Genomic DNA, 57671 nt, shown 5'->3' with positions numbered 1-57671 from the left:
GTCAAAAATACCGTTTCTGGTTTAGCGAAAAATGCGGAAAGTTTAGGTACAGAATTAGCTACTATTTTACGCAGCCAAGGTGCTACAGAAATATTAGAAACAATATTTACTGAGATTCAACGCGGATCATAAAATCATAGTTGACATTTAACAGGTAAAATAACATACTTTACCAATCATCAATTACCAATTACCAATTACCATGCGAATATTATTTGTAGCAGCTGAAGCCGCCCCTATTGCTAAAGTAGGTGGTATGGGCGATGTTGTGGGTGCATTACCTAAATTCCTCCGCCAAATGGGGCATGATGTGAGAATTTTTCTGCCCTACTATGGTTTTCTCCCTGATAAAATGTCAATCCCTAGTGAACCTATTTGGAAGGGATACGCCATGTTTCAGGACTTTTCTGTGTATGAGTCCGTGCTTCCTGGTACTGATGTTCCTTTGTATTTATTTGGACATTCTGCTTTTACACCTCGACGAATTTACTCAGGAGAAGATGAAGATTGGCGCTTTACCTTATTTGCCAATGGGGCGGCGGAATTTGCGTGGAATTACTGGAAACCAGAGATTATACATTGTCATGATTGGCACACAGGTATGATTCCAGTGTGGATGCACCAAGATCCTGATATTACTACTGTATTTACCATCCATAACCTAGCCTATCAAGGTCCTTGGAAGTGGTATTTAGAGAAAATTACCTGGTGTCCCTGGTATATGCAAGGACATAATACTATGGCGGCGGCAGTACAGTATGCAGATCGAGTGAATACCGTTTCTCCAACCTACGCGGAACAAATAAAAACCCCTGCCTATGGTGAACAAATAGAAGGTTTACTATCTTTTATTAGTGGTAAACTATCAGGGATTATTAATGGCATAGATACGGAAGTCTATGATCCAGAAAATGATAAATATATCACTCAAACCTTTACACCAGAAACCTTAGACCTGCGTAAAGCTAATAAGATATCTTTGCAAGAAGAGGTGGGTTTAGAAGTAAATTCTCAAGCCTTTTTAATGGGAATGGTAACGAGATTGGTAGAACAAAAAGGGCTAGATTTAATTATCCAAATTCTAGACCGTTTTATGGCGTATACTGATGCCCAATTTGTGTTATTGGGAACAGGCGATCGCTATTATGAAACACAAATGTGGCAATTAGCCTCCCGTTATCCTGGACGTATGGCCACCTATTTGTTATATAACGATCCCCTTTCCCGTCGTATTTACGCTGGTACAGATGCCTTTTTAATGCCTAGTCGTTTTGAACCTTGCGGTATTAGTCAAATGATGGCTTTACGCTATGGTTCAGTTCCTATAGTGCGTCGTACAGGTGGATTAGTGGATACAGTAAGTCATCACGATCCAATTAATAACGCAGGTACAGGTTATTGTTTTGATCGTTATGAACCTTTAGATTTATTTACCTGTATGATTCGCGCTTGGGAAGGTTTCCGCTACAAACCGCAGTGGCAAGAACTCCAACAACGAGGTATGAACGAAAACTTCAGTTGGTATGAATCAGCAAAACAATATGTAAAACTTTACCGTTCTATATACAGTTTACCAGCAGAAGAACCAACACAAGAAAGCGAAGCAGTAGTTAGTCAATCTTAATTAAGACTAACTTTGAATAACAAGATCCCCACTTCCCAAAGAAGTCGGGGATCTGAAATTTGAGAGTCAATTACTAATTAAGCTGAAATCCAGATACCATGAAACCCATAAGGTACACGCTGAGGAATAATTACCCGCGCTACTGGTTCACTGGTGATATCTTGGGCATTGATCACAACTAGTTCTGATGTTTGTACATTTTCATCATGAACAAATGTTATCAACCATCCCGCATCTTCCCCAATACCATGAATAGCAGGTGCAAATACGGTTTCTCCACCATAGCGGTTTTTCCCAAAGTAATGAACTTCCGACGTACCATGATCCAAATCGTATTTAATAACACCCTCAAATAACGGAATTTCACTATTTGCCATTTTTCCTACATAACCATAGCGGTTTTTTCGTCCTACCAGGTTTTCATTAATACGGGGAAAATCTCCTGGTGTGTCATCGAGTCTTTCCTCAATAACTGTACCTGTGCTGAGATTAAAACGCCAACGATGTAACCTAGCAGTATCTTCTTGGAGATCACGGTATGTATCATCAGTCACTAAAACATTAGTAGATTTCATGCGACAAGCAATAAGTACCACTTCATCCCCAACTTCGTAAGCATTGAGAGTATGGAAGACGTAACAAGGAGGACATTCAAACCAGCGAATCTGACTATTATCACCATGACGTGGTAAAATACCAAAGCGACTGGGGCGATCGCTTTCAAACATCATTAAAGGTTCTCCTCTCTGCATCCTTTCAAAACTAAATGTCAGAGGTAAATCCATAAAAATAGTATAATTTTCCGTAACGGCGAAATCGTGCATCATTACCGCCATTGGTATTTCTATGGGTACAGTTGACAATAACTCACCCTGGGCCGAAACTACAGAATATTTGACGAATGGGGGTTCAATACCATAACCGAAAAACATCATCTCTCCAGTGACAGGATCTACCTTGGGATGGGCGGTAAAAGCGGATACTAGCTGATTATTAAAGGTATATTCGCCAATAGTGCTTAAATCAGGAATACTAATGTGATGAGGCGCACCTCCTTCCCATGATGCTAAAAGTTGTCCATTATGCCATACTAGTGCTGTATTAGCAGTATTTTTACTGATACCATAGGGATTATCAACTTGGGGAGGTTCTAAAAGTCCAGTCCAGATAGCTTTTCCCGCTTGATGTTCTAATTCCCATCCTTGAGTTCTGACGTAGCGATTACGATAAGTAGCTTTACTGTTATGAATTTCCACACCATGTAACATTCCATCACCATCAAACCAGTGATATTGACCAATAGGAGTCATTTGCGGGTTGGGACCATTGCGGACAAACATCCCTGATAGTTCTGGTGGTAATTCTCCTATGACTTTTAGGGTATCACTAGTGATTTCTGTGTCAATAGGGGCAAAATTGCCTTGTAAATAGGGATTTATGGCTGTTGATGCTATTGTCATAATTGGACAGATGTTGTAATATTTCTTTACTTAACATTACTTAATATACACTAGAAAAGATCCCGGACTTCTTTAAGAAGTCCGGGATCTGAGTCTCATATACTTGATTAAGATTGATTTTTTTGTTATGAAATACGATATTAATAGTCAATTAAACCTTAATTTAGGTAATGCAGAAATTAGTCCTAATTTACAACTGAAAACAATTACTATACCTGATGGAGAATTGATATTTTCCCCTAATTATTTCACACAGGAAGAAAGCAATATTTTCTATGAAAATTTGTTAACAGAAGTGAATTGGCGACAGGATAAAATTAAATTATATGGCAAAGAAATGGATATTCCTAGATTAACGGCATGGTATGGAGATGATGGTAAATGTTATACTTATTCTCGCATTACCATGAGTCCAAATCCCTGGATACCTGGGTTAATTTCTATTAAGAATAAAGTGGAGAAAGTTGTAGATGTGTGCTTTAATAGTGTGTTGATAAATTTGTATCGTCATGGTCAAGATAGCATGGCTTGGCATTCGGATGATGAACCAGAATTAGGGAGAAATCCGGTTATTGCTTCAGTTACTTTTGGTGGTGCAAGAAAGTTTAAATTAAGACATAAGTTTAATAAAGGTTTGGATAAGGTGGAGTTAGTTTTAAATCATGGTAGTTTGTTGATTATGCAGGGTACAACTCAGGAATATTGGCAACATCAAATCCCTAAGACTGCTAAGGTTATTAGTCCTAGAATTAATTTAACTTTTAGAGTTATTCAATGAGTTTAGGAGGAGAATCAAATATTGAATAATTATTCAATTTTAATAAGTAACTGTTACTAAACAATCTTTGATAAAATCAATATCAAACAAATAATACGCCATTTTTAACTTAGAACAAGCAGGAATGGCTACCTCTGTTCCTAACCTAGCTAAAAACACCGCTTGATTATTATCAATAATTCAAGATTTATGTTATAGTGTACTCAAATGTACACAATTTATAAATTCACTATTATGGAAATCCAATCTGTAGGAATCAAAGAATTTCGCGCCAATTTACACAAATACACACAACAGACCTCTGAACCAATCGCAATTACTTCTCATGGAGTCCCAATAGGTTACTATATACCAACACAACCTACTCCTCAAAAACAAGATTTAATGGCTTTACAACAAGCAGTACAAAAAATCAAACAATTGCTCGAAACAAGAGGTATGAGTGAAGATGAATTATTTGCCGATTTTCAGAATGCTAGAGAAAGTACAATATAACGATGAGAAAGTTAATTGTTTTAGATACCAATATTCTGATTCGGGCGGTATTAGCAGAACGTGTTCCCAACTTATTAGACAAATACAATTATAACTGTAGTTTTGTTACTCCTGCTTCTTGCTATGATGAGTTAAATGAGCATTTACCCAAAATTTTACAAAAACGCGATCTTCCTTTAGATCCTTTCTTAAGTGCTATGGAAAAACTAACAAAGGTGGTTATACCAATAGCTGAAGAAATTTATAGTGAATATGAGTATGATGCTAAACGACGAATACAAAAAAGAGATATAAAAGACTGGACAACAGTAGCTCTTGCACTATCTTTAAGTTGTCCAATATGGACGGAAGATCAAGATTTTTTTGGAATTGGAATTGCTACATGGAATACTCAAAATGTAGAGATTTATTTAGGTAGTAATTAATCTCGTAGTTGAACGAATAACAATATAATTTTATTCCATTAAACCACAAAATCAAACAAACAATGTGCCATTTCCAATTTAGAACAAGCCGGAATTTCTATCTTTCTCCCCTGTTTATCTAAAAACACCGCTTCATTATTATCACTCCCAAAACCACGATCAATTTTATCAATAGGATTAGCAACGATCGCATCTAATTTTTTTCTCTGTAATTTTTCCAGTGCTGGAGTAATAATATCTCCCGTTTGTGCTGCAAAACCAATTAATATTTGCTGGGGTTGTTTATGATTACTCAATTGGGCAATTATATCCGGTACTTGCACCAAAGGCAGATTTTCTGGAAGCGATCGCTTGGGCAATTTTTGACTACTATAATCTCTTGGTTTCACATCTGCAACCGCCGCAGACATAATAATCATATCTGCATCCTGCATATTTTCTAACATTACTCGCTGCATTTCTTCGGCACTCATTACAGCTATTCCTTTCACTCCCAAAGGTACTGGCCAATTCGCTGCACCATGAACTAATGTCACCTTTGCTCCTCTATGTAATGCTGCTTGTGCCAATGCTAACCCCATTTTACCCGTTGATGGATTACCAATAAACCGTACAGGATCTAAATATTCCCGTGTCCCTCCCGCACTAATTAATATTTGTTTACCTATTAGGTCTTTTTTACCTTGGGTATGTAACAATGATTGAATATAAGTTAGTATTTCTGCGGGTTCTGCCATTCTTCCCGCACCAATGCGATCGCACGCTAATAAACCAGAACCAGTTTCAATACCATAAAAACGACTATTTGTCAATAGCTCCTGCCAATTTTTTTGGACTGTGGACTGTTCCCACATATCAGTATTCATTGCAGGTGCTAACAATACAGGACAAGTAGAAGCTAATACTGTATTAGTTAATAAATTATCTGCCATACCATAGTTTAATTTAGCCAAAGTATTAGCAGTTAAAGGGGCAATCACAATTAAATCAGCCCATTCTCCTAACTCGATGTGTAATGGACGTGAATATATTGGTTGCCAAAAATCCGCATCTGTATAGGACTGATGACGAGATAAAGTAGCTAATGTTAAGGGAGTGATGAATTTTTGGGCGGAATTACTCAGGACAACTCGCACTTCTACGTCAGACTGAAATAATTTAGAGACTAATTCACAGACTTTGTAAGCAGCAATACCACCGCCTACAGCGATGACGACTTTTTTTGATTGGGGATTTATATATGATTGCATTATGTCTTTATGTTATTGAATATTTTATTTAATACTTCTTTGGGGACTTGATCTTCAGGAATGGGAAATCCATGATAGGTTGGATAACCTTGTTCATCAAAGGTATTATCTGAATGAAACACATAAAATTGATCTGTTTCCTTATGGAAACCATAGCATTTTTGACTATTTTCGTTACTACTATGTACAGAAAGATTTAAGACTTTTTGAGCTTCTTCATCTGTTAAATTCATAGGAGTACCTTTTTCCCAATGACCTAAAAGATCATGTTTATTAGAAGAAATCTTATAACGAGGGCATATTTTTCTAGCCTGTTTAATTTCAGTTAAATTATTGATTATTCGAGCCTCTTTGGAATTTGTACCATCTTGAAATTCAACTTCAATGTTTTCCTGAATAAAATCAGGGTGATTTTGTAAACTAATTAATATTCCTTCCAGTTTAGTAGCACCAGCTAATGAACTTGATGAAACATCTTGTCTTTGATAATGACATTGACAATTATTGATTAAACCCTGTACATCTATAAAAGGTCCTTTTCTTAAAAGTCTCAGTAAAATCATAGCGATTTTTTGCTGATCAGATTTTTTCGATTTAATAGTATTTAAAATCCATTGATTAACTGTTAAATCATGAGAGAGTTTTTGACAGGAAAAAGTACTATGGGTTTGAATAGGATCACCATTTTGAATAACACTGATTTCTTGAATAATGTCTAAAATATTTTTCATTAATTCATCAGCTTTATAATCATTTGCAGCTTGTCCAATAAAAGAAAGTTCATTAATTAAAAAGTGCATTTATAGTAACTCCATTAAATCTTTTTCAGCTTGATCAAAAAAACCATCAGGCCATTTATCAATCCCTCCATCTGGATAAATTTGAGGAGTAGTAATTTTTGTGGTTGGTTGTCCTTTTTTTAAATATCTTTCAAAGTAGTTAATTTGTACTTTATCAGCCTCAAGTTTTTTATATCTTACTGCTTTCCGAATACCATTGAGAACATGATCACTATGAGTTTCTAATATTATTTGAATACCACAACTTGCTGCTAATGCAATTAATTCTCCCATCTTAGATTGTCCTCTAGGATGAAGATGTGCTTCTGGGTTTTCTAGCAAAATCAATGTATCTGAACTAGCTGATAATATAGCAACAATAATCGGTAAAGTATAAGTAATCCCAAATCCTACATTAGTTGAACGATAGGAATTATTATCTTCGTAAGAATATTGTAAACTTGCTATATCCATCCCTGGATGTAGTTCTATATCAACTCTTGTTCCAGGAATAATTTCTCCTAACCAGGCTTCAACTTGAATTTTTAAAATATCAGATTTTGCTGATGGATGTGATAGGCGATTATGGGGAATTTTTTTATATTCATTTATGGATAGAAAATGGGGAGTAAATTCACCTTGACTGCCAATTTGTTGATGTTGTCTAACTTTAAAATCGGACATTTGGAAATAATTTCTAGGTGCTATTCTTTCAGCTTTTAAGTAATGAAAATTATCGTTAAAAAGTCCTGATTTATAAATTTCTACATCAATCGCTAAATCATTCATTATGGGAGATAGTCGCATTATATCTGATTGACGATCACAATCAAAAATCCAAGTACCTTTAATATTATTATCATTATTCATGACAATTTCTAAAGTTATCAAATCCTCTTTAGCTCTCTTGAAAAGTGCATCTTGTCCAGTACCTATAGATACTAAATCACCGTTTAATGCTAAACCTACTCTATCTAATAACTCATCCTGTAAACAAGATTGACGTAATAGTAGTAGAGATTGCAATACAGACGATTTACCAGTGCTATTTAAGCCAGCCAGTAAAGTTAATGGCTTTAAAGAAAAAGACTGATTTTCAAATGGCTTAAAATTTTTTAAAGTTAAAGAACTTAACATGATAAAACCTCTTGTACTATTTGATTAACTTGTTCAAACCTATATTGAACTTTACTAGATGCTTGAGAGACAGATTTAAGGAAATTAGGATCATCTTTCATCTTTTGTCTAAATTTTTCTTTTAATATTTCTTTATTCTGGATTAATGTTTCAATTTGTTGTGGATTTAATTGACTGAAAGTAACTGACCAAGATTCAAAAAGAGATTTATTTACAGGAGAGCTTAAAGATTTGCGAAAAGCAGTATTTTCAAAAATATTATAAGCTGCTTTCATTGCTATAGTAAATTGGTTTTCTATTGTTTGTATCCAATTAGAGTCTAGTTTATTTAATTTTTTCATAGCTTCATGTAAAAAATAGTTACGACCTTTATTTAATGGATAATCGTTATAATGGGTTAGAGTGAAAGCAATAAAACCCAATACAAATTCATGATCATCCATACGTTGTTTTTTCTTTTTACTTAGATTTACTACTCTTGTAAATTCTGGTAATTCAGCAAATCTTTTGAGAATTTGTATGGGTTTACCTGGATTCATTGCTTGGCGGAGTTCTTGATTATTCAGAGGTAGTCCTCCTGTGTTAATTCGTTGAAAAATATTATATTTAACTTCATCAGGAGTTCCAGGTTCAATTAAATAAACTGTTAATTCTGTTTCATCTATTCGTCTTTGATAATGACGTGGTAAATCATCATATTTCTTATTTTCTAAATCTTTTAGAAATTGTAAACCAGTTAACTTAAGAGCTTTATTTTTCGTATTTTTACCTTCTTCCTTATTCAGAAGAAACTCTTTAAAGGTACTAATTCTTTGTAAACCATCTATAACTATCCATTTATCATCATTAGTTGCGTCTATATAAAATGCTGGAAGCGGAATCCGAATCAAAAGAGACTCAATTAAACGACTTTTTGCTATATTTGTCCAAATGTCTGCTTGACGTTGAAAATCAGGAGCTAGATCAATTTCATCATGCTTAATTCTTTTAAGAAGCAGATCCATTGTCATAGGTTTAGTTTTAACCCTAATTTTTGTAGGGTCAAATGGTTCTAAATTTTCATCATCATCATCTTCAAATTTAAACTCATTTTCTAAATCATCTTCTTGATCTAGTAATTCTATCTGTTGACTATGATTATTAAATATATTTGTTTCCATCAGTGCAACCTTAAATCTCAAATATACATACAAAAAATAATTGTAAGGTGTATTAGAGCCTAAGCCAGCAATTAAGAGATTTTTGGCATCTGACACACCTTACTATATTCTATGGTGTTGTATAGCAGAAATAACTATCCACATTAAAAATGTTAAAAGAATGATAAAATAGGATTTTATCCTTCATCGTATGGTTCCAAATCGAGGAGATGAATATAAGGTTCAACTAATTCTGGACGCTGAAAAGCAATGGCCCGCAGTAGATGCCAATCATCCAAACCCTCAAAAGCATTACTGTAGTTATCTAATTCCAGACGTGCAGCTAATTCTGTGACATCTTTTGTTGTCATAGTAGCAATGTCTTTTTTGGAAATGCTTAGAGTTGTCATAATGTCTGCCCCTCCCTTTTGCAGCTTGATGCCGTCAGCCTAGAATGGAGTTGTGTAAAATTCCATCTGAATCCATCTTACTCATAAATGAGCATCAGATTTGTAAAAATATTTCTTAATTTTACGGAAATTTGCAAAAGTTTCATATCTTTAGGAGTTAGAAGTTTAAGGAGTTAGAATAAAGAATTTCCTCCTTACTCCCTACTTCCTGCTCCCCAGCTTAATGGTTTATTTAGTTTCTGTAGCTTGAAACGGACTATGATGATTAACAGCTTGCGGTCCTAAGAAAGCTTCTTTACCAGTAATCAATCGAGAGCGACGATTACGAGTAATATAATTCCAGGCCCACTGAATTACTACTACTATTTTAGTGTCAAACTCGATTAAGAAGTAAATATGAATGATTAACCAAAATACCCAAGCCAAGAAACCTGTAAGTTTAAGAAAACCTAAATCTACCACAGCTAAATTTTGCCCAATCATGGCCAAACTACCCACATCATTATAACTAAATTCTGGCAAAGTATGGTTTTTTAGCCGTAGTTGAATCAGTTTACCTACATATTCTCCCTGCTGTTTAGCTACTGGTGCAACACCAGGTAAGGGTTTACCAGTTTGATGGGAAAAATTCGCTAAGTCTCCAATGACAAAAATATTTGGATAACCCTTGACAGTCAAATCTGGTTCTACCATCACACGCCCAGATTTATCACATTCTACACCTGTACGTTCTGCTAAAATTCTTCCCATGGAAGAACCTTCCACTCCAGCAGCCCACAAAATAGTTTTTGAGGTGATTTCTGTTAATTCGTTGTCACGTTTGAATGTCACACTGTCATTCTCAACATTTGTTACTCTTGTCTTTGTATGAACAATTACACCTAGTTTCTTTAATGATTCTGTTGCGGCTTTTGATAATTCTGGAGCAATATGTGGGAGTATACGATCGCCCCCTTGTAATAAGACAATTTTCGCTTCCTGAGTATCAATATTTCTAAAATCTTCTTTGAGGGTTTGATATGCCAGTTCAGCGATCGCTCCCGCTAATTCTACACCTGTTGGACCCCCTCCTACAATTACAAAAGTCATAAAAGCGCGGCGTTTCTCTGGATCACTTTCTTTCTCTGCCGCTTCAAATGCCATAAATATCCGACGACGCATTTCTATAGCATCTTCCACAGTTTTCAACCCAGGAGCGAGTTCTTTCCAGCTATCCTTACCAAAATAGGAATGATTAGCACCTGTAGCCACAATTAATGTATCATAAGGTACTATTTCATCCCCCAGCATTACTTTCCGTGCTTTAGGATCAATATTACCCACCTCTCCCAACAACACCTTTGTATTCTTGCTTTTGCTAAACACAGAACGCAAAGGTGCAGAAATATCCGCCGGTGATAAAGTACCTGTAGCAACTTGATATAAAAGCGGCTGAAATAAATGAAAGTTACGTTTATCAATAAGAGTAACATTTACATTAGTATTAGCCAGTGCTTTTGCTGCATACAGTCCACCAAACCCACCACCAATAATCACAACCTCATGTGACGGCTTTTTCTCAAGGGAAGTTACCATAATAAATATTTCCTTTTGTTAAGAGTCGTGTAACCTTTCTTAACAAAGATGTAACAAAATCATAGCCGATTTTGCCGTCTGTCCAGAACACTTCAAAAAATTATAAAAGTAGTCAAAGATATTTTAAACGATTTAACAAACATAAGTTTCCGTTAACTAACCTTAACTTAACTGCTATAATTAGATACTACCATAGATAGTTTTTTATAGTTTTTGTCCTGTATAAATTGAACGTAATTCTCCATTACGATAAACTACAGCCTTGCCATTACTAACTTCCACTAAGGTCCAACCTGTAGCACCAATACTTTCACCAATGCTAATACGACGACTAATACCATCTATTTTAAACAAAGCGACAGATTTATTACTCAATTCTAATAATCCATCTAATTGTGCCGTGTAGGTAGATAAATAAACTTTTTCGTTAACTTTAGCTGGTTCTTCAGCGGGAATATTTGTGGGTAATAGAGGAACAGTATTTGATAAATTGGGAGTTAGTAATTTTGGTGGTGCTATTGTTACAGGTTGAGAGTTCACTGGTAATGGTTGACTTTTCAATGCGGGAATTTTCGCGGTAGTTCCTATTGTTGTTATTTCCGTAGGTTTAGTGTAAACTTTAGTATTATTTTTGAAGTTTTTAATTGGTTCTTTCCATACTTCCACTGGAGTTGTTTGGGATATTTTGGTTGTTGGTGCTACAGTAGTAGGTACTGAAGAAACAGGAGGTAATGGTGTTAGGGTAGGTAGTGATGTCACATTAGGTACTACTGATGTTTGATAATTTGGTGATGGTTGCGACATGGGAATATAAATACGCTCAATCACGTTCTGGGTTGTATTACGATTAGAAGGTGTAGTTTGAGTATTCGCTGTAACGGATATTGGTAAAGTATTACTAGGAAGCCTATTTGGTAAACCTAAAGTTGTAGGTTGATTAATACTAGTTGAGTAAAGTTCTGACTTAACCCCTATTGAACCGTTAATTTCCTCTTTTCGCTCTATAACTGTTAATGCTTCCTGCATATAAATTACTAGATTTAACAGAGGATCCTCTAGTGTTTCGATGGTAGCAGTTTTTGCGTATTCACTATTTATTAAACTGTTAAGAAAACCATTCTCTTTTAAGAATATAAAACCAAAGAATGTAATAGTTAAACTTGCTGAGACAAATATTAATTGATTTACTTTGGCTAAATGATTACTGTGTTGTTTATTAGTCATCACAGTAATAGGACGAGAAGTTACCACTAAGGTGCTACTCTGTTTGTTACTGATGGGTGTAACAGATTCCTGTGGTAATTTCACTGTGGATGGTAAAATATCTGACATTTTTAATCTGACTGTTGGTCTAGATACATATTCACTGGGTTGGCTGCCCGAATATCTGCTTTTGTTATAATGACGTTTATTTCTTCCGTCAAGAATGGCATCAATATCCATGAATAGTTCATCCATTAGCCCTTCTGCATAGTTTTCTATTGACCAAGGTGCGTTGGTGATCGTATCATCAGATGCTTCGTAAATAAAAGAATTTGTGCTGGTAGTTGGTAACATAGGCTTTAACCAATAGCTATGATCATCGGTATTTTAGCCGATAGTGCTAAAGAATAATCTAAACTTATTTTTCTGCTATATAAAACCTAGACAAAACTAGACTTTACTTTCTACTTCAATGGGGCGCATGGGAGCAGCTATCCCTCTGTAGACATAAAAAGGGAAGGGAGAACAGACAAAAAAATTGTGCTATATAGAATTATTCCAGGGAATTGCAAAATATTGCACAGAATTGCAGGCAAGATGCCTGCACTGCTATTATGATGTTACCGCGGCTGTATGTTTGGATATTTCCAAGTAGATTAATAAAGCGTTGATATCTGCTGGATTTACTCCTCCTATTCTAGCGGCTTGGCCAATGGTTAGGGGTTTAACTTTGTTTAATTTTTCCCTGGCTTCTTTGGATAGGGTGTCAATGCTGTGATAATCTAGGTCGCTAGGTAGTTGACGATTGGTATGACGAGCTATTTGTTCTATTTGTTGTTGCTGTCTAGCTAAATAACCTGCATATTTGATGTCTATTTCTGCACCTTCTTTTTCCGCTTGGTTGAGTTCTTTATTACCGAGTCCATAGCGTTCTAAATCACTGTAATGAATGCTGGAACGTCTTAACCAGTCTGCTAGAGTTATTGATCCTTTAATAGCTTGTTGTGTTTCTTGAGCGATCGCTTTACCAATTTCATCATGTTCTTTAATTCTAGTAGAATGTAACCTTTCTTTTTCAGCAATAATTTGCTCTTGTTTACGAGTAAATAATTCCCAGCGTCTATCATCTATTAAACCAATTTCCCGACCTAATGGTGTCATCCTTTGATCAGCATTATCCGAACGTAATAATAAGCGATATTCAGAACGACTCGTTAACATCCGATAAGGTTCACGTAAGTCTTTTGTACATAAATCATCTATCAAAGTTCCTAAATAACTTTGTTCACGGGGGAAAATAATCATCTCCTGCTTTTTGACAAATCGTGCTGCGTTAATTCCTGCCACTATACCTTGAGCAGCAGCCTCTTCATATCCTGTTGTACCGTTAATTTGTCCCGCACAAAACAATCCTGCTACTTTTTTAGTCATTAATGTGGGATAACACTGAGTGGCTGGTAAATAATCATACTCTACGGCATAAGCAGGACGGAGCATGGTACAATTTTCCAACCCTGTTAAACTGCGTAACATGAGGATTTGCAGAGTTTCAGGTAAGCCAGTGGAAAATCCTTGAATGTATAATTCAGGAATATCTCGGCCTTCTGGTTCAATAAAGATTTGATGACTTTCCTTATCAGCAAAGCGGACTATTTTATCTTCTATGCTGGGACAATAACGCGGACCTTTTGCATCTACCCAACCACCATATACAGGGGATAAATGTAAATTCTCTTGAATTAAGCGATGGGTTTCTTTAGTGGTGCGAGTCATGTAACAAGGAATCTGTTCCCGTTCTACCCAAACATCCGGATCAAAACTGAACCAACGAACTTCCGTATCTCCTGGTTGCAGTTCCATTTTACTATAATCTACGGATCTTTTATCTACCCTAGCAGGTGTGCCAGTTTTCAGTCTATCAGTTTCAAAACCAAGTCTGTGAAGGGTTTGAGTTAAACCTTCCGCCGCAAATTCTCCCGCACGGCCAGCAGCCATAGATTTGTTACCTACCCAAATTTTACCACCGAGAAATGTACCAGTGGTGAGAATAACTGCTTGACATTGAAAAGCAAAACCAAAGTAGGTCTCTATACCAATAATCTCGTCATTTTTACTTAAAATTAAATCCGTGGCCATCCCTTCTCGAATGGTCAAGTTTTCTTGGTTTTCCACAATTCCCTTCATGATGGCTGCATATTCGCGTTTATCAGTTTGCGCTCTTAATGCCCATACCGCAGGACCTCGTGAAGAGTTAAGAATACGTTTTTGTAGGTAAGTGCGATCAGCTATTTTACCAATTTCTCCACCTAAAGCGTCTACTTCGTGGGTTAACTGCGACTTTGCAGGTCCGCCTACGGCGGGATTACAAGGTTGCCAAGCGATTTTATCTAGGTTTAGGGTTAGTAGTAATGTTTTACATCCGAGTCTGGCGGTGGACAAGGCCGCTTCACAGCCTGAGTGGCCTGCACCAACGACAATAATATCATAAGCGTCTTGAAATTGAGGAGAATTGGTCATGGTAGGAGTTAAAAATTAATAATTTATAAAGTCATATAGGGGTATTATAGCGTATCTTGAGAGGATGTTTGTAAAGTCTAAATTAATACTAAAATCGGCGATTAGAAATCGCGGCTAGACAGACAAAACCTTACGCCTTGTTATATATTTGCTATTGTTGTTAATGAAAAATTGTTATTTGAGAATAAAGAAGAAATGCTAGATGATATTATACTTTACTGTTTTCCTTTCGATCGCCTATGAGAACAATTAGATAGTTTTCTAAAATCTTTAGGACTTACGCAAGTGTCAGACTAAAACATCTGTTGTAGGGTCATGAAACTGGAATTTTGTTTTTGAACTCACGTTCAACTCTCAGTACAACTAAACAGGATAATCGTTTAGTCAAGTCTTATAAATACCAGATGTGTTTTATTTTATCCCCAGTCCTTCAAGCATTAGAGTAAGAAAACAAAGATTAACTTTGGTAGTAACCCAAGTTGCTAGTTATCAAAAAACGTCTATTTTTAAGTACAATAAAATACTATATTGGTATTGATAAGTACCATAAAGGATGTAAAAACTACACTTATGAATTTCCTAACTCCTATTATTATGCCTTTAAACACGATTAATGATATTTTACTGAAATTACAAAATTCACCACAATGGCGAGATAAACTATTCCCCCGCTTGTTAAAGTCCTGGTCTGATATTGTTGGTATTCATGTCGCTTCCCATACTCGGCCTTTATTTATTCAACATGATGTCTTATGGGTAGCTACTTCTAGCGCCGCTTGGGCGCAAAATTTGACGTTCTCTCGTAAACATATTGTTATCCAATTAAATCAAAAACTATCTGTTTCTTTAAATGATATTCGCTTTTCTACAGCCTCATGGCAATATTCACCAGTTACAGAAACTAATACTCCTCCTTCTGCTTCTTTACATCCTAGTTATTTATTAGAAAATGAAACTTTGAATAATCAGCAAACAACTAAATATCATACTGCTCAAGATGCTTTTGCAAATTGGGCAAAAATTAACCGTGAGCGATCGCATCATCTCCCTTTATGTCCTCAATGTCAATGTCCTACCCCCCCAGGAGAGTTACAACGCTGGAATGTTTGTTCTTTATGTGTTACTAAATACTTTAAATAATTACGACTTACGCAAGTGTCAGACTAAAAAATCTATTGAGTGGGTGCGTCAGATATGAACAATTTGGTTATTTACATGATTTATATTGTCTGACATGGTTGGTGAGCTTGTCGAACCACACCCTACCAATGTGCCAGTTGCGTAAGTCCTGATAATTACAGAGTGGATAGTTCAAGGTTTAAGTTCTTTATCCCTAGCTCCTAGTCCATACCATTTTTTTGATAGAATGTTAAGGTAAAATCTATACTATTACTTACCTTAATAGGATGAAATCTATAGGTTAGCAAAGATTGAGTAAATATAAATGATTATCAAAAATAGTTCTGTTAACCTTGATCCCTAGAGAGTTTACAGCCAAAATAGTAATGCAAACACTCTCATGATTATTGATAAATATAACAGAAATATAAAAACATCATAAACTTTTTTTTGATAAAAAATCGCTAGAAGCTATATCAAATCTAATGTTCTTACCCTTGATCCCCATTTACCATAGTAGCAAAATAGATGAATAACATCGAATAACATCACTAGTCCTAAATATCAATAAACATTAAGCTATATGAACCCTATTACACCTTTGACATCCACCTGTCGTTATTGTCGTCATTATCAACCAGAAGGCCGTCGAGGCGGTAATTGTCATAAATTAAATGCACCCGTAGAAGCTATATGGAAGGCTTGTCCTTTAGCTTTACCCGCTTTTTCAACTTATTGGGAAACTTTAGAAGATGCTTGGAGTTTACCAGTCGCCACTCCTGTAGTTTTAGAAAATGTTACTCCTGCTAAAATTGAGGAAGTATCTGTTATAGTAGGTGATTGGTAATTGCTAATTGCGGTTTTTGTAAGCTGTTGTGCTTTTAATTTTGATAATAGATGCAAGCAAGATGCTTGCACTACAGTAATTTTAGGTTTTTTAGTTATACAATTTAGCTACACATCAGCTTATTTTATTTTCAGAAAAAATTTCGCATTTTATCAGATTAACCTGTTGACTGGCATCCAGAAATATGATACAAGGGTATACGATGAGGAAGAACTATCATTCAACTCAAAAAAATTAAGGAAATATCAAAATCAGGAAACCGCAGTTTAAGCGGTTTTTTAATTTTTAATTCTAATTACTGAAAGCTGAAAGATGAAATCTAACTACTGATAGCTATATACAAGAATCTTGAGGCGCAATCATATCTTTAACCATAATTGCTGTTGCTGGTGCGAGTAAAACACCATTACGATAGTGTCCAGTAGCTAAAATGACATTATTAAACCCAGGTAGTTTAGTAATAACGGGTGCTGGACGGCCTTCTGGGCGTGGACGTAAACCGGACCAAGTGCGGACTACTTGCGCTGTACTTAATTCGGGACAAAAAGCGATCGCTTGTTGTCTAACAGCGTTTAATAATTGTTGGTTAGGTGGTATTTCATCATATTCATTAGGAAATTCTACCGTCGCACCTACCCAATAGTCACCATTACCCATTGGTACAACATGAACATCATTTCCCGTAATAACTGGTTGAAAATCTTTATTACCTAATATTTTACCAGCACTCAAATACAAAGCCTGTCCCAATACTGGACGAATATTAATCATTTGATGCAGTTTTTGAGTTAATAACTTTGTACCTAAACCAGAAGATAAGATAAACCAGTCTGCTTTTACCTTACCTTGAGTAGTTTCTATAAAACTACATTTGTGTTCCTGTTCCCAACCCTGTTTAATATGTAAAGGAGTTTCTGGACGAAGTGGAGGTGTTTCTGTATTGATTACACTGACACCAAAGTTAAATTTTACACCATTGCGTTGAGCGGCATCTACCAAAGCTAAAGTTAAAGCAGTGGGGTTAAGTTGTAAGTCTTGGGGAGAATAAACAGCACCAATAATTTTGGGATCATTTACCTGGGGACAATATTTTTTCAAATCTTCCTGTTCCCAAACTTGCAATTTCCAACCTTGGCTTTTTCGCACCTCCTGTAATTCTTCCCATTCTGATAAAACTTCTACTCCACTTTCTAAGGGTCGTTCGGGATTTTCTGATAATAACAATACTATACCTTGACGATTACAAGGGATTTTTCTCCCAGTAATACCTTCTAATTCAGGAATTAATGATATATAACGTTTAATACTTGTTTCTCGAATACGCCAAGCAATACCTTTTCTTTTCGTGCTAATTATGCCCATTAACACGCCAAGAGCCGCACTAGTAGAACCTTGAGCGGGTTGTTTTTGTTCAAACACTGTAATATTTAAACCTTTCACTTGACTGAGTTGATAAGCGATCGCAGCACCAACTACACCACAACCGATAATTACTATATCCATAACTTTTATCAGTACACTATCAGCAAATAATCTTTTTATTCACCTTACCATTTAATCATCTTTTGCTTTTGTCATGAATGAGCTTATAGTAGAGGAGATCGAGCAGTAAGTAAGGGTTTAGCAGTGCTAAACCCTTACTGGAAGTCACCAGCCAGAATATCAACTTTTGACTTTGGGAAGTGCGCTCTTCCATCCTTGTCAATTTACCTACAGATATGCTTTGATATTATAAAAGTTTATTCATATATCAAAAATGCTGGCAAGAGTCTGGAGTGCATCTATTGTCGGAATTGACGCAGTAAAAGTAGGTGTAGAAGTTGATGTTTCTGGCGGTTTACCAGGTATTGTTATTTTAGGCTTACCAGATTCCGCTATTCAAGAGTCTAAAGAACGAGTTAAAGCCACATTGAAAAATGCTGGTTTTGCTTTCCCTATCCGGAAAATTGTCATCAACTTAACTCCTGCTGACTTACGCAAAGAAGGACCAGCCTTTGATTTACCTATTAGTATAGGAATATTAGCGGCTTCTGAACAGGTTAAACCAGATTTATTAGGTGACTTTCTATTTTTAGGCGAAGTTTCTCTTGATGGTAGTTTAAGACCTGTTGCAGGTGTACTTCCTATCGCTGCTACTGCTAGAAAAATGGGTATTACTGGTTTAGTTGTACCCTGCGATAATGCTCAAGAAGCAGCAGTAGTAGAAGGTTTAAACGTTTATAGCTGTCAAAATTTAACAGATGTAGTAGACTTATTAAATTATCCTGGCAAATATCAACCTGTACAGCTAGAAGATCGGGTAGAATTAAACCAAGAATTAACCCATCCTATGGCAGATTTACAAGATGTGAAAGGACAAGCTCATGCGCGTCGAGCATTGGAAATAGCGGCCGCAGGTGGCCATAATTTGATTTTTGTCGGACCTCCTGGAAGCGGAAAAACCATGTTAGCTAGACGTTTACCAGGAATTTTACCACCTTTGAGTTTTAGTGAATCTTTAGAAGTGACACGCATTCATTCTGTCGCTGGGTTGTTAAAAAACCGAGGTTCTTTAGTACGTCATCGTCCCTTTAGAAGTCCCCATCATTCCGCATCTGGACCATCTTTAGTGGGAGGAGGTAGTTTTCCTCGGCCTGGTGAAATTTCTTTATCTCATCGCGGTATATTGTTTTTGGATGAACTTACAGAATTTAAACGCGATGTTTTAGAGTTTCTGCGTCAACCTTTAGAAGATGGTTATGTGACTATTTCTCGCACTCGACAATCTGTGGTTTTTCCGGCACAATTTACTTTAGTGGCCAGCACAAATCCCTGCCCCTGTGGTTATTATGGTGATACAATTCAAGGGTGTACCTGTTCACCTCGACAAAGAGAACAATATTGGGCTAAGTTATCAGGACCTTTAATGGATAGAATAGATTTACAAGTGGCAGTTAATAGGTTAAAACCAGAGGAAATTACGCAAACATCTTCCACTGGAGAACCCTCTCGGTTTGTCAGAGAAAGAGTCCAAAAAGCACGAGATATTGCAACAAACAGGTTTGCATCAGAAAATAATGTTAAATGTAATGCTCAAATGCAAAGTCGTCATTTACAACAATGGTGTAAATTAGATGATGCTAGTCGCAATTTATTGGAAACCGCTATCAGAAAATTAGGATTATCTGCTAGAGCAAGCGATCGCATTCTTAAGGTAGCACGAACTATTGCTGATTTAGCTCATGATCAAAATTTAAAACCTCATTATGTTGCTGAAGCTATTCAATATCGCACCATTGATAGAATGCAATGATAATTGATAATTGACAATGAGTAAAGATTCTTACATCCTATTCCCTAGTAATTATGACACATTCTCAAGATATAGATACTATTAATTCTGACGCAAAACCAATTATTGATCACTTGGATGAATTACCAGGTGAAGTAGAAATGTCTATTTTTGACCATTTGGAAGAATTACGTCAAAGAATTTTTACTGCTTTAATTGCTGTAGTGGTTGCAATTATCGGATGTTTTATTTGGGTAAAACCTCTAGTACAATTATTGCAAATTCCCGCTCATGGAGCAAAATTTTTTCAGTTAGCACCAGGAGAATTTTTCTTTGTATCTTTCAAGGTGGCAGGTTATAGTGGTTTAATTCTCGCTAGTCCTTTTATTCTCTACCAAATTATTCAGTTTGTATTACCAGGTTTAACCCGTCGTGAACGACAATTAATTATTCCTGTTGTTCTAGGTTCTAGTATATTATTTATTTTTGGTTTGATATTTGCTTATATTGCTATAATTCCAGCTACTTTGCGATTTTTCACATCCTATGGTGCAGATGTTGTAGAACAATTTTGGTCTTTAGATAAGTATTTTGAATTAGTATTAATATCTTTATTTGGAACTGGTATCGCTTTTCAAGTACCTGTGATTCAATTATTATTAGCTCTTTTGGGTATTGTTTCTTCAGAAAAAATGTTGACTGGTTGGCGATATGTCATGTTAATATCAGTAATTGTAGGTGCTATTATTACACCTTCTACAGACCCAGTTACTCAAAGTCTTTTAGCAGGTGCGGTTTTTGGTTTATATTTTGGTGGTGTAGGAGTGGTAAAGTTAATTGGTAAGTAAGCTATCAGCTTAATTATTCTGATCACATTCAACACTCAATACTCTATTTTAGATGATCCATTCGGAAGCGCGATCGCCTAAATTTGCTAAGTTTAGTGGAATGCTCACCGCTTTACCAATTCTAGGACGTTCTTTGGTTTCTATAATAAAATTCTCGACTTGTTCTATTGCTCCTAAAGCGTGCAAATAACTGGTAATATCATCTAGGTGAGTTTGATATTCTGCCTCTGTAAGCGGAAATGAGGCTTGTCCACAATATTTCCACAATATTTGTAAAAATATTTTACCTTGGGTGCGCCGTAATTGCACATCATAGGACTGTCCCCATTTATCAATTAAAAGTTGTCTAAATTCTTGTCCTGTCATCATCACTATATTGATTTTTCATCTATTGTCATTGATTATTATGTTATCCTATCTGTTTCTATCTCAATTATCACATTTAGCAAAAAAAGCCTGCAAAAAAACTTTTTCTCCCTTGACACTATTAAAAAAACCTACTATCATATAGTTGATGAGGAAGAACCATCTATATCGCATAAGCGGGATAAAATAAAATTAGTGGTATATATACAAGACATACTTCAATGTTATTGATTGTATATTTTTAACATTAAGATATAAACCATTAATAAATATGTAAAAAATACAGTATATGTATAAGATTGCATAAATAGTTATCTAAATCAGAAACATTTAGATCCTCGAATTTTTCAAGAAGTTGAGGATATTTGCTGAATGCTTAATGAATTTTAACATAAATTCTCATCAAATCGTTCTAATGTAACAATTTAAGGGTCTTTTTTATTGATTCATAAAAAACTCTAGTAATTGACTTTTTAAGGTAGAGAAATTTAACATGAGCAGCAACTTAGCAACCAAATTACGGGTAGGTACAAAAAAAGCTCACACAATGGCAGAAAATGTGGGTTTTGTCAAGTGTTTTTTAAAGGGAGTTGTGGAAAAAAACTCTTACCAAAAACTAGTTGCTAATTTTTACTTTATCTATTCCGCTATGGAAGAAGAAATGGAAAAACACAAGGAACATCCAGTAGTGGGTAAGATTTACTTTCCTGAGTTAAATCGCAAACACACTTTAGAGCAAGATTTAACCTACTATTATGGTTATAATTGGCGTGATCAGGTTAAATTGTCTCCCGCAGGTGAGGCTTATGTCAATCGTATTAGGGAAATTTCCGCTACAGCACCGGAGTTATTAGTTGCTCATTCCTATACTCGGTATTTAGGGGATCTCTCTGGTGGACAAATTCTCAAAGGGATAGCCCAAACAGCAATGAATTTGAATGATGGAGAAGGTACTGCTTTCTATGAATTTGCAAATATTGCTGATGAAAAGGCGTTTAAGGCGCAATATCGGCAAAATTTAGATGCTATGCCTATTGATGATGCCACAGGCGATCGCATTGTACAAGAAGCTAATGATGCTTTCGGTATCAATATGAAAATGTTCCAAGAATTGGAAGGTAATTTGATTAAAGCAATTGGTATTATGGTATTCAATGCTTTAATCAGAAAACGCAGCAAAGGTAGTACAGAATTGGTTACTGCGGAATAAATTGATAATTGACAATTGACAATTGATAACTATCAATTATCAATTGTCAATTACCTCATCTCTTCCTGATTTAATGCTACCCTTAAAATTGATAAACCTAATATTATTAAAAATAAAACTAGTCCAATAGTACAAGCATAACTAATTTCTAAATTACTAAATGCCTGTTCATACAAATAATAAACTATAGTTTTAGAACTATTTAATGGTCCTCCTTGAGTCATAATATAAACTTCTTCAAATACCTTCGTAGCAGAAATTGCCGAAATTACCGCCACTAAAGCTAAATAAGGGCGCATTAAAGGTATGGTAATATCCCAATGTTTTCTCATACCATCAGAACCATCAATAGCTGCTGCCTCATAAATATCTGTGGGAATAGATTGTAAACCTGCTAAATAAATTACCATATAATATCCTAAACCTTTCCAAATAGTTACAGCCATCACACTAGCTAAAGAAATGGGTACTATTCCTAATATTTTTTCTGGACTTGTTAACCAAGGAATACCCTCAGCAAAAACACCAATATTTTTTAATATTTGATTAAGTAAACCATTTTCCGCATATAACCATTTCCAGGCTATTCCTGCTACTACCATAGAAATCACCACTGGTGTATAATATGCTGTTCTAAACCAAGTCATTCCCCTTAATTTTTGATTAACTAATATTGCTAAAATGAGAGGAAACGTGACTAGAATAGGTACTACACCTAGTAAATACAATATAGTATTTTCTAAGGTTTTCCAAAAAACAGCATCTTTCCATAACCGCAGGAAGTTTTTACTACCTATCCATTGAGGAGCCTCTCCTAAATTCTCGTAGGTGGTAAAACTAAGGTAGAATGCTTGTAAAGCCGGCCAAAATACCGTTAAACTTAATATAACTACTGCGGGAAGTAAGAAAATATAGGGAGTTAGTTTTTGTTTAACTACAATCCACTGATAAGGTGTTATTTTTTGCATATACTTCTCTGATACAAGGGAGAAAATTATGATATTTATTATTCATTAACTAAAAAATCAGGATCAAAAATTTGATTAATATAGGACTTACTTAACTTCAACATTGGTAGGGTATGGTTCGACAAGCTCACCAACCACTTCAACAGTATAAATCATGTAAATAACCAAATTGTTGATATCTGATGCACCCACTCAACAGATTTTTTAGTGTGACACTTGCGTAAGTCCAATAGTATAGGGATTTTCCGCACAGTTGTAATTGTAAAATTATTTCATCCTGATTCAAAAATTCAAAAATTTTGACACCATAGAATCAGGATTTTTTGAACTTTACTACACTACTTGCCAAATACTGTAGTTAAAGAACGAGCAATATTTTTCGGTTGCATTGCATCCATAGCTGCTGTTGGTTCATAACCACAATGCACCATGCAATCAGCACATTTAGGATTACCACTACCGCGGCCATATTTACTCCAGTCAGTGTCATCTAACAATTCTTGGAATGTTTGATAATAACCTTCATTCAACAGATAACAAGGTTTTTGCCAACCTAAAACGCTGTAACTGGGACTTCCCCAAGGTGTACATTCATAATCTTGTTTACCAATGAGAAAATCCAAAAATAGGGGATTATGATTAAAGTTCCAGTTCTTTTTACCTGTGGTATAAGGTGCAAGAAGTTGTCTAAATAATGCGCGAGTTTGTTCTCTTTTGAGAAAATGCTCTTGATCTGGTGCCCATTCATAACTATAACCAGGAGAAATCATCATCCCATCAGTACCAAGACTTTCTACAAAGTCAAAAAATTCTTGCATTTCTTCAATATTACAACCTTCAAAGATTGTGGTGTTTGTAGCCACTCGAAAACCTTTTGATTTGGCAGCGCGAATAGCTTGCACAGCAATATCAAATACTCCTTTTCTATCTACACATTGATCATGCCATTCGCGCATTCCATCTAAATGAACGCTAAAAGTTAGATAGGGAGAAGGTGTAAATTTGCCTAGACTTTTTTCTAGTAATAAACCATTTGTACACAAGTAAATATATTTCTTGCGTTCAATTAAACCTTGAACTATTTCGCCTATTTGCGGATGTAATAAAGGTTCTCCTCCAGGTATGGAAACTACTGGTGCGCCACATTCTTCTACTGCGGCAAAACACTGTTCTGGTGTGAGATTTTGTTTGAGTATCTCTACTGGATGTTGAATTTTCCCGCAACCTGTACAAGCTAAGTTACAGCGAAATAGCGGTTCTAACATTAATACTAATGGAAAGCGTTTTTTTCCTAATAAACGTTGAGTAACTAAATATTTGCCGATGTCTATTGCTTGTTGTAAGTTAATTGCCATGAAATTGATGCTCCTCGATAAATTACACCACTGTCCGCAAAGCGGAAGTCAACAGTCAAAAGTAGCTGGTAAAGTCAATAAATAACATCTGTTATCTATTTACATAACCATTGGCTATAAACCAATTTACCGCATTTTTTAGGGCTATGTCTAGGGAAGATTGAGGTATTCCTAATTCGCGGATGGCTTTAGATGAATCATAATACATTTTTTGCTGTGCCATGCGAACTCCATCTAGGGGAACTGTGGGAATTTTTCCCAAGGGTGCGAGAATGGTTTCGTCTATCCACGCTACTGTTAGGGGTATCCAAGGTGGGATGACTGTTTTTGGTGCGGGAATGTTGGTAATTTCTGATAGTTTTTCTAGGAGTTGTTTTAAGGTAAGATTTTGATTACCTAGTATATAGCGATCGCCTACTTTTCCTTTCTCTAATGCTAATAAATGTCCCCAAGCTACATCTTCTACATCTATAAAGTTTAATCCTGTATCTACATAACCTGGCATTTGTCGCCTTAAAAATCTTAAAATTATATCTCCAGTTGGTGTGGGTTTGATATCTAATGCGCCGATGGGACTAGTAGGATTTACTATAACTATATTTTGACCTTGTTGCGCTTTTTCTAGGGCTATTTTTTCGGCTAAGAATTTAGATTTTTTGTAATCTCCTATTAATTTCTCTACTGGACTTTGATGGGTTTCATCTACTATTTCTCCTGGTTTTCCTACTCCAATAGCTGCTACGGAACTTGTATAAATTGTCTTTTCTATTCCCGCTTGTTGGGCTGCTGTTAAAATGTTTCTTGTTCCTTCTACGTTATAACTATATAACAAATCTCTATCTTTTTGCCAGAGTGAATAATGGGCAGCTACATGAAATAAATATTGACAACCTTGCATTTTTTCGGCAATCTTTGGATCGTTTAGATCACTTTTTACAATATCAATTTTTAATCCTTGTAGGTTATTTAAGTTACTTTGATCACGAACTAATGCTGTTATTTTATATCCTTGTTTTAATAGTAATCTGACAATGTGAGAACCGATAAAACCTGTAGCACCTGTGATAAATACTCGCATAATTTTTTCTAATTCTAATTTTTTTGGCAGTTTTTTGGTGAGCGATCGCTGATTTTTCTAAGAAAAAGTAAAATATTATAGTCTTTTCCAGTTTAGTATATATCTGGTGGTAATTCAATGTCCGTGATTTGAAACCCCTTCTAGGGACAATTCATGAATTGTTCCTACTTTAATTATCGGACAGGTCTAATGAAATATAGCCTCTATCATTACTGCTTGTACTTTACTTGAATGGAAATGACTATACGTAAATTAGATAACCGTGCTAAAGCATAACTAGGAGTTATATCCCGGACTGCTTAAAGAAGTCCGGGATCTGTGTTTACCTGCTGAATTTTTTCTTGGGAAACCAATCATCTAAAATAGCGTAAAGTACAGGGACAATAATTAAGCTGAGAATACTAGAACTAATTAAACCCCCTGTAATAGATACTGCCATAGGCGATCGCAATTCTGAACCTGCACCTAAACCCAAAGCAATTGGTAACATCCCCAAAATAGTAGAAGCGGTAGTCATCATAATGGGACGAAAACGTAACGGACCTGCTTTAAGAATTGCTTCAACTTTTTCTAAACCTTCATCTCTTAATTGATTAATACAATCTACAATTAAGATGGCATTTTTATTAGCAATACCCAATAAAAACACGCAACCAATTAAAGAGATCATCCCAAAATCACTTTTGGTAACAAACAGAGAAAATAAAGCCCCCACTAAAGCTAAAGGTAAAGAAATACCAATCACAATGGGATCTACCCAACCCTTAAACAGTAACACTAACACAGCGATAATACATAAAGCTGATAATAATAAAGTGCTACCAAAACTACCAAAAACTTCATTTTGATTGGCAGAATCTCCACCTAAATTCAATTTTACATCATTAGGTATAATTGCCTTAGCTTCAGCAATAACTCTATCTGTAGCATCACCTAAAGTTAAATTTCGCGCTAAATTAGCACTAACATAAACTACTCTTTGATTATTTAACCGATCAATTTGCCAAATAGTTTTTTCTTCACCATTAGTACCAGTAATTGTCACATCTACAAAACCAGATATTTTTTCTACCTTTTGCTTAATTGCCTTTGCTGCTTTAGTTAAACTAGCAATATTATCACTTTCTAAAGCAATTTGTAGAGGTTTTTGTCCACCAGTATCTACAAATTGTATATCTTCCACACTAGTAGTAACACCAGATAATTTCGGTATATCATTACGTAATGTATCTTGTATATCTGCGGTTTTCACTGTTCTTTCTGGTTTCAATTTAATGTACAAAGTACCTTTATTTGGTTCACCTTCGCGAGAACCTACCGTGATAAATACATTTGCCACATCGGCTGATTTTCTAACAACTTCTTCCAGTTTTTTAGCTACTTCCAAAGAATCATTTAAAGAATTACGAATGGGAAGAGAAGATGATAAAGCAGCTAGGGAAGAATTTCCTCCGTTTACTTTTTGTACCGTTGCTATTTCTTGTGCTGGTGGTGATTTTAATTGTGCTTGCGCCGCTTGTGCAATATCAGGAGGAATAGCAGGGGCTGAATACACTATATTAAACTCTCCTCGATCAAGTTTAGGAATAAATCCTTTAGGAATTAGGGGGATCAGAGCTATACCAGCAACCAGACTAAGTACAGCTAATAGCATCACCAGAGAACGGTGTTTTAATGACCAAGCTAACAAGTCACGATATGCTTGGTCACACACTATACCTATTTTGTTTGTATATTTATTAGTTTGAAATTCACCAGGCTTTAACCAATAAATACATAATACAGGAGAAAGGGTACGCGCTACCAGTAAAGATGTTAACATTGCGGCGGAAACCGTAATACCAAAGGGTTTAAAAAATTGGCCGATGACTCCGCCCATGAAACCTATGGGTAAAAAGACTGCGACTGCTGTAAATGTGGCTGCTGATACGGTTAATCCGATTTCACGGGTGGCGGTAAAAGCTGCTTGGCGAGGAGTTTCACCATTGGCGATGTGCCGCATGATGTTTTCTACATCTACTATGGCATCATCTACGATTGAACCAATTACTAAGGCGAGGGCTAGAAGTGTGATGGTTTCTAGGTTAAATCCGTAAATTGCCATGACGATAAATGTCCCTAATAGGGATATGGGAATGGCTAGGGCAGAAATAATCGTTGCTTGCCAGTTCCATAAAAAGGGGAAAATGACTACTACAGCTAAAATAATCGCTTCTATGAGTGCGTCAATGGTAGAATGGGTGGCTTTACGGATATACTCGGCTTGGGTAGATGCTAGGGTAAAGGTGATGTTTTTTAACTTGCTTTGTAGTTTTTTGACTTCTGTTTCTACGCGACTAACTACTTCTAAAGTGTTAGCGTTACCTTTTTTGATGACTTGAAAAGCGAGGGCATTTTTACCGTTGAATCGGATTAATGTACCTGCGGCGGGTAAACTATTAGGACTAGTAGATGGTGGAAGAGAATTACCATCACCAAGTAAGGAGACCTTGAGAACTCCAGGAAGTTGAGCGATCGCTGGTATAATATCCTTTTTAGCAATTTCCTGTAACTCTGTTAAATTTCCACCCTTAATTTCTAGGGCATAACTCACGGCTGCTGATTCGTTCAAGTTTAAAGGTATAATTTTATAAGTTGTACCTTGGGGTAATTTTAACTGTTTGACTAGTGTAGAGGTTTTATTTTTTACCTCTTCTAAATTTGTCCCCACGAAAAAAGATAAACTAACTGCACTTTGGCCTGGATAACTAGAAGAACGAATATCTTCCAAACCTGGTAAAGATTTTAAAGTCTGTTCTAATGGTTTAGTTAGTTTACTCTCTGTGTCCAAAGCCGAAGCGAGAGGTGCTTGGGCGTTAACTACTACCACAGGGAAAGTTATATCTGGAAATAAAGCATATTTAAGAGAACTAAAAGCCAAAATACCTGCAATGGTTATTGCTAACCAAAAACAGATGGTGATCCAGGAAAATTTAATGGCCAATTTAGAAATATTAAAGCGATCGCGCAAGGATGTAGAATTAGTCATTGGTCAGTGATCTGATCTGGCGTTGCACAATGATCTTACAGTAGAAACTGACAATTGGTGATTGATAATCAGTAATTGTTAATTAATTAACCTTAATCTTTCCTCATTCCTATTATGACCACTACAATTCTAGTTCCCCAGGGTGCAGAATATCAAGCTATTAGTGCGAGTTTAAAGCGTGCTCAAAAATCTCATGATCCCATAGATCATCAAATATTACCCATACCGATGGGAATGGAATCCTTAGATGAATATTTACAGCAAGAATACTTGCAATACTTAGAACAATCAATCCATCATCCAGAAAATCGAGTTTTAATCATGGGACTATGTGGCAGTTTAAACCCAAAATATCAAATTGGGGATGTAGTTTTATATGAAAGTTGTTTATATCAGGGAAAAATAGCACAATGTGATCAAAAATTGACTGCAAATATATATCATTGTTTGGGAGAACAAGTATCTTTAGTCAAAGGAATAACAAGCGATCGCATTATTTGCACCAAACAAGAAAAAGAGGAATTATATCAAAAATATCAAACAGATGTAGTAGACATGGAAGGATTTACAGCCTTAGAATTTTTCCAAAAAATAGGAATACCTATGACTATATTAAGAGTCATTAGTGATGATGCACAACATGATATACCCAATTTAACATCTGTAATTAGTGGAGATGGTTCATTACAAATTCTACCCTTAATGTGGCAATTTTGCCAGCAACCCATAGCAGCAACCCAGTTAATTAAAGGTTCATTAATAGGGCTAAAAAAACTTACAAAAATAGCAACAAAACTATTTAAATATCCCCAACTTCTGAAAGAGGTTGGGGATCTAAACTTCTAAACTACAGTGGTAAAATTCACCTTAACAATTACATCATTAAAGTCTTTATCACCACCACCTGGTAAGTCTTCAAAACCAAAGGTATTATCACCTAAGACTCTGACATGATCCGCACCATCAGAATTAGCACCTAAGTAACTGAAATAAATTTGAGGATCATTAGAAGAATTACCATCAAGAAAAGCATCAACAGTGGAATTAATAATCAAGAAGGGCGCAAAGATATAACCACCTTGTAAACCACCAGAACCAGTTGCAGTTGTGCCATTGGGTGCGTTTAAATTAAGTCCATCCACGCGACTATTAATAGCGGCTTGAATATAGCCATCTTGTCCAGGATTAATATCAGCAGTACCATTACCATCAATATCAATTCCACCTTGTTCATTAACAACTCGATAAAACCCAACGGTATTGTTAAAACTTGCCTCTCCATTGATAGTAAAATCAGCATTCACAGTCTGATCCTTACTAAGACTACGTAAATCTAAAGATTCACCTTGGGATTTGTTTTGGAGATTAGTACCTAAAGGTAAACTTTGATTCGTCGCAGAAATATTAACTGTTAAATCTGCAAAATCATTACTACCAGTACCATCTTCCCAATTGAGAGAGTAATTACCAGATCCTAAATCTGTAATTCTTAAACTATTAGCACTGGGGAAAAGAACATTTGTTTGAGGCGTACTACCACTAATTACAGAGTCAGTAGAAGCACCTTTGACTAAATAGAACCGCAGATTATCATTAGAATTAAATCCTAAAAGACGACTTAGTTGAGTAGTATTAAAACCAGCTGGAGGATTAGCTATAGTTGAGAAAATTACCCGACTTCTCTCAAGTGCTGCTTGTGTATATCCTGCTTCCCCTGGGGCAATTCCATTAATTTTACCACTAGCATCATCTACGGTAAACACTCCCAATTCATTCACACTTGTAGCACTATGTCCTGTAAGTTTTACTTCTAGTGTAGCTTTACCGTTATTCCCTTGAATATTAAAGACATCATCACTAATTTTGTTGAGTGACAATCCAGTGATATTGACAGGATTTTCATCAATATCATTAATGTTAATAGTCAAATCTTTTTCATAACTTAGTCCACCTTGATCTGTGGTTTTCACTCTCACAGTGTAATTTTGTTTAGTTTCAAAATCAGGACTAAAGTTAACTTTTAATTTTCCATTGTCAATTTGGAAAAGGTTATTATCAGCAATACCAGCAGGTAATTCATAAATAAAAATGTTATCTTCAGGATCTGGATCTGTGGTGCTTAAATCACCAACCACCGTACCCGCATCCACATTTTCATTAACGGTATTATTGTTTAATGCTAAACCTGTGGGCGCTTGGTTAGCTGGAGTACCAAATATTACATAAGCTGATCCCATACCATTATTAGCAAAAGGCGCACTAACAATCAAATCAGGAGTACCATCTTTATTAATATCAGAGCCTGTAACTGAGTGACCTAAATTATCACCTGCAACTAGACCATTAATAATAAAACCATTAGTACCATTCAAGTCCTGGAGATTGAGTGTTGCACCTAAGTTATTAGAACCATAAACTACATAGGCTTGTCCAGCACTGTTCTTATTATCAGGATCAGCGTTAGGTGATCCAATGATAATATCATCTTTACCGTCACCATTAAAATCGCCTAAAGAACCAACAGACCAGCCAGCATTATCCTCACTATTAATACCATTGATTACTAAACCAGTGGACGCATCAAGACTTGCTAAATCAATATTAGAATCAAAACCGCCTTTTTTGCCATAAACTATATAAACGCGTCCTGCAAATTCTGTGTTATTAGGATTTCCATCCCTTGCTCCAATAATTACATCTGCGATACCATCGCCATTAAAATCTCCAGCTGCGCTGACAAAGAAACCAGATTGATCACTATTTTGTCCATTAATTGTCAGTCCTTGATCCAAACTAAGTTCAAAAACATTGATGGTGTTGCTAGTAAATTCAGTCTGACCATAAATTATGAAACTTTGACCTGCATTATTATTATTATTAGGGTCAGCGTAGGGGGCACCAATAATTAAATCATCTTTACCATCCTTATTAAAATCTCCGGCATAGCTTACAGAATAACCCAGGTTATTATCTTTGTTACTGATGATTTTTAAACCTTTATTTTGCCCAACAATATCAGCTATGTTGACAGTGGAACCAAAGTCATCTTGACCAAAAACTACATAACTTTCGCCTTTAATACCTGCTCCATTGCCACCAGTATCAGTTGCACCTATTAATAAATCTGCTTTACCATCACCATTAATATCACCAGCATTACTAACAGCCCAACCTCCATTATCTCCAGCACTAAAACCTGTGATAGTAAAACCTTTTTGACCGAGACTAGAGAGTTCAATAGGTGTGGTAAAATAGTCAGGATTCTTATTTCCATAAACTACATAAACAGCCCCAGATTGTTCACCATTAATACCAGAAAAAGGTGCGCCAATGGCTAAATCATCAATCCCATCACCGTTGATATCGCCAATTTTACTAACAGAACGACCTGATTCGTCTCCAATATTAGCACCGTTAATTATAAAACCATTAGTACCGTCAATTTCTGAAGTCTTAATAACTGAGGTAAAACCATTTTCTCTACCAAAAACTACGTAAGTTTTTCCTGAATTATCTTGATTATTAGTATTAGCTAAAGGTGCGCTAATTACTATATCTTGGATACCATCGCCATTAATATCTCCGGCATTTTTAACTGAGTATCCTAAGTTGCCTCCTTCTTCTGCTTTGATAGTAAAGCCGTTGTTACCGTCAACTGTAGAGAGATCAAAAGTTTTTTCTGACATAATATTGTTTCTTTGATAGTTGATTTATATTCTATGGTGCAATTTGCTGTACTATTGTACCTTTTAAAAGTTTTGTGCGATTAATATTCCCTTGCGATCATGGATGTTTGCATAGTAAATTTACTCTTTGGTTAAGAGTTAATAATTTAGATGAATTAATGCAAAAATATACCTCATTTTTGTCAAGACAAAAACCAAAATATTGGACATATAATGAAGTATAAATACATCAAAAATCAATTGTTTCCTGAATGTTAATCCTTATTGTTGATTTAATGGCTTCTTCTCTAAACTAATTAGTTAGTTACATTAGTAAAGAAGTGTTATATAAGGATAAATTCTGCTATCTAAATTACTCTTCCGGGACATCTGATAAAATTGTTCGGGTTGTAATTTTATTCATTACCAATTTACCTCTGATGATCAAATTCACGCTAAGAAATAATTGGGTTTTTATTCATCTTACCCACAATTAGAGATGCTGTATTTTTATGCCTGATTTGATTTAAGGACTCAACTTTTTTAGTAATTAACAGGTTTACTATTGTTGCCCAGAAACAATATAGCTGATGAATGGTGATTTTGATTATAAAGTTTTTGCAAAGTTTTAGTTAAAATTATTTAAATCTCTATTTTGGACTTTTATTATCAGGGTTTTAGTGAGTAATGATTTCTAGTCACATCTAGTCTAAAAGTGTGTTTTAAAATTATTAGTCGAATATCATCATGCTTAATCTCGCTTCAGTATAATTAATATACAACCTAAAATTGCTTATGCTAAATAATAAAAAAACAAATTTTTTTTAATAAGTATATGCAAATTTCACCTGTGTAGACGCGATTTCTAATCGCCGATTTTCTTATTAATTTAGACTTTACAAACATCCTCTAAGAAATACAGAGATTTTTGTTGGTTCCAAAAATGTTAAATTAATTTCGATCAGTCCTTTACAAAAACATCAAGGACAATTATTTTCTCTTTGTATTCTGAGAGAAGGTACAGAGTTTATTATTAAAATGCCCGTTGTTTTTGATCAATATTAGAGTGATAACTCGGAATTCTCTAAGAAGTGCGAGATATTGTTGTTCATTATCAAAAATTATCAAAAACTATTAAAAAACTGTTTACAAACAGGACTTACGCAACTGGCACATTGGTAAGCTGTTGTGCCTTTAACTTGAATAATTAATACAAGCAAGATGCTTGTGCTACTGTAACTTCAGGTTTTTTAATTATACAGTGAGTGCTGCACATTAGCTTAGGGTGTGGTTCGACAAGCTCACCAACCACGTCAGACAGTATAAATCATGTAAATAACCAAATTGTTGATATCTGACGCACCTACTCAACAGATTTTTTAGTGTGACACTTGCGTAAGTCCTAACAAACTTGAAATTACTCTACAAATAAGAGATAATAGTGTTTAATAAAGCGGGAAATGATTAGCTAGAAAATTAGCAGTCAAGCCTTATAAGTGCTAATTAATAGACTAATTAATCAACTCTGAATAATTAGCAGTCAAGCCTTATAAGTGCTAATTAATAGACTAATTAATCAACTCTGAATAATTAGCAGTCAAGCCTTATAAGTGCTAATCAATGGACTAATTCAGGATTTACCCAAAACATCACGAAAGTAGGGGTAATTCATAAATTAAACCCTAAAAAAGAATCAGCTTTTTGATTACTTCGTGTGTAAGTCAGTCATATCATTAATCAACTCTTCTTAAACTTATCAGGAGGACTAGAATGAAATACAGTTTTGATCTAGTAGGAGTATCTCCAGTTTGGCAATTTTTTAATCATGAACAACAGGATGGTGTAGAATATTTAGGAACACAGATTTGTACTTTAGATGCTTTTTTGGAATCTATTGAACCTGTACCAGTAAAATGGGGTTGGAATTTAGATCAAGTAGTTAATACAGTGGTTAATTTTTGGATGAATAATGCGGATAGTATTTACTATTGGAAGTCTCGTTTAGAAGATTCTGGTAACGAGAGTTTACTAGTCGCTAGGTTAGCAGAAATACAATCTTTACAAGCGGAGTTGGAATATTTGTTACGGAAAAGATGGTAATAATTAGTAATTGGTAATTGACAGTTGATATAGGAATAATATTTGATTTATGATGCATATACCTAGGGTGTGTCAGACTCCATAAAGTTTGTATCAATAAACAGATTTATAATATCTGAGGTACCCTACAATACCTAATTTTTTTCAAAATTCAAATATCAGTCCTATAATCACTGATTGCTAACTCCTTGATCTCCGGGATCCTGACTACTCATTTTCCAAAATCTTGAGAATTTTGAGATACAAATTCTCAACTTTTTTTGCTGCTATTTCTCCACTAGCAGCATAATGAGATAAACTAGGAGAACCATTTACTTCCAATAATGTATAATTACCCAAGGGTTGAGTAATATCATCGGTTAAGATATCTACACCTGCTAATCTCAATCCCATATCTTGGGTAATTTTAACTGCTAAGTTTTGAAAGTCAGGATGAATACTTTCAGAAAAATCTATAGCTTCTCCTCCACTGGATAAATTAGCATTATCTAATAAATAAACTCTATGATGTTCAGGAATGATACTTTTAAAATCTAGGTTTTGTTGTTGTAATTTTTGCAAAATACGAAAATCATCAAATTTAATAATTTTTTTTCTACCTATTTCGATGAATTTTTCTTGTTTTTGCTGCAAAATTTGCAAAATAGTAGATTGGCCATCACCAATTACAAATAAAGGTATTCTTTGATAAGTTACGAATACTTCTTGGTCTAAAACTACAATACGATAATCATTACCTGGATAAAATTTTTCTACTATTAAACCTGTATTAATTTGGAATATTTTTTCTGCAACAGTATAATATTCTTCGAGAGAATACACTTTAGTTACTAATGTTCCTTGACTTAAATTTAAAGGTTTAACAATCACTGGAAAACCTAGGGATTGTGTATAATTACCACCATCATGAATATTTCTCAGGTTAGGAAATTTACTACATAGTTTTTCACTAAAAAATGTTTTTCCTTCGGTAACTCGATAGCCAAATTTTTGTAGAAAATAGTTAGCATAGGCTTTATCTTTAACTAATTCTGCCGAACCAAAACCATTAATATTAAACTTAGTTTGACTAAAGGCCGATTTTTTACCATTTTTAAAAGTAATATGTCCTACTAGCTGGTATTCTGGTTCAATTGTGACTACTGCATCTAATTGTAATGCAAGTTTTTCAATCATTGATGTAATAAATGACATTTGTATAACTCAGTGGTGAAAGAATTATCTAAAATTATCAGGATGGAAGATAGAAGAGGCAGAATATATAATATAGCAATCTTGAATCATTCACGGAAAGCAATTTTCCTGATTTTTTGTAAATCTAGGGAAATTAATTCTATAGCGTGGTAATAAGCTATATTTTTCAATGATTGTTAGCAGTTAGCTTTCAGCTTTCAGGTTTTGTAGTGGGTATTTTATGTATAATTTATTGGTATGAATTATAAGTTATATGCTAATTTACCTTGACTACATGATTTTTTCAGTAAATTTTTCATACCTTGTTTGTATATTGGATAACTGTCTTCTCTTAACGTACTGACAGCTGATAGCTGCTGTAGATATTGTTGCATAAGGTGTTGACAATCCATCAAATATCAAATAACAAGATGACATCATCAATAGACATCTCCAATAATGACAATTTTATTGCTGTAGATTAGGCTTCTAGCTTGATTTCTGGAGATATCTAATAAAAACGCTAGTAGATCTTCAGATAGATAAACTAACGTTGTGTATTTAGTGTACTTAATTTATATGGATAAGATAATCATGGCACAAAATACTGATAGTAACAATACCCGTGTAGAAAATCAAGCTAACAGTTACAAAAAAAGATTGAATAGTTGGGTTATTGCCCGTAAAGTTTCGGAACAAGAACGGCAGATAGTAGCACGTTTCCGTAGTCGTTCTGATGCAGAAGGTTATATACAGCACATCAGACAACTGATTCCTGATGGTGCTTTTGAATTGTTATTTGACTGTCAAAAGCAAGAGGTGGTAGCGTAGGAGTCACCGAGTCACTGAATGCGGGAAGAAATTTCTTGATTCTGACTCGTTGTAGGAGTATACCAGCTACCATTGGTGTCAATTTCACGTAAAAATCATAGCCTGACGGAGAATATTCTGTGTTTCTATATTAAACACGGTTAGGAGATGGACTTTTACGAAATTACGAAAAACCTGGATTTGTAGCGGTAAAACACATTGCTCATTGGTACTTAACGTAAAACCCATAGCCCGACTGGGAATGGTAGCGTAGCGTATGCCATAGTATCTGTACTTAAATTGACACTTATGAGCTCATGCTTTACCCCTACACAGATGGGTTTTTCGTGATTTTGGAAAAGCCCAAACCCAAGTGGTGTTTAGTATAACTAGTCAGTTTGTGGTTTATTTCCACTCCGTACTAGGCACTTCGCAGTTTTTTATTTGCTCAAAAGACCATTATGTTTTAATAAAGCTTTGGTGCTAGGTTCTCTACCTCGGAAGGTTTTAAATACTTCCATAGGATGCTGACTACCTCCTAAAGCTAATATGGTATCTCGATAGCGTCTACCAATTTCTTCTATAGCTGCTTCATTATCTAAACCTGCTTCTTCAAATGCGGCAAAGGCATCAGCACTCAGAACTTCAGCCCATTTATAACTATAATATCCAGCCGCATAACCACCTTCAAAAATATGACCGAAGGCACATAAAAAAGCATCCTCTGGTAAAGGGGGTAGTACGGTAGTAGTTTTAGCTATGCGATCGCGCACATCAGCCGCAGTTTCTTTACCACCAGGCTGATAACGATAATGTAACTCCATATCTACGCTACTAAAATGAATTTGGCGTAACATAGCCGAACCACTCATATAATTACGCGCAGCTAATAACTTTTGATAATAATGTTCTGGTAGAGACTCCCCAGTTTGATAATGTTTAGCCATACCAAACAAAGTAGGACGGTCATAACACCAGTTTTCCATAAATTGACTTGGTAATTCCACTGCATCCCATTCCACATTATTAGTGCCAGCAGCGCCCATATAATCAACCTTAGTCATCATGTGATGTAAACCATGGCCAAACTCATGAAACAGGGTTTCCACTTCATCAAAAGTCATTAAACTAGGATTACCATCCACTGGAGGAGTTTGATTACAAATTAAATAGGCTACAGGTAAGCGGATAGTGGTAACACCATTTTCCGTGGATTTGCGACGATTAATACATACATCCATCCAAGCACCACCACGTTTTTCTGCTGGACGACTATAAGCATCCAAATAGAAGTAAGCTATGGGTGCACCATGTTTATCAGCTATTTGGAAATAACGCACGTCCTCATGCCATACTGGGGCTTGACCATCTGCTGGTGTCACTGTCACCCCAAACAACCTTTTTACTAGCCCAAATAAGCCATCTAGGACTTGGGGGAGGGGAAAATAAGGACGTAACTCTTCCGCAGTAAAAGCAAACTTTGCTTCCCGTTGACGTTCAGCCCAAAAACTCACATCCCAATGTTGTAAATTTTCCGCTTCTATTGCTCCTTGAGATTTAGCAAAATCAGTTAATTTGTTTAAATCCTTAAATGCAGCATCATAACTGGCTAAACGCAATTCTTCTAATAGCTTTTCCACTGCACCCACACTTTCTGCCATTTTACTGGCTAAACTGAGTTCAGCAAAATTAGCGAAACCCAGTAAATGAGCTAATTCCTGGCGTAATGCTAATATTCGTTCAATTAAAGGATTATTATCTAATTCTCCCGAAGAAGCACGAGTTATATACGCCTTATATAGCTTTTCTCTTAAATCTCTGCGAGTGCTATGCTGCATAAATGGAAAATAGCTGGGAAAATCCAAGGTAATATGCCAAGGTCCATTTTCTGGTGTGGCCTGTTCCTCTCCAGATGCTCGTGCTATTTGGGCTGCAAGGCTCAATAAGCTACTAGGAAGACCATCAACCTCTGATTTCGTCTTTAGCACCAAAGTAAAGGCTTTAGTGGCATCCAGGAGATGATTAGCGTATTTAGTAGCAAGTTCGGCTAATTCCATCTGAATCATATTAAAGCGTTCTCTGGCTTCCCCATCTAAACCGACACCAGATAATTCAGCATCACGAATAGCAGCATCAATAATACGCTTTTGGGCTAATTCTAAATTTTTCCAATCATCACTTTTGCGAATACTTTTAAAAGCATTATAAATTGGTTTACTTTGCCCCAGGTTGTTCATAAACTGAACTACGGACGGTTGTACTTTTTCATAGGCGTTACGTAATTCAGGGCTATTTTTTACACCCATTAAATGATTCAATATTCCCCAACTCCAGTTGAGTTTTTCGGTTAATTTTTCTAGTGGTTCTACTAAACCGCTCCAAGTAGGCTCTATATTATTTTCCAGCCCAGCCAACTGCTTTTCAAGTTCTGTTAACAAAAGGCTAAAGGCTGATTCAACTTGCTCTGGTTTAATATCCATAAAAGGGGGTAAACCATAGCCTTGGAGTAGGGGATGTTCAGAAATAATGGCAGTTGCACGCATGGTAGTCTTTTAGTAGCCAAATAATTAATTATACAGGGACGGAGATTTTTGATTTTGAGCTATGAGCATTCAGCATTTAGCGTTTAGCTATCAGCTATCAGCCTTGAGCATTTACTTATGAGCTTGTTGTAGCTCTCACTGATACTGAAACTTATACTTAAGAGTATAGTGGTTTTAGGTGTATGCTGGAAACAGTTGACTGCTAACTACTAGGTATTAACTGAATGCTTACTTTTGATCTTTTTATATAACTAATAATGTAACTTTGCTAAACAATTTGGAAGTCTAAAAATCATATTTTCCGAAAATTCAGTAATTTCACTGAGGTATTTATCCAGAAAATTTGCCACTGAGTGATCTTATGTTCACAAAAAGTAGGATAATCTACTATGGTGATGCGTTAATGTTACAAAACTTATAGCAATTGTCAGGTAAATGAACCACATTTTGATTCTGGTTTCCCACAAAGATCCAAAGGAGTAAAGGCGCAAAGAAAGACTAAAATTAATTTAGAGTGTGGTCTAAATACATGAAAACTGCTATAAATTTATTTTGCTGAGGTATTTAAGCTGTTGTTCCTTTAACTTGAATAATTAATACAAGCAAGATGCTTGTGCTACTGTAACTTCAGGTTTTTTAATTATACAGTGAGTGCTGCACATTAGCTTATCTACTTTGTTGTTTAATTTCTAATTAAGATGATGACTGAATTACCACCATTAAATACAGAGACTATGTGGGCGATCATTAATGATACAATTGATGATGATGCCGTGAATAGATTGCTATGGTATTATTTAGGTTATCGTTACGATGACAATGCTCAAACTTATGATAATAAGCAGGTAGAACCAGAATGGCGGAGTGAATATCCACAGCCTCCAAATTTTATTGAATCTCGTCCTGCTACTGTGAAATTAACTCGTTCTATTCCCCAGGAAAATAAACAATTACTAAAGCAGAAATTAGGTTTTAAGGGTTATAAAATTGGTGAGTTTGGACCTCGACAAACTAGAAGAGCGACTGCTGTGAGTTGGTTGTTAAGTTATATGATGCTTAATTATGGGAAAATAGAATAGTTTTGTTTCACGCAGAGACGCAGAGTAGCAGAGGAGAATGTGCTGTCTGCTATTCCGCTTTTACGCGCTATGTGAGTTGGATTTCTGCTTTCAATACTGTGACATCGTTAGTATGTGATATTTTAAATCCCAGTTTTTCACATACTCTTTGCATCCCTGTATTATCTGCCAAAATATGAGCATAGATACAGCAAATTTTCTCATTTCTACCGATTTCTATTAATCTCCTGAGTAGTTCTGTCCCTAAACCTTGATGTTGATAGCGATCGCTCACTAGCATAGCAAATTCTGCTTCATTACTACCATGTAATTTACTCAGTCTTCCCACTGCTAAAATTTCCGGTTCTTGAGTTTCTGGGTTGTGATATTCTGCGACTAATGCCATTTCTCGATCATAGTCAATAAAACAAATTCTGGTTAATCTTTCATGGGCAATTCTTTGGCTTAATTTAATTAAGTGAAAATAGCGTAAATACACACTTTCTTCTGATAGTGTTTTATGGAATTTTACCATCAATGGTTCATCTTCGGGACGAATGGGACGAATGATAGTTTGTATGTGATTTTTTAATTGCCACTTGCCTATATATTGACTGGGATAAGGACGAATTGCTAATTTTGGTAATTGATGTTTCTGCACATTAGGAGAATGTAAAACTACTCTAGCATCTAATGCTATTAAACCACCTGGATGATCGGGACTGGGAGGAATAGCTAATAATGGGTTGATGTCAATTTCTTTAATCCAAGGTTGTTCTACTACCAAGTGACTAAATACTACTAATAATTCCTCTAAAGCTGCTAAGTCAATGCTTTGTCTACCTCTGACCCCTTTTAATGCTTTATAAATTTTGGTTTGTTCCATCATTCTTCTAGCTAAAGTGGTATTTAAAGGTGGTAAAGCAATAGAACTATCTTGGAAAATTTCTACTAATTGTCCCCCAGCACCAAATAATAATACTGGTCCAAATTGGGGATCTAAACTACTACCAATGATCAATTCATAACCACTAGTTTTTACCATGGGCTGTACAGTTACGCCTGAAAAATCTTCAAGTTTAGCCTTTTCTAATACCGATGTTTCTATTAAGTGATAGGCTTTTTTAACTGCTTCTGCATTGCGTAAATTTAACTGTACTCCTCCCACATCTGTTTTATGAGTGATGGTTTGAGAATACAATTTTAAAACCACTGGATAACCAATTTTATCCGCACATTCTACCGCTTCCTCGCCACTTTTGGCAATACTTACAGCCACTATGGGAATACCATAAGCTGCTAATATTTCCTTAGATTCAAATTCTGTTAAAATAGTTCTTCCAGCTTTTCTGGCATCGTTAATAATGTTTTCTACTAATGCACAATTGCGAGAATTACTATCACATTCTAATGAGGGTAATACTGGAGTTTCATAAATTCCTTTTAAGTTATAACTATACTGCCACATATAGCTAAATATCCGCGCTGATGTATCGGGATAAGCATAAGTAGGAATACCTTCGCGGTTGAGAATTTGTTTTCCTTGTGCCACATCTTCTCCTCCCATCCAACTTGCTAAAATGGGTTTATTTGTCATTTTTGCATAAGGTTTTAATTCTTCAGCAATTTTTGTGGGATCGGTCATTGCTTGGGGTGTTAAAATTACTAATAACCCATCACTATTAGTATCTTTTGCTGCTATTTCTAAGGCTTTTGTATAACGTTGAGGATCAGCATCTCCTAAGATATCAATGGGGTTATTATGACTCCATTGGGTGGGTAAAATTTCATTCAAAGAATTAATTACTTCATCAGAAATTTGGGTTAATTCTCCTTTACTTTCTATTAATGTATCTGTTGCTAATACTCCTGGACCTCCAGCATTTGTTAAAATGGTTAATTTTGCTCCTTGTGGACGTGGTTGTTTTGCTAGTACTTCTGACATATCAAATAAGTCAGAAATACTATTAACTCTTAATACTCCACATCGTCTAAAAGCTGCATCTAAAACTGCATCACTTCCTGCTAATGATCCTGTGTGGGATGCTGCGGCTTTTGCTGCTGCTGCTGTTTTTCCAGCTTTAATGACAATTATCGGTTTTGTTAATGCTACTTCTCGCGCTGCGGAAAGAAATGAACGGGCATCTCCGATGGATTCCATATAAATTACAATACTTTTGGTATGGGGATCATCCCCTAAATAATAAATTAAATCTCCCCAGCTAATATCTAACATTGAACCGATGGAAACGAAGGCACTAAAACCAACATTTTCCTGTAAACTCCAATCCAGAATTGATGTACATAATGCGCCACTTTGGCTGATAAAACCGACGTTTCCCGGTTGTGCCATTTTACTAGCAAAGGTGGCATTTAAACCTGAAATTGGATTCATTACTCCTAAACAGTTTGGTCCAATAATTCTGATTTTTCCCTGGTGCGCTTGGTGAAGTATTTGTTGTTCTAAAGCTATGCCTTTTTCTCCTGCTTCTTTAAAACCTGCGGAAATAATAATTGCTGCTTTAATTCTGGCTTCCACGCAGTCAGAAATAATTTTCGGAACTGTAGATGCAGGGGTAGCAATTACAGCTAAATCTATTTTTTCAGGAACATCAAAAATAGTAGGATAGGCTTTAATTCCTAAGACGCTATGACGTTGGGGATTAATGGGAAAAACTGTTCCCCCAAAAGGATTAGTAATTAAGTTCCATAGTAAAGTTCTACCTACACTTCCAGGTTTTTCACTTGCACCAATAACAGCAACTGTTTTAGGTGCAAACACACTATCCAGAGGATTTAATCTTTCTGATTTCAGGATATCATAAGCTTTTTCAGTGAAATTGTTACTCATTTTTCCTTTACCATTACTTGATCATTTATCAGTTATCATTTATTGATATTCCATTAAGAATACTAATAATTTTTGTGAGGGCAATCGCCATTCCTTTTTCTGCTTTTGATGATAGGCGATCGCTTAGTTCAAAATTCTCTCCTGGTACTGTAATTAACCACGCTGCTGGACAATGACCATAGAGAATTTGAGCCAGGGCAATTAGCGATCGCGGATCTCCTGTATGTCCATTTATTTCTTGATCCATCGCTGGTAATAAAGATTCTACTTGTACATCCTCACTTTGGCAATTAACACCAGCATCAACAAAAATTACTATATTTGTTTGGGCTAAATTTGCTGCTAATTCCGGTGTTAATTGATGAACACTATAGGATTTTACATTGGATAAATGCCATGATTCAATGGTATTTGCTACCCGTTGTCCAATGGCATCATCACCACGTAAATCATTACCATAACCAATTACTGTTGCTGTTATCATTATTAGCTAGGAACATTAAAAAAGTCTTGATCTAATATTTGTTCTAGCGAAAAAGGGCAAATATTTGGGTATTCATCTTCTTGGGGAATACGAACACCAAAAGATGCTTTTTTCCCTTCTTGAATGGCTAAATTACGCCCATCAGGATAGGCTATTTCTAAGGCTGTTTCTAAATAGGATTTTAGAGAAGGAGTATTTTTCAGAGCAATTAAAACCCGTTGACGATGTTCAATAATTGAACGATACCAACTGTGTTTCATAGAATCAGGAGCATCATTTTGTATCATAAGTTTTAGTAGATGTGCCAATAAAACCATTAAATTACTTTCTAATGCTCTTTTTTCTGATTTGCCCAACTCTTTAAGCTCCTCAATTAAATGTTCAATATCTAATGAGTTAAATTGTTTTGTTTCTAAGGAGCTAATCGTTTGTTCAATCCACAGTTGAAAATCTTGTTCATAAAGATTTAACTGGTTATTAGATTGTTTTTTATCTAATTGTGGTTTCACTAACGTCCCCTTTTTAATATTTAAGGTCTGTTAGTTATCTTAGCATATATGTTATCAAATGTTATGAAATGAAGGACGGTTTATTTATCCTAAGAAACTCAATTCCCGTTATAGCTCAAGTTGTAAAGTATGACTTGCTAAATAATAAGCATCTCCGAACTACCAACTTCTGACTCTTACAGCAGTTTCCGTTATTATGAGGTACAGATGTTAATGATAAAACCCTTGTAACACAGGCATCTTGCTGTGTTCATAGTGTACCTCATGTAGACGGAATGTGATCTAAGTGCGAAGTTTAGGGTTTAGCACTGCTCATTGGTATTTATTATAATAAGCTGTTGTGCTTTTAACTTGAATAATTAATACAAGCAAGATGCTTGTGCTACTGTAACTTTAGGTTTTTTAATTATACAGTGAGTGCTGCACATTAGCTTATTATAGCTGAAGTTGCAAGGTAGAAATTAGACAAGGCAGTATTTTAAGTAAACGTTTCCACTCCTACCTCCTCGCCAAACTAATTACTGAAGCTTGCAGAAATTATTAGGTTATTGAGAGTGGTGTTATACATAGGACTTATACAAGTGTCACACTAAAAAATCTGTTGTAGGGTGCGGCAGATATCAAGAATTTGGTTATTTACATGATTTATACTGTCGAACCACACCCTACCAATGTGCCAGTTGTGTAAGTCCTGATACAAAACAAAGTTAAGTTGCGTAACTTCTTGGGGCGTTTGAAATATTACAGTTCCATCTTGTGCTGTTATAAAGCTAGATCAAGTGATATTTTCTCCAAAGGTTAAATCAAGGTAAATGATTGGTTATTAATTCCGCAAATATGTTACTATTTACTTCATTCCTCCTGTTATTAAACAATATTACCTAACAGATAAATCTCAATATGATTTATCCTCGAATTTATAAATAACAAAAAAATTTGAGGAACTTGTGAGGAAATCAAAACTCTAAACACAAACTTATGTGAAGACAGCATTTTAGTTATATGATAAATCTGGTTAGTTTTAAAAAAACAGTAACAAATTTACATAAATTGTGAGGTTGTTCTATGCCTAAAGTAAATCCTCAACAACCCATTGATAGTACTGCTATTCTTTTGCAAGAATACGCATCAGGACAACGAGACTTTGAAAAAGCTGAGTTAGCTAATGCTGATTTGCAAGGCATTGATCTAAAAGGTTCTGATTTTAGTTATGCTGATTTTAGTGAAGCAAATTTAAGTGGTGCAAATTTACGAGGATGCGACTTGAGTTATGCCAATTTAAGTCAAGCAAATTTAAGTGATGCAAATTTACAAGGAGCAATGTTATTATCTGCTGATTTGCGTCAAGCTAATTTAAATGGAGCTAATTTAGAAAAAGCTGATTGTGATCATAATACTCATTTTCCTGATAATTTTAATGCTAAAGCAGCAGGAGTAAACTTAAAATAGGAAAGGTAAGCATTCAGCCGTTAGCTATCAGCCATCCTAAAATATTTTATCAGAAAAAAGACTAAAAACCCCTAAGTATTGTAGGGTGCGTCAGATTCCATAAATTCTATCAATCAACGGATTTATAATAACAGATTTATAATATCTGATGCACCTTATCTATCTGTAGTACATATTCCAAACTCTTATAAGCTGTTGTGCCTTTAACTTGAATAATTAATACAAGCAAGATGCTTGTGCTACTGTAACTATAGTCCACCTCATGTAAATGGAATGTGCTGTAGTTTAGCTGCACATCAGCTTATCCATGACTTGTTTAAAAATTTAGGGATCTGCACATCTGAACTAATTCCGGCAAATTTGATTAACTATTGTTCCATCTTTTGCCACTAGTTCTATGACTAAAGGCATTTGTCCTACTGCATGAGTGGAACAACTTAAACAAGGATCAAAAGCCCTAATTCCAGCCTCCACACGGTTTAACATTCCTTCTTTAATATCATTACCGTTAACAAAATGCCGGGCAATTTGGGCAACTGTACGATTCATAGCTAAATTATTTTGACCAGTAGCAATAATCAAATTTACCTTTAACATTAATCCATTTTCATCTACTTGATAATGATGGAATAATGTACCCCTTGGTGCTTCACTAACTCCCACAGCTTCCAAACAATTAATACCAGCTTTTGCACGTACATTAGTTGATAAAATATCGGGATCATCAAGTAATATTTCTATATGTTCTATGCAAGCTAAAATTTCAATTAACCGTGCATAATGATAGAAAAATGATGATTGTACAGCCCCTTTACCATGACTGCGAAATTCCTTTAATTCTGCATCTGCTAAAGGTGTACCAATGTGACTACAAATATTCAATCTAGCTAATGGTCCAACGCGATACATTCCACTATCTAAACGACAATTATCACCACTTTCAGGATAACCTAATGGACGATAATAAGGAGATTTTAAATAAGAATCTGGTTGTACCGATTCACCAATAAATTCATGATAATTATCTGCTTGGAGTTTATCAGCAACAATGTTACCTGCACTATCAACAAAACGAAGATTTCCATCATAAGTTTCCCATAAACCATCGGCAGTGACTAAACCCATGAATAAACTAGGGAAATTACCAAAAGTTTGGGCTTCTTTTTCAAATGGTTTTAACAGGGTTTTAAATAAGTTTATGGCATTAATAGTAGTGGCTTTTGCTTCAGGTATTCTTTGTTGAATGTGAGTACGATTTTGTGAAGTTAAAGGGTCACTTACTCCCCCAGGAACAGACCAAGAGGGATGGACTTTTTTACCTCCTAATAATTCAATTATTTCCTGGCCAAATTGACGGAGACGAATCCCACTTCTAGCTAATTCAGGATCAGCAGCAATTAAACCAAATATATTTCTTTGGGCGGGATCGCTATCCATTCCTAATAATAAATCCGGCGCACTGAGATGAAAAAAACTTAAAGCATGGGATTGAACTAATTGCCCTAAATTCATTAAACGACGTAAATTTGTCGCAGTTTTAGGAATAGTAACAGCCAGTATTTTATCTCCAGTTTTTGCTGATGCTAATAAATGACTTACGGGACAAATCCCGCAAATTCTGGCGGTAATTCCAGGCATTTCATGAAAAGGACGACCGACACAAAATTTTTCAAAACCGCGAAATTCGGTGACATGAAAATGGGCATCATTTACTTGACCTTCATCATCTAAGAAAATGCTAATTTTGGCGTGTCCTTCAATGCGAGTAACGGGATCAATAACAATTTTTTTCATAATTATTTGGTGATGGGTGATGGGTGATTGGTAAAATATGACTATTCCCTATTCACTAATTTATAAATCATAAACTCTTGCTTCTTCTGCTTCTGGAAATTCTTCACAGTATTGTTCAAAAGGTGTTTTTACCGGTTTCATAGCTCGTTGGTGGGCAATTTCTGCTTGAATTTCTTCTACTACATCCCAAGCTGCTGCACATTCTCTAGAATTGAGACCTTTTTCTGCACAGATTTTCCGAGCTTTTTCTACTTCTTGTTGTAATTCTTCTTGTAAGAAAATTGCGCGAGGTTTTTCTAAGGAACCAGTTCTAGCTAAAATATCAGTTAGTGAGATAATTCCTAACAATTTATCACTAATTACTGGGGCACGATGTAAACGATGATCGGCAAATAATCGCGCTACATATTCTAAACCAAGTTCAGGATTGACAACGATACAAGGTTTAGTCATGATTTCATAAACATAAGTTTGATGAGGATCTTTTCCATAGGCAATGACTTTATAAACTATGTCACTTTCGCTAATAATTCCATAGGCATCTTGATCATGACGACGATCTACAATTAATGCCCGCCAATCTCTTTCTCTCATTAATTTTACTGCTTGGGCTACGGTGGCTGAACCTTTAATCATGGCCACATCTTTGGTCATTACATCTGCTGCGGTTAACATAATTTACCTCTAAATAAGTCAAGAGTCAGTAATTATCAACTATCAATTACCAATCACTAGTTACCCAAATTTAATCATTCTTCGTCCTACCATTTCTGGCATTTCACCCTTTAATAAAGGTTCTATGGTGGCGCGAATACGAGGGGCAGAAGGTGGACAACCAGGAAGATAAATATCAACTGGTACTATACGATGAACGGGTACGACTCTATCCAGTAATGGGGGAACTATACCGGGTTCATAGGGAATTTGTTGGTTAATATCTGCGCCATGAATATAGGCTAATTGTAAGCTCACATCGGCGTTTCCTGTGGGGTTTCTCATGGCGGTAACGTTACCAGTTACAGCACAATCTCCAAAAGAAATTATGGTTTTTGTGCGTTTTCTAATGGTGTGAATTAATTCTAAATGTTCTTCGTTGGCGATCGCTCCTTCAACTAATACTACATCTACATTTTCTGGATATTCTTTAATATCAGCAATGGGACTATAAACTACATCAACGTGGGCGGCTAAGTCTATCAACCATTCATCTAAATCTAAGAATGACATATGACAGCCAGAACATCCACCTAACCAAACTGTTGCTAATTTAATCTTGGACATTTTTACCCTTATTAGTTATTGATTTCCACTCTTTGACGACATGAACAGGAACTGAGATATTAACGAATTTTGTACCAGGTAAAGTTATAGATAGATTTAAAGATTCTAGTGGTAATTGGGGCAATATTTCAGTGAAATCATATTGACCAATTGTAGGTGCTGGTGCTTCATCTAAAAATATATCATTAGCATTCCATATTTTACCTGTATTGGTAGTAATTCTTAACGATTGCGGATGAATTAATTCCACAGAACCAGGAAACCCTACTAAACGGAGATTAATATTAGATATTGCCCCTGGATAGCTTTGTTTAAATAAAATTACTTGCCAAACTTTACCCAAGTTGTCATCTAATTTTACCTGTGAGCGATAAAGAACTTCTCCTGATGTTTGTTCTATTTGAGTGAGAGCAGCAATAGCATTTTCAGATGTGAGACTTTCTAAACTCAGGAATGTAAATGTTATGAATATTATCAACAGGACTATTGATAAACTGCGCCATATTTTTCCAAGGAAAATTAACATTAAATAAATTTACCTCCTCAAATTAGGGAATAATTCACCAAAGAATTAACTTTTAAAAGTTCCATTGTTTCTTCTCTCTCGCATTTACTAAAAATTCGATTTTACTGCGATCATGCTTCATTTCTCCCACACTAGAACCTTGATAGAAAATTGCACCAGTGGGACAAGCATTAACACATTTACCACAGGAAGTACAGGTTTGAGAAGTTCCCCAAGGCTGATTTAAGTCGGTAATTACATGAGATTTTGTACCTCTTCCTGCCATATCCCAAGTATGTGCGCCTTCGATTTCATCACATACTCTAATGCAGCGAGTACATAATACACAACGATTGTGATCAATGCCAAAACTATCATGAGAAGTATCTACAAAACGTTGGGGATTTTGATATTCTAATCTTACATGATCCATACCTAATTCTATTGCTAAATCCTGCAATTCACAGTTACCATTAGCAACACAAACGGAACAAATATGATTACCTTCAGCAAATAACATTTCAATAATTGTCCGACGGTATTTTTGTAAGCGATCGCTATTTGTATTTACCTCCATTCCTTCGGCAACTTTGGTAACACAAGCTGGCAATAAACGATTATTTCCTGCTATTTCTACCAAGCATAAACGACAAGCTCCCACATCTCCCACACCATCTAAATGGCATAATGTGGGTATATGAATACCCGCTTCTTTTGCCGCTTCTAATAATGTTTCATCCTCGCGGGCGCTGATTAATTCACCATTGATCGTTAAAGTTTTTACAGTCATAATAATTTGGTAATTGGTGATTGATAAGTGGAAGATTCCTTTTATTACTGTCACCTGTTAAGCTGTTGTGCCTTTAACTTGAATAATTAATACAAGCAAGATGCTTGTGCTACTGTAACTTCAGGTTTTTTAATTATACAGTGAGTGCTGCACATTAGCTTATCTGTTCCCTATCACTTCACTAATGCTAAATACTCCTCTCGGAAATATCGCAATGTGCTAAATACAGGATTAGGTGCAGATTGTCCTAAACCACACAGACTTGTGAATTTTACAACATCACACAATTCCTCTAATAAGTTTAGATCAGCCTGACTTGCTTCCCCTTTGCTGATTTTTGTGAGTAAATCATGTAACTGTACTGTTCCCACACGACAGGGAATACACTTACCACAAGACTCATCCATGCAAAATTCCATAAAGAAACGTGCCACATCAACCATGCTTGTGCTTTGATCCATGACAATCATTCCTCCTGATCCCATCATTGATCCTAATGCAGATAAGGATTCATAATCTACAGGTGTACTAAAAGCTGATGCGGGAATACATCCCCCAGACGGTCCACCAGTTTGTACGGCTTTAGCAATACCTCCTCCTGGGACACCTCCGCCCATTTCCTCCACAATTTGCTGTAATGTTGTCCCCATTGGTACTTCAATTAATCCTGTGTTCCGAATATTACCAGCTAAGGCAAAAACTTTTGTACCTTTACTTTTAGCTGTGCCAATTCCTGCAAACCAATCCGCACCTTTACGGATAATAGGGGCAATATTGGCAAAGGTTTCTACGTTGTTAATTAAGGTGGGATAGCCCCATAAACCTGATTCTGCTGGATAAGGTGGACGGGGATGAGGAACACCACGTTTACCTTCTATGGAAGCCATTAGTGCTGTTTCTTCTCCACAAACATACGCACCCGCACCAATACGGATTTCTACTTTAAAATCAAAGGGAGAATCAAAGATTTTTGTTCCTAGCACTCCCAACCTTTGGGCTTGACGGATAGCAATTTCTAGGCGTTTAATAGCAGTGGGATATTCGGCTCTAACATAGATATAACCTTGACTTGCACCAATGGCATAGGCAGCGATCGCCATCCCTTCTAAGACCCGATGGGGATCACTTTCTAATACACTGCGATCCATAAATGCACCAGGATCACCTTCATCAGCATTACAGATGACAAACTTTTTATCACCTTTGGATTTTGCCACCGTGCTCCATTTTAATCCCGTAGGATATCCCGCTCCTCCTCTACCTCTTAAACCACTCTTATTTATGGTTTCTATAACTTCCGCAGGTTGTTTTTCTCGCAATACTTGATAAAGTCCTTGATACCCTTTGGCAGCAATATACGACTGTATTCGTTCTGGGTCAACCTTACCGCTATTTTCTAACACAATGGGTAATTGACCAGCAAAAAAGGGCTGATGCAAGTCCCCTTTTTGTAAATCCGTTTCCTCCCCTTCCACTTCAGCAACGATTTTTACAGCATCCTGGGGAGTAACTTTTTCATACAATTTTGTTTCTGCGGGATTTTCTAAATTTTCTACTTCTACTAAAGGTCCTTGACAACACAAACGCATACAACCCACGCCATAAACCTGTACTTGTCCTTCCAGACCGGCAGCTTTGACAGAAGCCTCTAAATTATCCTTAACCTCTTGCGAGTGAGACGAGAGACAACCCGCAGCCGTACAACAGCGAATTTGGATAGGTTTAGCTTGAGAATGTTCTGCTTTAGCGATTTCTAATAGTTCATTTAGTTCCATTGTTTTGCCATTGTCCCACTTGCTTACATACTGATTCTAAGGTTTGTGCACCTAAAACTACACCATCAAAAACTACCGCTGGTGCAATACCACACGCTCCTAAACATCTCGCTGTCATCAAAGAAATTTCACCATCGGCAGTAGTTTCTCCAGCGCGAATATGTGTAACATCTTCTAAACTGTTTAAAATTTGCTGCGCTCCTTTAACATAACAAGCAGTACCAGTACAAACCACACAACTATGTTTACCTTTGGGAGCTAGAGAAAATAAGTGATAAAAGGTTGCTACCCCATATACCCGACTAGGTGGTAATTTTAAACTATGGGCAATATAAAGTAACAAATCTAACTCTAAATATCCAAATAATTCGGAAGCTCGATGGAGAATTTCAATTAGGGCATCCTGTTGATATTGATGACGTTTAATAGTTGCATCCAACATTTTTAAACGTTTATCTCCACTAGGATGAGTTTCAGTCCCGGAGACAGAAGTTTTCATTATTTATAATCCTTTGTAATACGCTATTCTATAGAAGATTCTACTGATACAGGTAAATGTATAATATGTACTGAACATGGGGCATGATGTAGCACATAATTACTGATACTGCCGAGAAACAATTCTGTTAAACCTGAAAGTCCCCGTCTGCCCATGATAATTAGATCAGCATTCCAAACCCTGGCTATTTCACAAATTACCTTTCCGGGATTACCTGTGCTTTGGGAAAATTCCGTATTAACCCCGATAGTATTGGCTTGGCTACTGTAACTTTGTAACATTTCTAAACCTTGAGTTTTAAATTTTTCCCAATTTTCCTGGTATAATCGAAAACTTTGTTCATTCCATCCTGGATAATAGTCAATATTGGGAAAAATTAAAGCCTCTGGACTACCTTCTTCTTCAGGTGATAATACATGAACTAACATTAAATTAGCAGATGTTAATTTTGCTAAGGACAAGGATTGCTTAAAAACCTGATTTGCCATATTTGATCGATCCAAGGCCACTAGAATTTTATTAAACATGAGTTAGATACCTCTATGCGTGCGTTTTGTTTTCTATTGCTGGCTTTTGAAAAATTACTAAGTTTGAATTTCTCTGAAATTTCGCTTTGGTGTAAAGTTTTGTAAATACCAAACTTTGGTTAAATTTGTGATTCAATTTTCTCCCCTAGTTTTGAGACTACAATCTTCTTATAAATCAAAAATTTGAGGATCTTGTGAGGATAAATTAAAAACTGATGTAAGCATTTTAATTCATCAGCTATGTACATGAAATCTTGAAAGACAAAGAATTAAAAGAAACCGAGGCAAATAATATTCTGTAAAATTAAAATTTCTGACTGAATTGCTTGGCTAGTGATAGCTGAATAAGCTGTTGTGCCTTTAACTTGAATAATTAATACAAGCAAGATGCTTGTGCTACTGTAACTTCAGGTTTTTTAATTATACAGTGAGTGCTGCACATTAGCTTACTTACAAATTGATAATTGACAATTACATAAACAGGACTTACGCAATTGGAACATTGGTAGGGTGCGTCAGATATCAACAACCTGTTTATTTGCAGGTATACCGTTTGACACGGTTGGTGAGCTTGTCGAACCACACCGTATAAAAGATTTTTGTTGTGACACTTGCGTAAGTCCTAATAAAATTATGCTAGTACAGCTTGGCGTAAATAAACCAACCATTTTAAATTGTCCAAAAGCCTATACTGTGTTATGTTAGTTTTGAATGCATGACTTCCGCTCTGCGGTACTAGGGATTAAATATACTAAACACCGCTTGGGTTTGGACTTTTCCAAAATCACGAAAAACCCTAGCACTGCTAAACCCCTACCTGTAGAATCAGATAACTAGGGTTTGCTGAATAAAAAACCTTGATACAAAAATAAAGTGCAAAGATATGGCATCTATAGCCTCAAAAACCGTTCGGCTGACCCTCACGGCGAAGCCTTGCACTTTTGTGGTCAAGTGACCAAAGAAATTTTTACATCTCCTCCTGACTCCTGGATCTGCTGACTGCTGCTATACTGCACCACTATTTTTATTAAACAAAATAGCTATGGTTCTCAAAATTAGCTCTATATCATACATTAAACTCCAATTCTTTTGATACTGCAAGTCTAAACGAATTACATCCTCAAAACTACGCACTTTAGAACGCCCCTTAACCTGCCATTGACCTGTCATTCCCGGTTTTACGTCTAAACGTTGCCATTCTGGTACTTCATAACGTTCTACTTCGTCGGGTGTGGGTGGTCTGGTTCCCACTAAACTCATTTCTCCTTTCAAGACATTCCAAAATTGTGGTAGTTCGTCTAAACTAGTCCGGCGTAAAAAATTCCCTACTTTGGTTATGCGGGGATCTCGATCATTCTTAAAAAACGCTCCTTGTACTTGGTTCTCTATTTGGGATTTTTTGGCTTCTGCATCTACGCACATAGAGCGAAACTTCCAAATATAAAAACGCTTACCCATCCAACCGCAGCGAATTTGTTTAAAGAAAATTGGACCAGGATCGTCTATTTTGATGGCGATCGCTATAGGAATAAACAAAATAGAGGTAAGAATTAAACCCACTATTGAACCGACAATATCAATAACTCTTTTAGTCCAAGATGCTATAGAAGGGTGAGTTTCCGGCAGTGGGTCTACTTTCCTTATACTATTCTTACTGGTACTATTCTCACTTGTATCTATACTCTCATTTATTTCTCCTGATACTGGATTTGTTAAAGGTTCAATGGTAAATACTTGATCTAATCCTGTTAAATTTAACACTGCCATTACTTGAGGAGTAACATGACGTAAGATCAAACTAATTCCCCGCCCTTGACAGTTTTTAAAGTTACTCACTAAAGATCCCAAACCACTACTATCCATAAAGGTGGTCTGTTGGAAGTCTATGATAATTTTTTTTAGCTGTGAATCTCCTGCAATTAAATTTTGACAGGTTTGCTTAAAGGCTACACCTTCAATTACGCTTAATCTAGTTGGTATATGCACTATGGCCACACCTTCTAGATAAACAATGGGAAATTCTGCTGGTACTGGTTGGCTACTCATCAGGCTTTGCACTTTAGTTGCCATTTTTTGATTTAATCTATTTTCTGGTGATTTTTTCTTAACAAAACAATTAAGTCTATGTTAAATCTGTATGATCAAGTACAACTTATCTAATTTTTAGGAATAAGTAACAAGATCACTAGTAAAACTTCATAATAGAAGCACTTCTTAAGCAGCGTTGACAAAAACTTTATTTTTTCTTATTTTTTTTGTTTGCTGTCTTAAAACCCTACGGAATTGAAAGAGATCCAAAATTTAGCTAAATAAACACACATTTTTGATACTTTCAAATGTGCCACCTATTCCCTATTCCCTATTCCCTATTTTTTGCCATATCATCATTATGATTACTAAAGATACAATTGACTCTACCGCACGACTGATTGAAGTTTTTTCTGCCATTCAAGGTGAGGGTATGAATGTGGGAACCAGGCAAATTTTTATTCGCTTTGCTATTTGTGATTTGCGATGTTCCTTTTGTGATAGTATGCATACCTGGAATACACCTCCTACTTGTAAAATTGAGCGTTCTCCAGGACTCAGAGATTTTGAAATTCACTCTAATCCTGTTAAATTACAGGATTTGCTTAGATGGATCAATAGGCAAAACTTATCTTTTCTTCACGATAGCATCAGTTTAACTGGTGGAGAGCCTTTGCTTCATGTAGGGTTCCTGCAACAATTTTTACCACAATTGCGATCGCTCATTCCACTTCCCATTTACTTAGAGACTGGTGGCCATCGTCCCAAAGAGTTACAGCTTATTCTCCCTTATTTAGACTCTGTAGGCATGGATTTAAAGTTACCTAGTGTTAGTGGTGAAACATACTGGACAGAACATGAACAGTTTTTGCAAATTTGTTTTCAATCTTACACAGAAGTATTTGTGAAAATAATTGTTTCTCAGAATACAGATATAGAAGAATTAAAGCGTGCCTCTTGTTTAGTAGGGGGTATATCTCCGAATATCAGCATATTTTTACAACCTGTTACACCCTTAGAACGTTCTTCGCCATCTATACTACCACCCTCCCCAGAGCAAATTTTACAATGGCAAGCATTAATGAAAGACTTTGTCAAGTCGGTTAGAGTAATTCCCCAAACTCATAAAATGTTAAATCAGTTGTAGTGAGCTATCAGCCACCAGTAGTCAGTTCTTTTATTTTTAGCTGATGGCTGATAGCTCACTCCTGTTAAAATTAATCAATCATGATTTGTTGTGGTCCAGAAGACTGACTATTACTATTTTCTGCTGTATTAGTTTCCGAACGAGTACAACATGATTTTTGATTTAGCCAGCTTTTAACAGGTTCATCAGCTAAATTCAATCTGAGAACACCAGACACAAACCCACCCATAAATGATACTGGATGGTGAACAAATTCTTTGAATAGCGGCGACAATTCAGTAATAAACATTACACACTCCCAAAATTGCTGTTAAAAACTATGAAGTTTATGAGCTTGATTATCAGCTTTCTCCAGTTTAACAGGTGATAGGAATAGGTGTTGTAAATATTGATGGATTTTCTAGCTAAATATACCCAAAACTTTGCTTTTCCCTAATATATTAAACCATGACGAATCCCAACTTAGAAATTATTGCTAGAGAGTTAGAAAGCCCTAATTTACGTAACCGGATGCTGGCCTTAGCTAGTTTGCGTGATGTTGATGCTGAAAATGCCCTACCTTTAATTAAAAAAGTATTAAATGATGAATCTTTACAATTACGATCCATGGCCATTTTCGCACTAGGAATTAAAAAAACTCCAGAATGCTATTCCATACTTGTGAACATTTTAGAAAATGATCCAGATTATAGCATTCGTGCTGATGCGGCTGGTGCTTTAGGATATTTAGAAGATATTAGATGTGTAGAAATATTATCACGAACATTTTATGAAGATACAGATTGGTTAGTTCGGTTTAGTGCTGTGGTAGCATTAGGTAATATTAAGGATCCTCGCGCTCGTGATATCTTACTACAAGCCTTAGATAGTGAAGAAATAGTGATTCAACAAGCTGCTATTTCTGCACTAGGAGAAATTAAAGATATAGACTCCGTAGAAAGTATACTCCGTTTTGCACAATCAGAAGATTGGTTGGTAAGACAGCGTTTAGCTGAAGCATTGGGCAACTTACCCACACCAAAAAGTATTTCTGCCTTAAAATACTTGCAAAAGGATAGTCATGATAACGTAGCCCAAGCAGCGACAATATCCTTAGAAAACTTGGAGGTCATGGATAATGAATGATTAGTTAATGATAAAATGATCACTGGTTAGTCATCACCCATTACCAATTACCAATTACTTTAAAAATAGCAACAATCATAGAATCTTTGGACAACTACACTCATGAATATTGAAGAATTTTTTGAACTGAGTGCTGGTAAATGGTTTTCCCATCGTACCAGTCATCATTTGGCCTTTAAACAGTCTGAAGATGGTAAATCAGATATTGTCATTGAAACATTAGCCCCAGATCATGAAGAAGTCATTAAACTGTGTCAACAGTATGAAATTGATCCTCTACTAGCTTCCTGTGGTGCAAGAGTTACCTGGAATGGGACAATGGAATGGGATGAAGAAAAACATCAAGGTTCTACAGTGTTAGTTACCGTACCTGATGCAGATAAACCCCGTGAAGGTAAATTATTACGAGAAATGGGTTATGCAGAAAAAGCACCTGTAGCGGGTACTTACAAAATGGGCGAAGATAATGCTTTAACCCTAATTACAGAATATGAAACTATGTGGTCTGAGGAAAGACTATGGTTTGCTAGTCCTAATTTAAGAATGAGGGTAAGCATACTTAAACGTTTTGGCGGTTTTAGTATGGCATCTTTTACTTCTGAAATTCGTATGGGCAGCACTCCAGCCTCTATTAAAGCTACTGAAGCGGTTAAGGTAGGATAAAATCTTGTAGGGG

At 35.7% G+C, this 57671-nt stretch carries 49 protein-coding genes (1 of these 49 only partly in view); 18 read left to right on the top strand and 31 right to left on the bottom strand.

Annotated features, from left to right (window positions below; genetic code table 11):
* Window positions 1–132: the 3' portion of a hydroxymethylbilane synthase gene (hemC, locus tag H6F32_RS01650; RefSeq protein ID WP_190367594.1), read on the top strand. It extends 846 nt beyond the left edge of the window; only the last 132 of its 978 coding nucleotides appear in the window; its start codon lies off the left edge, out of view; the stop codon is at window positions 130–132.
* A gap of 70 nt (window positions 133–202) precedes the next feature.
* Window positions 203–1624, top strand: a complete 1422-nt coding sequence (gene glgA / locus H6F32_RS01645) for a glycogen synthase GlgA (protein WP_190367593.1) — start codon at window positions 203–205, stop codon at window positions 1622–1624.
* A gap of 77 nt (window positions 1625–1701) precedes the next feature.
* On the opposite strand, the gene H6F32_RS01640 is transcribed toward glgA, so the two are convergent.
* On the bottom strand, window positions 1702–3078 hold the full coding sequence (locus H6F32_RS01640) for a carotenoid oxygenase family protein (RefSeq protein WP_190367644.1): 1377 nt from the start codon (window positions 3076–3078) through the stop codon (window positions 1702–1704).
* Between the two features lie 133 nt (window positions 3079–3211).
* Between H6F32_RS01640 and H6F32_RS01635 the strand changes: the two genes are divergently transcribed.
* The 3 genes from H6F32_RS01635 (at window position 3212) to H6F32_RS01625 (ending at window position 4782) form a co-directional block, all read left to right on the top strand.
* Window positions 3212–3862: an alpha-ketoglutarate-dependent dioxygenase AlkB gene (locus H6F32_RS01635; RefSeq protein ID WP_190367592.1), complete on the top strand. Its 651-nt coding sequence runs from the start codon at window positions 3212–3214 to the stop codon at window positions 3860–3862.
* Between the two features lie 234 nt (window positions 3863–4096).
* Window positions 4097–4357: a type II toxin-antitoxin system Phd/YefM family antitoxin gene (locus H6F32_RS01630; protein WP_190367591.1), complete on the top strand. Its 261-nt coding sequence runs from the start codon at window positions 4097–4099 to the stop codon at window positions 4355–4357.
* A gap of 2 nt (window positions 4358–4359) precedes the next feature.
* Entirely contained in the window at window positions 4360–4782 is a 423-nt protein-coding gene (locus H6F32_RS01625) for a PIN domain-containing protein (RefSeq protein ID WP_190367590.1), read from the top strand.
* Window positions 4783–4820: 38 nt separating this feature from the next.
* Here H6F32_RS01625 and coaBC read toward each other — a convergent pair whose 3' ends face one another.
* The 8 genes from coaBC to mnmG all read right to left on the bottom strand — a co-directional run bounded on the left by coaBC (window position 4821) and on the right by mnmG (window position 14792).
* Window positions 4821–6032 carry a bifunctional phosphopantothenoylcysteine decarboxylase/phosphopantothenate--cysteine ligase CoaBC gene (coaBC, locus tag H6F32_RS01620; protein ID WP_190367589.1) on the bottom strand — a complete coding sequence of 404 codons (1212 nt, stop codon included), beginning with the start codon at window positions 6030–6032 and terminating at the stop codon, window positions 4821–4823.
* On the bottom strand, window positions 6032–6832 hold the full coding sequence (locus tag H6F32_RS01615) for a hypothetical protein (protein ID WP_190367588.1): 801 nt from the start codon (window positions 6830–6832) through the stop codon (window positions 6032–6034). The genes coaBC and H6F32_RS01615 overlap by 1 nt, the downstream gene beginning before the upstream one ends.
* Complete coding sequence (locus H6F32_RS01610) at window positions 6833–7948, bottom strand: DUF3696 domain-containing protein (RefSeq protein ID WP_190367587.1); 1116 nt, start codon at window positions 7946–7948, stop codon at window positions 6833–6835. It lies immediately after the preceding gene.
* On the bottom strand, window positions 7942–9108 hold the full coding sequence (locus H6F32_RS01605) for a DUF262 domain-containing protein (protein WP_190367586.1): 1167 nt from the start codon (window positions 9106–9108) through the stop codon (window positions 7942–7944). The genes H6F32_RS01610 and H6F32_RS01605 overlap by 7 nt, the downstream gene beginning before the upstream one ends.
* Window positions 9109–9284: 176 nt before the next feature.
* Complete coding sequence (locus H6F32_RS01600) at window positions 9285–9497, bottom strand: DUF2555 domain-containing protein (RefSeq protein WP_190367585.1); 213 nt, start codon at window positions 9495–9497, stop codon at window positions 9285–9287.
* Window positions 9498–9725: 228 nt separating this feature from the next.
* Window positions 9726–11072 carry an NAD(P)/FAD-dependent oxidoreductase gene (locus tag H6F32_RS01595; protein ID WP_190367584.1) on the bottom strand — a complete coding sequence of 449 codons (1347 nt, stop codon included), beginning with the start codon at window positions 11070–11072 and terminating at the stop codon, window positions 9726–9728.
* A gap of 204 nt (window positions 11073–11276) precedes the next feature.
* A complete protein-coding gene (locus tag H6F32_RS01590; RefSeq protein WP_190367583.1) occupies window positions 11277–12629 on the bottom strand; it encodes a hypothetical protein in 1353 nt (450 codons plus the stop codon).
* A 258-nt stretch (window positions 12630–12887) separates the two neighbouring features.
* Window positions 12888–14792: a tRNA uridine-5-carboxymethylaminomethyl(34) synthesis enzyme MnmG gene (gene mnmG / locus H6F32_RS01585; RefSeq protein ID WP_190367582.1), complete on the bottom strand. Its 1905-nt coding sequence runs from the start codon at window positions 14790–14792 to the stop codon at window positions 12888–12890.
* 594 nt (window positions 14793–15386) lie between these two features.
* Here mnmG and H6F32_RS01580 point away from each other — a divergent pair.
* Both H6F32_RS01580 and H6F32_RS01575 read left to right on the top strand, forming a co-directional pair.
* Window positions 15387–15932: a DUF721 domain-containing protein gene (locus tag H6F32_RS01580; protein WP_190367581.1), complete on the top strand. Its 546-nt coding sequence runs from the start codon at window positions 15387–15389 to the stop codon at window positions 15930–15932.
* Between the two features lie 562 nt (window positions 15933–16494).
* Window positions 16495–16758: a hypothetical protein gene (locus H6F32_RS01575; RefSeq protein WP_190367580.1), complete on the top strand. Its 264-nt coding sequence runs from the start codon at window positions 16495–16497 to the stop codon at window positions 16756–16758.
* Between the two features lie 333 nt (window positions 16759–17091).
* Here H6F32_RS01575 and H6F32_RS01570 read toward each other — a convergent pair whose 3' ends face one another.
* Complete coding sequence (locus H6F32_RS01570) at window positions 17092–18261, bottom strand: FAD-binding oxidoreductase (RefSeq protein ID WP_190367579.1); 1170 nt, start codon at window positions 18259–18261, stop codon at window positions 17092–17094.
* 253 nt (window positions 18262–18514) lie between these two features.
* Between H6F32_RS01570 and H6F32_RS01565 the strand changes: the two genes are divergently transcribed.
* Entirely contained in the window at window positions 18515–20050 is a 1536-nt protein-coding gene (locus H6F32_RS01565) for a YifB family Mg chelatase-like AAA ATPase (protein WP_190367578.1), read from the top strand.
* Between the two features lie 53 nt (window positions 20051–20103).
* Window positions 20104–20877, top strand: a complete 774-nt coding sequence (gene tatC, locus H6F32_RS01560) for a twin-arginine translocase subunit TatC (protein ID WP_190367577.1) — start codon at window positions 20104–20106, stop codon at window positions 20875–20877.
* Between the two features lie 48 nt (window positions 20878–20925).
* Here tatC and H6F32_RS01555 read toward each other — a convergent pair whose 3' ends face one another.
* Window positions 20926–21243 carry a DUF3067 family protein gene (locus H6F32_RS01555; protein WP_190367643.1) on the bottom strand — a complete coding sequence of 106 codons (318 nt, stop codon included), beginning with the start codon at window positions 21241–21243 and terminating at the stop codon, window positions 20926–20928.
* 493 nt (window positions 21244–21736) lie between these two features.
* Here H6F32_RS01555 and H6F32_RS01550 point away from each other — a divergent pair, with 493 nt between their 5' ends.
* Window positions 21737–22453, top strand: coding sequence for a heme oxygenase (biliverdin-producing) (locus H6F32_RS01550; protein WP_190367576.1), 717 nt, complete (start codon window positions 21737–21739; stop codon window positions 22451–22453).
* 50 nt (window positions 22454–22503) lie between these two features.
* On the opposite strand, the gene H6F32_RS01545 is transcribed toward H6F32_RS01550, so the two are convergent.
* The 4 genes from H6F32_RS01545 to H6F32_RS01530 form a co-directional block, all read right to left on the bottom strand.
* On the bottom strand, window positions 22504–23421 hold the full coding sequence (locus tag H6F32_RS01545; protein WP_190367575.1) for a carbohydrate ABC transporter permease: 918 nt from the start codon (window positions 23419–23421) through the stop codon (window positions 22504–22506).
* Between the two features lie 338 nt (window positions 23422–23759).
* Window positions 23760–24776, bottom strand: coding sequence for an adenosyl-hopene transferase HpnH (gene hpnH / locus H6F32_RS01540; RefSeq protein WP_190367574.1), 1017 nt, complete (start codon window positions 24774–24776; stop codon window positions 23760–23762).
* Between the two features lie 91 nt (window positions 24777–24867).
* Window positions 24868–25854 (bottom strand): hopanoid-associated sugar epimerase, encoded by a 987-nt coding sequence (hpnA, locus tag H6F32_RS01535; RefSeq protein ID WP_190367573.1) that lies wholly within the window; start codon window positions 25852–25854, stop codon window positions 24868–24870.
* A 322-nt stretch (window positions 25855–26176) separates the two neighbouring features.
* The gene (locus H6F32_RS01530; RefSeq protein ID WP_190367572.1) at window positions 26177–28882 is read right to left on the bottom strand and encodes an efflux RND transporter permease subunit; all 2706 of its coding nucleotides are present in this window, start codon (window positions 28880–28882) and stop codon (window positions 26177–26179) included.
* Between the two features lie 114 nt (window positions 28883–28996).
* Here H6F32_RS01530 and H6F32_RS01525 point away from each other — a divergent pair, with 114 nt between their 5' ends.
* The gene (locus tag H6F32_RS01525) at window positions 28997–29728 is read left to right on the top strand and encodes a phosphorylase (RefSeq protein ID WP_190367571.1); all 732 of its coding nucleotides are present in this window, start codon (window positions 28997–28999) and stop codon (window positions 29726–29728) included.
* Here H6F32_RS01525 and H6F32_RS01520 read toward each other — a convergent pair.
* Window positions 29725–32568 (bottom strand): DUF4114 domain-containing protein, encoded by a 2844-nt coding sequence (locus H6F32_RS01520; RefSeq protein ID WP_190367570.1) that lies wholly within the window; start codon window positions 32566–32568, stop codon window positions 29725–29727. The genes H6F32_RS01525 and H6F32_RS01520 overlap by 4 nt on opposite strands.
* 1749 nt (window positions 32569–34317) lie before the next feature.
* On the opposite strand from H6F32_RS01520, the gene H6F32_RS01515 reads away from it, so the two are divergent.
* A complete protein-coding gene (locus tag H6F32_RS01515; protein WP_190367569.1) occupies window positions 34318–34647 on the top strand; it encodes a hypothetical protein in 330 nt (109 codons plus the stop codon).
* Window positions 34648–34854: 207 nt separating this feature from the next.
* On the opposite strand, the gene H6F32_RS01510 is transcribed toward H6F32_RS01515, so the two are convergent.
* A complete protein-coding gene (locus H6F32_RS01510) occupies window positions 34855–35841 on the bottom strand; it encodes a cyanophycin synthetase (RefSeq protein WP_190367568.1) in 987 nt (328 codons plus the stop codon).
* 573 nt (window positions 35842–36414) lie between these two features.
* On the opposite strand from H6F32_RS01510, the gene H6F32_RS01505 reads away from it, so the two are divergent.
* Window positions 36415–36651: a hypothetical protein gene (locus H6F32_RS01505; RefSeq protein WP_190367567.1), complete on the top strand. Its 237-nt coding sequence runs from the start codon at window positions 36415–36417 to the stop codon at window positions 36649–36651.
* 419 nt (window positions 36652–37070) lie between these two features.
* On the opposite strand, the gene H6F32_RS01500 is transcribed toward H6F32_RS01505, so the two are convergent.
* Window positions 37071–39173, bottom strand: a complete 2103-nt coding sequence (locus H6F32_RS01500) for a M3 family metallopeptidase (RefSeq protein ID WP_190367566.1) — start codon at window positions 39171–39173, stop codon at window positions 37071–37073.
* A gap of 701 nt (window positions 39174–39874) precedes the next feature.
* Here H6F32_RS01500 and H6F32_RS01495 point away from each other — a divergent pair.
* Window positions 39875–40252 carry a DUF1823 family protein gene (locus H6F32_RS01495; RefSeq protein WP_190367642.1) on the top strand — a complete coding sequence of 126 codons (378 nt, stop codon included), beginning with the start codon at window positions 39875–39877 and terminating at the stop codon, window positions 40250–40252.
* Between the two features lie 67 nt (window positions 40253–40319).
* On the opposite strand, the gene H6F32_RS01490 is transcribed toward H6F32_RS01495, so the two are convergent.
* Genes H6F32_RS01490 through H6F32_RS01480 form a run of 3 tightly spaced genes read right to left on the bottom strand, consistent with a single transcriptional unit; the run spans window position 40320 to window position 44075 of the window.
* Window positions 40320–43082, bottom strand: a complete 2763-nt coding sequence (locus H6F32_RS01490; RefSeq protein ID WP_190367565.1) for a bifunctional acetate--CoA ligase family protein/GNAT family N-acetyltransferase — start codon at window positions 43080–43082, stop codon at window positions 40320–40322.
* 28 nt (window positions 43083–43110) lie between these two features.
* Window positions 43111–43566 carry a hydrogenase maturation protease gene (locus H6F32_RS01485; protein ID WP_190367564.1) on the bottom strand — a complete coding sequence of 152 codons (456 nt, stop codon included), beginning with the start codon at window positions 43564–43566 and terminating at the stop codon, window positions 43111–43113.
* 2 nt (window positions 43567–43568) lie between these two features.
* Complete coding sequence (locus H6F32_RS01480; RefSeq protein WP_190367563.1) at window positions 43569–44075, bottom strand: DUF29 domain-containing protein; 507 nt, start codon at window positions 44073–44075, stop codon at window positions 43569–43571.
* A 1065-nt stretch (window positions 44076–45140) separates the two neighbouring features.
* Here H6F32_RS01480 and H6F32_RS01475 point away from each other — a divergent pair.
* Window positions 45141–45524, top strand: coding sequence for a pentapeptide repeat-containing protein (locus tag H6F32_RS01475; protein ID WP_190367562.1), 384 nt, complete (start codon window positions 45141–45143; stop codon window positions 45522–45524).
* 345 nt (window positions 45525–45869) lie between these two features.
* On the opposite strand, the gene H6F32_RS01470 is transcribed toward H6F32_RS01475, so the two are convergent.
* The 9 genes from H6F32_RS01470 to H6F32_RS01430 all read right to left on the bottom strand — a co-directional run bounded on the left by H6F32_RS01470 (window position 45870) and on the right by H6F32_RS01430 (window position 54765).
* Window positions 45870–47318 (bottom strand): Ni/Fe hydrogenase subunit alpha, encoded by a 1449-nt coding sequence (locus H6F32_RS01470; RefSeq protein ID WP_190367561.1) that lies wholly within the window; start codon window positions 47316–47318, stop codon window positions 45870–45872.
* Between the two features lie 60 nt (window positions 47319–47378).
* Entirely contained in the window at window positions 47379–47993 is a 615-nt protein-coding gene (locus H6F32_RS01465) for a CP12 domain-containing protein (RefSeq protein ID WP_190367560.1), read from the bottom strand.
* A 60-nt stretch (window positions 47994–48053) separates the two neighbouring features.
* Window positions 48054–48599: an oxidoreductase gene (locus H6F32_RS01460; protein WP_190367559.1), complete on the bottom strand. Its 546-nt coding sequence runs from the start codon at window positions 48597–48599 to the stop codon at window positions 48054–48056.
* Window positions 48586–49125, bottom strand: a complete 540-nt coding sequence (locus H6F32_RS01455; protein ID WP_190367558.1) for a DUF3122 domain-containing protein — start codon at window positions 49123–49125, stop codon at window positions 48586–48588. Before H6F32_RS01455 ends, H6F32_RS01460 begins: the two co-directional genes overlap by 14 nt.
* Window positions 49126–49177: 52 nt before the next feature.
* Window positions 49178–49894 carry a bidirectional hydrogenase complex protein HoxU gene (hoxU, locus tag H6F32_RS01450; protein ID WP_190367557.1) on the bottom strand — a complete coding sequence of 239 codons (717 nt, stop codon included), beginning with the start codon at window positions 49892–49894 and terminating at the stop codon, window positions 49178–49180.
* A 173-nt stretch (window positions 49895–50067) separates the two neighbouring features.
* A complete protein-coding gene (gene nuoF, locus H6F32_RS01445; protein WP_190367556.1) occupies window positions 50068–51669 on the bottom strand; it encodes an NADH-quinone oxidoreductase subunit NuoF in 1602 nt (533 codons plus the stop codon).
* Complete coding sequence (gene hoxE, locus H6F32_RS01440; RefSeq protein ID WP_190367555.1) at window positions 51656–52168, bottom strand: bidirectional hydrogenase complex protein HoxE; 513 nt, start codon at window positions 52166–52168, stop codon at window positions 51656–51658. Before hoxE ends, nuoF begins: the two co-directional genes overlap by 14 nt.
* Before the next feature lie 23 nt (window positions 52169–52191).
* Entirely contained in the window at window positions 52192–52695 is a 504-nt protein-coding gene (locus H6F32_RS01435) for a universal stress protein (protein ID WP_190367554.1), read from the bottom strand.
* Between the two features lie 1005 nt (window positions 52696–53700).
* Window positions 53701–54765: an anti-sigma factor antagonist gene (locus tag H6F32_RS01430; protein ID WP_190367553.1), complete on the bottom strand. Its 1065-nt coding sequence runs from the start codon at window positions 54763–54765 to the stop codon at window positions 53701–53703.
* Window positions 54766–55084: 319 nt separating this feature from the next.
* Here H6F32_RS01430 and H6F32_RS01425 point away from each other — a divergent pair, with 319 nt between their 5' ends.
* Entirely contained in the window at window positions 55085–55870 is a 786-nt protein-coding gene (locus tag H6F32_RS01425; RefSeq protein ID WP_190367552.1) for a 7-carboxy-7-deazaguanine synthase QueE, read from the top strand.
* Between the two features lie 70 nt (window positions 55871–55940).
* On the opposite strand, the gene H6F32_RS01420 is transcribed toward H6F32_RS01425, so the two are convergent.
* The gene (locus H6F32_RS01420; protein WP_190367551.1) at window positions 55941–56159 is read right to left on the bottom strand and encodes a hypothetical protein; all 219 of its coding nucleotides are present in this window, start codon (window positions 56157–56159) and stop codon (window positions 55941–55943) included.
* Window positions 56160–56317: 158 nt separating this feature from the next.
* Between H6F32_RS01420 and H6F32_RS01415 the strand changes: the two genes are divergently transcribed.
* Both H6F32_RS01415 and H6F32_RS01410 read left to right on the top strand, forming a co-directional pair.
* Window positions 56318–56995 (top strand): HEAT repeat domain-containing protein, encoded by a 678-nt coding sequence (locus H6F32_RS01415; RefSeq protein ID WP_190367550.1) that lies wholly within the window; start codon window positions 56318–56320, stop codon window positions 56993–56995.
* Between the two features lie 102 nt (window positions 56996–57097).
* Window positions 57098–57658, top strand: a complete 561-nt coding sequence (locus H6F32_RS01410) for a phycobiliprotein lyase (protein ID WP_190367549.1) — start codon at window positions 57098–57100, stop codon at window positions 57656–57658.
* Window positions 57659–57671 lie beyond the last annotated feature (13 nt).

Origin of the sequence: Anabaena sp. FACHB-1237 (genome assembly GCF_014696225.1) — a bacterium.
Classification (GTDB): Bacteria; Cyanobacteriota; Cyanobacteriia; order Cyanobacteriales; family Nostocaceae; genus FACHB-1237.
The sequence above is the reverse complement of the archived record's forward strand: the minus strand, read 5'-3'. Positions and strand labels throughout refer to the sequence as shown.

Coding starts and splice junctions, on each gene's coding strand:
- glgA (WP_190367593.1), top strand. CDS start 203: ATGCGAATATTATTTGTAGCAGCTGAAGCCGCCCCTATTGCTAAAGTA.
- H6F32_RS01635 (WP_190367592.1), top strand. CDS start 3,212: ATGAAATACGATATTAATAGTCAATTAAACCTTAATTTAGGTAATGCA.
- H6F32_RS01630 (WP_190367591.1), top strand. CDS start 4,097: ATGGAAATCCAATCTGTAGGAATCAAAGAATTTCGCGCCAATTTACAC.
- H6F32_RS01625 (WP_190367590.1), top strand. CDS start 4,360: ATGAGAAAGTTAATTGTTTTAGATACCAATATTCTGATTCGGGCGGTA.
- coaBC (WP_190367589.1), bottom strand. CDS start 6,032: ATGCAATCATATATAAATCCCCAATCAAAAAAAGTCGTCATCGCTGTA.
- H6F32_RS01615 (WP_190367588.1), bottom strand. CDS start 6,832: ATGCACTTTTTAATTAATGAACTTTCTTTTATTGGACAAGCTGCAAAT.
- H6F32_RS01610 (WP_190367587.1), bottom strand. CDS start 7,948: ATGTTAAGTTCTTTAACTTTAAAAAATTTTAAGCCATTTGAAAATCAG.
- H6F32_RS01605 (WP_190367586.1), bottom strand. CDS start 9,108: ATGGAAACAAATATATTTAATAATCATAGTCAACAGATAGAATTACTA.
- H6F32_RS01600 (WP_190367585.1), bottom strand. CDS start 9,497: ATGACAACTCTAAGCATTTCCAAAAAAGACATTGCTACTATGACAACA.
- H6F32_RS01595 (WP_190367584.1), bottom strand. CDS start 11,072: ATGGTAACTTCCCTTGAGAAAAAGCCGTCACATGAGGTTGTGATTATT.
- H6F32_RS01590 (WP_190367583.1), bottom strand. CDS start 12,629: ATGTTACCAACTACCAGCACAAATTCTTTTATTTACGAAGCATCTGAT.
- mnmG (WP_190367582.1), bottom strand. CDS start 14,792: ATGACCAATTCTCCTCAATTTCAAGACGCTTATGATATTATTGTCGTT.
- H6F32_RS01580 (WP_190367581.1), top strand. CDS start 15,387: ATGCCTTTAAACACGATTAATGATATTTTACTGAAATTACAAAATTCA.
- H6F32_RS01575 (WP_190367580.1), top strand. CDS start 16,495: ATGAACCCTATTACACCTTTGACATCCACCTGTCGTTATTGTCGTCAT.
- H6F32_RS01570 (WP_190367579.1), bottom strand. CDS start 18,261: ATGGATATAGTAATTATCGGTTGTGGTGTAGTTGGTGCTGCGATCGCT.
- H6F32_RS01565 (WP_190367578.1), top strand. CDS start 18,515: ATGCTGGCAAGAGTCTGGAGTGCATCTATTGTCGGAATTGACGCAGTA.
- tatC (WP_190367577.1), top strand. CDS start 20,104: ATGACACATTCTCAAGATATAGATACTATTAATTCTGACGCAAAACCA.
- H6F32_RS01555 (WP_190367643.1), bottom strand. CDS start 21,243: ATGACAGGACAAGAATTTAGACAACTTTTAATTGATAAATGGGGACAG.
- H6F32_RS01550 (WP_190367576.1), top strand. CDS start 21,737: ATGAGCAGCAACTTAGCAACCAAATTACGGGTAGGTACAAAAAAAGCT.
- H6F32_RS01545 (WP_190367575.1), bottom strand. CDS start 23,421: ATGCAAAAAATAACACCTTATCAGTGGATTGTAGTTAAACAAAAACTA.
- hpnH (WP_190367574.1), bottom strand. CDS start 24,776: ATGGCAATTAACTTACAACAAGCAATAGACATCGGCAAATATTTAGTT.
- hpnA (WP_190367573.1), bottom strand. CDS start 25,854: ATGCGAGTATTTATCACAGGTGCTACAGGTTTTATCGGTTCTCACATT.
- H6F32_RS01530 (WP_190367572.1), bottom strand. CDS start 28,882: ATGACTAATTCTACATCCTTGCGCGATCGCTTTAATATTTCTAAATTG.
- H6F32_RS01525 (WP_190367571.1), top strand. CDS start 28,997: ATGACCACTACAATTCTAGTTCCCCAGGGTGCAGAATATCAAGCTATT.
- H6F32_RS01520 (WP_190367570.1), bottom strand. CDS start 32,568: ATGTCAGAAAAAACTTTTGATCTCTCTACAGTTGACGGTAACAACGGC.
- H6F32_RS01515 (WP_190367569.1), top strand. CDS start 34,318: ATGAAATACAGTTTTGATCTAGTAGGAGTATCTCCAGTTTGGCAATTT.
- H6F32_RS01510 (WP_190367568.1), bottom strand. CDS start 35,841: ATGTCATTTATTACATCAATGATTGAAAAACTTGCATTACAATTAGAT.
- H6F32_RS01505 (WP_190367567.1), top strand. CDS start 36,415: ATGGCACAAAATACTGATAGTAACAATACCCGTGTAGAAAATCAAGCT.
- H6F32_RS01500 (WP_190367566.1), bottom strand. CDS start 39,173: ATGCGTGCAACTGCCATTATTTCTGAACATCCCCTACTCCAAGGCTAT.
- H6F32_RS01495 (WP_190367642.1), top strand. CDS start 39,875: ATGACTGAATTACCACCATTAAATACAGAGACTATGTGGGCGATCATT.
- H6F32_RS01490 (WP_190367565.1), bottom strand. CDS start 43,082: ATGAGTAACAATTTCACTGAAAAAGCTTATGATATCCTGAAATCAGAA.
- H6F32_RS01485 (WP_190367564.1), bottom strand. CDS start 43,566: ATGATAACAGCAACAGTAATTGGTTATGGTAATGATTTACGTGGTGAT.
- H6F32_RS01475 (WP_190367562.1), top strand. CDS start 45,141: ATGCCTAAAGTAAATCCTCAACAACCCATTGATAGTACTGCTATTCTT.
- H6F32_RS01470 (WP_190367561.1), bottom strand. CDS start 47,318: ATGAAAAAAATTGTTATTGATCCCGTTACTCGCATTGAAGGACACGCC.
- H6F32_RS01465 (WP_190367560.1), bottom strand. CDS start 47,993: ATGTTAACCGCAGCAGATGTAATGACCAAAGATGTGGCCATGATTAAA.
- H6F32_RS01460 (WP_190367559.1), bottom strand. CDS start 48,599: ATGTCCAAGATTAAATTAGCAACAGTTTGGTTAGGTGGATGTTCTGGC.
- H6F32_RS01455 (WP_190367558.1), bottom strand. CDS start 49,125: ATGTTAATTTTCCTTGGAAAAATATGGCGCAGTTTATCAATAGTCCTG.
- hoxU (WP_190367557.1), bottom strand. CDS start 49,894: ATGACTGTAAAAACTTTAACGATCAATGGTGAATTAATCAGCGCCCGC.
- nuoF (WP_190367556.1), bottom strand. CDS start 51,669: ATGGAACTAAATGAACTATTAGAAATCGCTAAAGCAGAACATTCTCAA.
- hoxE (WP_190367555.1), bottom strand. CDS start 52,168: ATGAAAACTTCTGTCTCCGGGACTGAAACTCATCCTAGTGGAGATAAA.
- H6F32_RS01435 (WP_190367554.1), bottom strand. CDS start 52,695: ATGTTTAATAAAATTCTAGTGGCCTTGGATCGATCAAATATGGCAAAT.
- H6F32_RS01430 (WP_190367553.1), bottom strand. CDS start 54,765: ATGGCAACTAAAGTGCAAAGCCTGATGAGTAGCCAACCAGTACCAGCA.
- H6F32_RS01425 (WP_190367552.1), top strand. CDS start 55,085: ATGATTACTAAAGATACAATTGACTCTACCGCACGACTGATTGAAGTT.
- H6F32_RS01420 (WP_190367551.1), bottom strand. CDS start 56,159: ATGTTTATTACTGAATTGTCGCCGCTATTCAAAGAATTTGTTCACCAT.
- H6F32_RS01415 (WP_190367550.1), top strand. CDS start 56,318: ATGACGAATCCCAACTTAGAAATTATTGCTAGAGAGTTAGAAAGCCCT.
- H6F32_RS01410 (WP_190367549.1), top strand. CDS start 57,098: ATGAATATTGAAGAATTTTTTGAACTGAGTGCTGGTAAATGGTTTTCC.